Source organism: Longispora sp. NPDC051575, assembly GCF_040681875.1.
Classification (GTDB): Bacteria; Actinomycetota; Actinomycetes; order Mycobacteriales; family Micromonosporaceae; genus Longispora.
Genome location: NZ_JBFAZP010000003.1, coordinates 57,165 through 113,785, shown reverse-complemented (window position 1 = coordinate 113,785; position 56,621 = coordinate 57,165). Strand labels below are relative to the sequence as shown.

Annotated in this window: 52 protein-coding genes (2 of these 52 cut by a window edge); 12 read left to right on the top strand and 40 right to left on the bottom strand. The window is 73.9% G+C overall.

The annotated features are described in order from the left end of the window. Both AB0M43_RS08025 and AB0M43_RS08020 read left to right on the top strand, forming a co-directional pair. Positions 1-791, top strand: partial view of a biotin-dependent carboxyltransferase family protein gene (locus AB0M43_RS08025; RefSeq protein ID WP_363722256.1) — the 3' portion only. It extends 91 nt beyond the left edge of the window; 791 of the gene's 882 nt are visible here — the last part of the coding sequence; its start codon lies beyond the left edge, outside the window; the stop codon is at positions 789-791. A 255-nt stretch (positions 792-1,046) separates the two neighbouring features. Then, entirely contained in the window at positions 1,047-1,256 is a 210-nt protein-coding gene (locus AB0M43_RS08020) for a hypothetical protein (protein ID WP_363722254.1), read from the top strand. 141 nt (positions 1,257-1,397) lie between these two features. Here the strand turns inward: AB0M43_RS08020 and wecB are convergent, their stop codons facing one another. The 16 genes from wecB to AB0M43_RS07940 form a co-directional block, all read right to left on the bottom strand. Further along, positions 1,398-2,609: a UDP-N-acetylglucosamine 2-epimerase (non-hydrolyzing) gene (wecB, locus tag AB0M43_RS08015; protein WP_363722252.1), complete on the bottom strand. Its 1,212-nt coding sequence runs from the start codon at positions 2,607-2,609 to the stop codon at positions 1,398-1,400. A 109-nt stretch (positions 2,610-2,718) separates the two neighbouring features. Continuing rightward, positions 2,719-3,966, bottom strand: a complete 1,248-nt coding sequence (locus AB0M43_RS08010; RefSeq protein ID WP_363722250.1) for a glycosyltransferase — start codon at positions 3,964-3,966, stop codon at positions 2,719-2,721. Between the two features lies 1 nt (position 3,967). Continuing rightward, positions 3,968-4,135: an LPXTG cell wall anchor domain-containing protein gene (locus AB0M43_RS08005; RefSeq protein ID WP_363722248.1), complete on the bottom strand. Its 168-nt coding sequence runs from the start codon at positions 4,133-4,135 to the stop codon at positions 3,968-3,970. Positions 4,136-4,639: 504 nt separating this feature from the next. Further along, a complete protein-coding gene (locus AB0M43_RS08000) occupies positions 4,640-5,389 on the bottom strand; it encodes a hypothetical protein (RefSeq protein WP_363723306.1) in 750 nt (249 codons plus the stop codon). A gap of 9 nt (positions 5,390-5,398) precedes the next feature. Further along, a complete protein-coding gene (locus AB0M43_RS07995) occupies positions 5,399-10,177 on the bottom strand; it encodes an amino acid adenylation domain-containing protein (protein WP_363722246.1) in 4,779 nt (1,592 codons plus the stop codon). Further along, positions 10,174-13,341 (bottom strand): amino acid adenylation domain-containing protein, encoded by a 3,168-nt coding sequence (locus AB0M43_RS07990; protein ID WP_363722244.1) that lies wholly within the window; start codon positions 13,339-13,341, stop codon positions 10,174-10,176. The genes AB0M43_RS07995 and AB0M43_RS07990 overlap by 4 nt, the downstream gene beginning before the upstream one ends. Beyond that, positions 13,338-15,227: an amino acid adenylation domain-containing protein gene (locus AB0M43_RS07985; RefSeq protein WP_363722242.1), complete on the bottom strand. Its 1,890-nt coding sequence runs from the start codon at positions 15,225-15,227 to the stop codon at positions 13,338-13,340. Before AB0M43_RS07985 ends, AB0M43_RS07990 begins: the two co-directional genes overlap by 4 nt. Before the next feature lie 5 nt (positions 15,228-15,232). Further along, positions 15,233-15,424, bottom strand: coding sequence for an MbtH family protein (locus tag AB0M43_RS07980; RefSeq protein ID WP_363722240.1), 192 nt, complete (start codon positions 15,422-15,424; stop codon positions 15,233-15,235). Between the two features lie 9 nt (positions 15,425-15,433). Further along, the gene (locus tag AB0M43_RS07975; RefSeq protein WP_363722239.1) at positions 15,434-16,789 is read right to left on the bottom strand and encodes an MFS transporter; all 1,356 of its coding nucleotides are present in this window, start codon (positions 16,787-16,789) and stop codon (positions 15,434-15,436) included. Beyond that, positions 16,786-18,039, bottom strand: coding sequence for a glutamate synthase-related protein (locus tag AB0M43_RS07970; protein WP_363722238.1), 1,254 nt, complete (start codon positions 18,037-18,039; stop codon positions 16,786-16,788). Before AB0M43_RS07970 ends, AB0M43_RS07975 begins: the two co-directional genes overlap by 4 nt. Continuing rightward, positions 18,036-19,022 carry an asparagine synthetase A gene (locus AB0M43_RS07965; RefSeq protein ID WP_363722237.1) on the bottom strand — a complete coding sequence of 329 codons (987 nt, stop codon included), beginning with the start codon at positions 19,020-19,022 and terminating at the stop codon, positions 18,036-18,038. The genes AB0M43_RS07970 and AB0M43_RS07965 overlap by 4 nt, the downstream gene beginning before the upstream one ends. Further along, positions 18,919-20,316, bottom strand: coding sequence for a methylaspartate mutase (locus AB0M43_RS07960; protein WP_363722236.1), 1,398 nt, complete (start codon positions 20,314-20,316; stop codon positions 18,919-18,921). The genes AB0M43_RS07965 and AB0M43_RS07960 overlap by 104 nt, the downstream gene beginning before the upstream one ends. Then, positions 20,313-20,936: a cobalamin-dependent protein gene (locus tag AB0M43_RS07955; protein ID WP_363722235.1), complete on the bottom strand. Its 624-nt coding sequence runs from the start codon at positions 20,934-20,936 to the stop codon at positions 20,313-20,315. Before AB0M43_RS07955 ends, AB0M43_RS07960 begins: the two co-directional genes overlap by 4 nt. Positions 20,937-21,109: 173 nt before the next feature. Then, entirely contained in the window at positions 21,110-24,010 is a 2,901-nt protein-coding gene (locus AB0M43_RS07950) for an AAA family ATPase (RefSeq protein ID WP_363723304.1), read from the bottom strand. Between the two features lie 216 nt (positions 24,011-24,226). Beyond that, positions 24,227-24,451, bottom strand: a complete 225-nt coding sequence (locus AB0M43_RS07945) for a hypothetical protein (RefSeq protein WP_363722233.1) — start codon at positions 24,449-24,451, stop codon at positions 24,227-24,229. Positions 24,452-24,633: 182 nt separating this feature from the next. After that, positions 24,634-25,041 carry a hypothetical protein gene (locus tag AB0M43_RS07940; RefSeq protein WP_363722231.1) on the bottom strand — a complete coding sequence of 136 codons (408 nt, stop codon included), beginning with the start codon at positions 25,039-25,041 and terminating at the stop codon, positions 24,634-24,636. Between the two features lie 199 nt (positions 25,042-25,240). On the opposite strand from AB0M43_RS07940, the gene AB0M43_RS07935 reads away from it, so the two are divergent. Further along, a complete protein-coding gene (locus AB0M43_RS07935) occupies positions 25,241-25,990 on the top strand; it encodes a methyltransferase domain-containing protein (RefSeq protein WP_363722230.1) in 750 nt (249 codons plus the stop codon). A gap of 63 nt (positions 25,991-26,053) precedes the next feature. Here AB0M43_RS07935 and AB0M43_RS07930 read toward each other — a convergent pair whose 3' ends face one another. From AB0M43_RS07930 to AB0M43_RS07920, 3 genes are all read right to left on the bottom strand, one after another. Further along, positions 26,054-26,557 (bottom strand): hypothetical protein, encoded by a 504-nt coding sequence (locus AB0M43_RS07930; RefSeq protein ID WP_363722228.1) that lies wholly within the window; start codon positions 26,555-26,557, stop codon positions 26,054-26,056. A 46-nt stretch (positions 26,558-26,603) separates the two neighbouring features. After that, a complete protein-coding gene (locus AB0M43_RS07925; protein WP_363722226.1) occupies positions 26,604-27,506 on the bottom strand; it encodes a DMT family transporter in 903 nt (300 codons plus the stop codon). A 157-nt stretch (positions 27,507-27,663) separates the two neighbouring features. Beyond that, positions 27,664-28,116, bottom strand: a complete 453-nt coding sequence (locus AB0M43_RS07920; RefSeq protein WP_363722225.1) for a DUF1579 family protein — start codon at positions 28,114-28,116, stop codon at positions 27,664-27,666. Between the two features lie 252 nt (positions 28,117-28,368). Here AB0M43_RS07920 and AB0M43_RS07915 point away from each other — a divergent pair, with 252 nt between their 5' ends. Continuing rightward, a complete protein-coding gene (locus AB0M43_RS07915) occupies positions 28,369-29,202 on the top strand; it encodes an alpha/beta hydrolase (protein ID WP_363722223.1) in 834 nt (277 codons plus the stop codon). 113 nt (positions 29,203-29,315) lie between these two features. Here AB0M43_RS07915 and AB0M43_RS07910 read toward each other — a convergent pair whose 3' ends face one another. The 4 genes from AB0M43_RS07910 to AB0M43_RS07895 form a co-directional block, all read right to left on the bottom strand. Further along, positions 29,316-29,750 (bottom strand): GNAT family N-acetyltransferase, encoded by a 435-nt coding sequence (locus tag AB0M43_RS07910; protein WP_363722221.1) that lies wholly within the window; start codon positions 29,748-29,750, stop codon positions 29,316-29,318. Further along, the gene (locus AB0M43_RS07905; RefSeq protein WP_363722220.1) at positions 29,747-30,340 is read right to left on the bottom strand and encodes a cysteine hydrolase family protein; all 594 of its coding nucleotides are present in this window, start codon (positions 30,338-30,340) and stop codon (positions 29,747-29,749) included. The genes AB0M43_RS07910 and AB0M43_RS07905 overlap by 4 nt, the downstream gene beginning before the upstream one ends. Positions 30,341-30,478: 138 nt before the next feature. After that, positions 30,479-31,393: a helix-turn-helix domain-containing protein gene (locus AB0M43_RS07900; RefSeq protein WP_363722218.1), complete on the bottom strand. Its 915-nt coding sequence runs from the start codon at positions 31,391-31,393 to the stop codon at positions 30,479-30,481. A gap of 90 nt (positions 31,394-31,483) precedes the next feature. Continuing rightward, positions 31,484-32,026: a TetR family transcriptional regulator gene (locus tag AB0M43_RS07895; protein ID WP_363722217.1), complete on the bottom strand. Its 543-nt coding sequence runs from the start codon at positions 32,024-32,026 to the stop codon at positions 31,484-31,486. 23 nt (positions 32,027-32,049) lie between these two features. Between AB0M43_RS07895 and AB0M43_RS07890 the strand changes: the two genes are divergently transcribed. Continuing rightward, on the top strand, positions 32,050-32,496 hold the full coding sequence (locus AB0M43_RS07890) for an SRPBCC family protein (RefSeq protein WP_363722215.1): 447 nt from the start codon (positions 32,050-32,052) through the stop codon (positions 32,494-32,496). Between the two features lie 7 nt (positions 32,497-32,503). On the opposite strand, the gene AB0M43_RS07885 is transcribed toward AB0M43_RS07890, so the two are convergent. The 8 genes from AB0M43_RS07885 to AB0M43_RS07850 form a co-directional block, all read right to left on the bottom strand. Continuing rightward, the gene (locus tag AB0M43_RS07885) at positions 32,504-32,875 is read right to left on the bottom strand and encodes a hypothetical protein (protein WP_363722213.1); all 372 of its coding nucleotides are present in this window, start codon (positions 32,873-32,875) and stop codon (positions 32,504-32,506) included. A gap of 123 nt (positions 32,876-32,998) precedes the next feature. Next, positions 32,999-34,387, bottom strand: coding sequence for a nucleotide pyrophosphatase/phosphodiesterase family protein (locus AB0M43_RS07880; RefSeq protein ID WP_363722211.1), 1,389 nt, complete (start codon positions 34,385-34,387; stop codon positions 32,999-33,001). Then, positions 34,384-35,610 (bottom strand): metabolite traffic protein EboE, encoded by a 1,227-nt coding sequence (gene eboE, locus AB0M43_RS07875; protein WP_363722209.1) that lies wholly within the window; start codon positions 35,608-35,610, stop codon positions 34,384-34,386. The genes AB0M43_RS07880 and eboE overlap by 4 nt, the downstream gene beginning before the upstream one ends. Continuing rightward, positions 35,610-36,458: a TatD family hydrolase gene (locus tag AB0M43_RS07870; protein WP_363722207.1), complete on the bottom strand. Its 849-nt coding sequence runs from the start codon at positions 36,456-36,458 to the stop codon at positions 35,610-35,612. Before AB0M43_RS07870 ends, eboE begins: the two co-directional genes overlap by 1 nt. A gap of 1 nt (position 36,459) precedes the next feature. Continuing rightward, positions 36,460-37,026 (bottom strand): EboA domain-containing protein, encoded by a 567-nt coding sequence (locus AB0M43_RS07865; protein ID WP_363722205.1) that lies wholly within the window; start codon positions 37,024-37,026, stop codon positions 36,460-36,462. Next, the gene (locus AB0M43_RS07860; protein ID WP_363722203.1) at positions 37,023-37,859 is read right to left on the bottom strand and encodes a sugar phosphate isomerase/epimerase family protein; all 837 of its coding nucleotides are present in this window, start codon (positions 37,857-37,859) and stop codon (positions 37,023-37,025) included. The genes AB0M43_RS07865 and AB0M43_RS07860 overlap by 4 nt, the downstream gene beginning before the upstream one ends. Next, positions 37,856-38,698 carry an SCO3242 family prenyltransferase gene (locus AB0M43_RS07855; protein WP_363722201.1) on the bottom strand — a complete coding sequence of 281 codons (843 nt, stop codon included), beginning with the start codon at positions 38,696-38,698 and terminating at the stop codon, positions 37,856-37,858. Before AB0M43_RS07855 ends, AB0M43_RS07860 begins: the two co-directional genes overlap by 4 nt. Next, positions 38,685-39,830: an inositol-3-phosphate synthase gene (locus AB0M43_RS07850; RefSeq protein ID WP_363722199.1), complete on the bottom strand. Its 1,146-nt coding sequence runs from the start codon at positions 39,828-39,830 to the stop codon at positions 38,685-38,687. The genes AB0M43_RS07855 and AB0M43_RS07850 overlap by 14 nt, the downstream gene beginning before the upstream one ends. 236 nt (positions 39,831-40,066) lie before the next feature. On the opposite strand from AB0M43_RS07850, the gene AB0M43_RS07845 reads away from it, so the two are divergent. Genes AB0M43_RS07845 through AB0M43_RS07835 form a run of 3 tightly spaced genes read left to right on the top strand, consistent with a single transcriptional unit; the run spans position 40,067 to position 43,816 of the window. Further along, complete coding sequence (locus tag AB0M43_RS07845) at positions 40,067-41,164, top strand: ScyD/ScyE family protein (RefSeq protein WP_363722197.1); 1,098 nt, start codon at positions 40,067-40,069, stop codon at positions 41,162-41,164. A 58-nt stretch (positions 41,165-41,222) separates the two neighbouring features. Next, positions 41,223-42,479, top strand: coding sequence for an MFS transporter (locus tag AB0M43_RS07840; protein WP_363722195.1), 1,257 nt, complete (start codon positions 41,223-41,225; stop codon positions 42,477-42,479). Next, the gene (locus tag AB0M43_RS07835) at positions 42,476-43,816 is read left to right on the top strand and encodes a hypothetical protein (protein WP_363722193.1); all 1,341 of its coding nucleotides are present in this window, start codon (positions 42,476-42,478) and stop codon (positions 43,814-43,816) included. Before AB0M43_RS07840 ends, AB0M43_RS07835 begins: the two co-directional genes overlap by 4 nt. A gap of 210 nt (positions 43,817-44,026) precedes the next feature. On the opposite strand, the gene AB0M43_RS07830 is transcribed toward AB0M43_RS07835, so the two are convergent. Next, complete coding sequence (locus AB0M43_RS07830) at positions 44,027-44,647, bottom strand: LysE family translocator (protein ID WP_363722191.1); 621 nt, start codon at positions 44,645-44,647, stop codon at positions 44,027-44,029. Positions 44,648-44,825: 178 nt separating this feature from the next. Here AB0M43_RS07830 and AB0M43_RS07825 point away from each other — a divergent pair, with 178 nt between their 5' ends. After that, positions 44,826-45,374, top strand: coding sequence for a DUF664 domain-containing protein (locus tag AB0M43_RS07825; RefSeq protein ID WP_363722189.1), 549 nt, complete (start codon positions 44,826-44,828; stop codon positions 45,372-45,374). A gap of 43 nt (positions 45,375-45,417) precedes the next feature. On the opposite strand, the gene AB0M43_RS07820 is transcribed toward AB0M43_RS07825, so the two are convergent. Both AB0M43_RS07820 and AB0M43_RS07815 read right to left on the bottom strand, forming a co-directional pair. Next, positions 45,418-47,643, bottom strand: coding sequence for a discoidin domain-containing protein (locus tag AB0M43_RS07820; protein WP_363722187.1), 2,226 nt, complete (start codon positions 47,641-47,643; stop codon positions 45,418-45,420). A gap of 252 nt (positions 47,644-47,895) precedes the next feature. Further along, positions 47,896-48,456: a TetR-like C-terminal domain-containing protein gene (locus AB0M43_RS07815; protein ID WP_363722185.1), complete on the bottom strand. Its 561-nt coding sequence runs from the start codon at positions 48,454-48,456 to the stop codon at positions 47,896-47,898. Here AB0M43_RS07815 and AB0M43_RS07810 point away from each other — a divergent pair. After that, the gene (locus AB0M43_RS07810) at positions 48,378-48,998 is read left to right on the top strand and encodes an SRPBCC family protein (RefSeq protein ID WP_363722183.1); all 621 of its coding nucleotides are present in this window, start codon (positions 48,378-48,380) and stop codon (positions 48,996-48,998) included. The genes AB0M43_RS07815 and AB0M43_RS07810 overlap by 79 nt on opposite strands. A 119-nt stretch (positions 48,999-49,117) precedes the next feature. Here AB0M43_RS07810 and AB0M43_RS07805 read toward each other — a convergent pair whose 3' ends face one another. The 5 genes from AB0M43_RS07805 to AB0M43_RS07785 all read right to left on the bottom strand — a co-directional run bounded on the left by AB0M43_RS07805 (position 49,118) and on the right by AB0M43_RS07785 (position 54,054). Next, positions 49,118-50,245 (bottom strand): serine hydrolase domain-containing protein, encoded by a 1,128-nt coding sequence (locus AB0M43_RS07805; RefSeq protein WP_363722181.1) that lies wholly within the window; start codon positions 50,243-50,245, stop codon positions 49,118-49,120. Between the two features lie 216 nt (positions 50,246-50,461). Beyond that, positions 50,462-51,163, bottom strand: coding sequence for a DUF6069 family protein (locus AB0M43_RS07800; RefSeq protein ID WP_363722179.1), 702 nt, complete (start codon positions 51,161-51,163; stop codon positions 50,462-50,464). 5 nt (positions 51,164-51,168) lie between these two features. Next, positions 51,169-52,146, bottom strand: a complete 978-nt coding sequence (locus AB0M43_RS07795; protein WP_363722177.1) for an RNA polymerase subunit sigma-70 — start codon at positions 52,144-52,146, stop codon at positions 51,169-51,171. Positions 52,147-52,231: 85 nt separating this feature from the next. Beyond that, positions 52,232-52,915 (bottom strand): HAD family hydrolase, encoded by a 684-nt coding sequence (locus AB0M43_RS07790; RefSeq protein WP_363722176.1) that lies wholly within the window; start codon positions 52,913-52,915, stop codon positions 52,232-52,234. 272 nt (positions 52,916-53,187) lie between these two features. Then, positions 53,188-54,054 (bottom strand): virginiamycin B lyase, encoded by an 867-nt coding sequence (locus AB0M43_RS07785; protein WP_363722174.1) that lies wholly within the window; start codon positions 54,052-54,054, stop codon positions 53,188-53,190. Between the two features lie 183 nt (positions 54,055-54,237). Here AB0M43_RS07785 and AB0M43_RS07780 point away from each other — a divergent pair, with 183 nt between their 5' ends. Further along, positions 54,238-54,663 (top strand): hypothetical protein, encoded by a 426-nt coding sequence (locus AB0M43_RS07780; protein WP_363722172.1) that lies wholly within the window; start codon positions 54,238-54,240, stop codon positions 54,661-54,663. 258 nt (positions 54,664-54,921) lie between these two features. Beyond that, positions 54,922-55,398, top strand: a complete 477-nt coding sequence (locus AB0M43_RS07775) for a hypothetical protein (protein WP_363722170.1) — start codon at positions 54,922-54,924, stop codon at positions 55,396-55,398. Positions 55,399-55,864: 466 nt separating this feature from the next. Here the strand turns inward: AB0M43_RS07775 and AB0M43_RS07770 are convergent, their stop codons facing one another. Further along, positions 55,865-56,621 carry the 3' portion of an ATP-grasp domain-containing protein gene (locus AB0M43_RS07770; RefSeq protein ID WP_363722168.1) on the bottom strand. The gene runs 512 nt beyond the window's last position, so only the last 757 of its 1,269 coding nucleotides appear in the window; the start codon falls outside the window, past its right edge; the stop codon is at positions 55,865-55,867.

The following is a 56,621-nucleotide window of genomic DNA, read 5'->3' as shown; positions in this document are numbered from 1 at the left end:
CCCTGGACACCCCCGCGCACGTCCTCGCGAACCGGCTCGTCGGGAACCCCGCGTCCGCCGCGACGCTGGAGACGACGCTGACCGGGGTCGCCGTGCGGTGCGTCCGGGACACCGTGGTCGCGGTGACCGGGGCGTTCTCGACCGTGCGGTGCGACGGGCGGGCCGTGCCGTGGGGGGCCGCGGTGCGGGTGCCGGCCGGCGCCGTGCTCGACGTGGGGCCGGCCCGGCGCGGGGTACGCGGTTACGTCGCCTTCGACGGCGGTCTGACTCCCCCGCCGGTCCTGGGCAGCCGCGCCACCGACCTGCTCTCCGGCCTGGGACCGCCCCGCCTCACCACAGGCGACACCCTTCCTCTGGGTACGCCTCCGGAGCCGTCAGCCTCCGAGCTGTCGCCCAAGAGGACGGCGACTCCGGAAGCCGCGCCGACGCCCGCTCCCCCGGTGGAGCTGGTGCTCCGGGTCCGGCTGGGCCCCCGGGAAGACTGGTTCGTCGACGCGGCCAGGGACCTGGGCCGGGGGCGGTACTCGGTGGCCACCCCCAGCAACCGGATCGCGCTGCGGACGGACGGGCCCGCGGTGCGGCGAGTGGGGCCGGGCGAGCTGCCCAGCGAGGGAATGGTGCTCGGCGCGGTGCAGGTACCCGCCGACGGGTCGCCGATCGTGTTCCTGGCCGACCACCCGACGACCGGCGGGTACCCGGTGATCGGCGTGGTCCTGGAGGATGATCTCGCGGCGGCCGCACAGGCCAGACCGGGGGCGCCGGTACGGTTCGTGCCACTCGGCACCCGGTGACGAGGCGGGCACGCTTCCTGTCGGCACCCGGTGGCGAGGCGCGAACGCTTTCCGACCCCGGGCCGACGCGGTGACGTCGGACACGCGGTGTGTGACGTTCGCGTGTGGCGCGGAACACCCCGTCGGCGTGTCGCGGAACCGCCCCTCCGCCGTCCGGCCGATCCCACCACGCCCGAAGTCTTGATCTTGCCTCCGAACGGCCCCACGGGCCCCCGATCCTTCGCGGCCCGGCGGATCCGGTGGCACTGTCGAGGTATGAACGACGCCCCCGACCACTGGTGGAACCTGTTGTCCGGACCCGACCAGGCGCTGATGCTGAAGTACCGGCACCAGCCCCTCATCGAACCCGTGATCGACCGGCTCACCGCTGTCGGGCAGCTCGAGGTCGGCGACCACCCGTACTGGATGCCCGAGGACCTCGCCACGTTCCTCGACGAGCGGGCCGACAGCCAGCTCGCCGCCTAGGGCGAAGAGCGGCAACCCCGACGAGCGCGGAGCCCGCCGCAGCGGTCGGCCACGGAATCGGGCGATCCCCCGTAGCTTCTCAGACTGGCCTTAAACGCCCCATTGCGTGCTAATCGATGGGGCGGCGGCTGCCGGTACCCGTCAGTGGTCTGTGGTTGCCTGAGCCAGGCCCGGGCTGGCCTGGGCCACCAGCGCACCCGGGAGCAGGCTGGACAGCTCCGGCGCCGCCGCGATCGCCCGCTCCGCGCGCAGCATCCGCACGATGGCCTCCTCGGCCTGCGCACCGGCAGTCCCGTCGCCGAACGGGTTCACGACGGTGCTCATCTGGCGGTGCCGTTCGGGGTCGGTGAGGAGCTGGTCGGCGGCGGCGAGGATCACGGCAGGGTCGGTGCCGACCAGGTGCGCGCAGCCGGCCTCGACGGCCTCCATGCGTTCGGTCACCTCGCGCAGGACCAGGACGGGTACGCCGAAGGTGGGCGCCTCCTCCTGCAGACCACCGGAGTCGGTGAGGACGAGATAGCTGCCGGCGAGGAGCCGGGTGAGGTCCTGGTAGGGCAGCGGGTCGGTGACGAGCACCCGGGGCAGGTGCGCGAGTGCGGTGTCGACCTGGCGCCGCACGTCCGGGTTCGGGTGGCTGGGGAGCACGATCCGCAGGTCGGGGTACCGGTCGTGCAGGGTCGCGACGGCGCCGAGGATGTGGTCGAGGGGTTCACCCCAGGATTCGCGGCGGTGTGCGGTGACGAGGACGACGCGGTGTCCGCCGGCGAGGATCTCGTCGAGGCGGGGGTCGCCGGCCGGGTAGGCGCGGGCCGCGACGGCGAGTGCGGCGTCCACGACGGTGTTGCCGGTGTGGACGATGTCGCCGGGGACGCCTTCGCGGCGCAGGTTCTCCTCCGCGCGGGTGGTGGGTGCGAGGTTGAGTTGACTGATCTGTCCGATGAGCCGGCGGTTGGCCTCCTCCGGGAACGGCGACGCCAGGTCCCCGGACCGCAGGCCCGCTTCCAGGTGCACGACGGGGATCCGGCGCCAGAAGGCGGCGAGTGCTCCGGCGAGGGTGCTGGTGGTGTCGCCGTGCACGACGACGGCGGCGGGGTTCGTGGCGGCGAGGTGCGCGTCGAGGCCGGTGAGGATCTGGGTGACCAGTTCCGGCTGGGTGCCGGTCCGCCGGTCGAGGGTGAGTGCCACGTCCACGTCCAGGCCGAACGCGGCGAGGGCCTCGGCGACCATGGTCGGGTGCTGCCCGGTGGCGACGATGACCGGGGTGATGCGCCCGGCCGCGCGGGCGGCGAGCACCAGCGGCGCGATCTTGATCGCTTCCGGGCGGGTGCCGACGACGATGTGGATCTCGGTCACGTGGTCTCCTCGACTGTGCGGCCCTGGGCCGTGCGGTTTCGGGCGGGTGCCCGGGTCGGGCCGCCCCGGCGGTGCGCCTGCGGCATCCGGTTCCTCGGAATCCCCCGGGTCATGCGGGTTCTTCGATGACGCGGTCGGTCTTGGCCCAGGTGCCGCGTCCGGTGAGGTGTCGGCCGAGGCCGCGCAGGGTGGCCAGCAGGCCGATGAGCAGGAAGAAGGGGTAGGCGACCCCGGCGGTGACGCATCGCCACAGGGACGCGTCGCCGAGGCTGGCGCGGTGCACCAGGGCCCAGAACAGGCCGGCGACGGCCATCGTCCCGAACAGGGTCCCGATGGTGGCGCCGACGAGGGCCGCGTCCAGGTCACGCCAGGCGAGGGCCAGGCCGGCCGGGGCGGCGACGAGGCCGACGATCGTCAGCCACGGGGCGAGGAGGTAGTACATCATGTCCAGCAGGGCGGCGTTGCCGACCCGGCGGGACGCGATCAGTTTCGGGGCGTAGCGCAGGCACTGCAGGTTCCCCTGCGCCCAGCGGGTCCGCTGCCGGAGGAGCCGCCGGGCGTCGACGAGGCCCTGCTGGGTGATCGCCACCTGGGGGATGTAGCGGATCCGCACGCCGTTGAGGTGCAGGCGCAGGCCCAGCTCCAGGTCCTCGACCAGGCATTCCGACCAGGGGTTCTCGCCCAGGATCCCGAGGGCGCTGAGGCGGGTGAACTGGCCGTTGCCGCCGAGTGCGACGGCGTTGACCCGGTCCCGCAACGTCTGCCCGGCGTTGGCGATCGCGGCGAACTCCAGGTCCTGCAATGCGGCCAGGGTGTGCTTGCGGTTGTGGATCCGTACCCGGCACTGCACGGCCCCGACGCGCGGGTCGCGGAAGTACTCGGCGACGGTGTCCAGGGCGCCCGGTTCCATCCGGCCGTCGCCGTCGATGACGCCGATGACGACGTCCTCGGGGTGCAGGCCCGCTTCGGCGGTGACCTGGCGGATGTAGCGGTAGGCCGCGTTGAGGGCCTGGCCCTTGCCCTGTCGGGCGAGCGGGGCGGTCCTTCGGAACACCTGGATGCGCGGGTCCACGATCATCGACAGCACCACACCGGTGTCGTCGTCCGAGCCGTCGTCGACGACCAGGACCTTCACGGGGGTACCGGGCGTGGACAGCTCCGCGGCGGCGTACACCGTGCGGTCCACGACGCGTTCCTCGTTGAGGCAGGGCACGATGATCCAGTACTGGGCGGGGCGCGGCGCGGTGGCCCGCCGGCGCCGCGCGGGACGGGTGCCGCCCCAGGAGGCGAACGCCATCAGCAGGATGTGCGCCGGCCAGGCGAGCAGCAGCACCAGGCCGATGACGGAACGCGTCACGTCAGGCGTCGGTGCGGCGACGGCCGCTGCGGATCAGCAGAACGCCGCCGACCAGCAGGGCCACTCCGGCGGCGATGACGCCGATCAGACTCACGCCGGTGACGGGGAGGGTGGCGGCGCCGCCACCGATCACGACGACCGGGACGACGGGAACCTTGGTCTGGCTCATGGGCTGATCCTTCGAGATGCAGGTAACCGGAGAGTGATCCTTCCATAAATCTTTTAAGGCAGTTAAATCAATGTGAGGTACGCCATGGACGCCACTGGACAAGACCGGCGTTTTTCCTGGTCAGCGGCGTTGTAGGGCCGGATTGTGGTCGGTCGCGCGGCCCGTCTCCCCCACCGCGAGGAGCCGCCACGCAGGTGTGACCGTGACGGTGACGACAGCTTTCAGTGACACTCCGTGATTTTTCTGATCCGCGCGGATCGCGGCGGCCCCGCGCAGGGTCGATGCGGATCATGGCGGCCCGGCGCGGGGGCGATCTGGCGCCGGGCCGCCCCGGTCCCGGTCGACCCGGCACCAGACGTGTGGCTCCCGGTGCGGCTCGCCGGGCGGCGCCGCTTTCCGGCCGACTCGGTGACCCGCTGGCCGGGTGACCTGTGCGACCCCACTTAGAGCGTCCTAGGTTGCTAGGTATCGACCGTTCCGCCCGGGGCCGGCGGGACGGTCCGGTCAGCCCAGGGCCGCGACGCCCAGGACACCGCCGACCGGCACCAGGGGCAGGTCGATGTCGAGCAGCGCGGCCAGGTAATCCTTCCGGGGCACCGGCTCCGCGCCCAACGCCGTCGTGTACCCGCTCGGCACCTGCACGTCGATCAGCCGCCCCGCCGTACCGTCCAGCCGCCGCCCCAGGTCCGCGAAGGCCACCTTCCCCGCGTCGGGCCGGCGGCTGAACACGGAGTCCACCCCGAACACCCGCCCCATGCCCGTACCGAACAGCCCGCCGATCAGCTCCTCGCCGTCCCACACCTCGACGCTGTGCGCCCAGCCCGCCGCGTGCAGGGCCTCCAGCGCCGCGCACAGCTCGTCGGTGAGCCACGCGGTCGCCCGGAACCGGCGGCACTCCCGCACCACCCGGGCGAAAGCGTGGTCGCGGGTCGTGACCCAGCGGTGCCGGTTGCGCAGGTCCCGGCGCAGGTTCCGCGACAGGTGCACCCGGTCGGCCGGGATCACCGGCCGGTCGGGCGGACTCCACCAGGTGAGCGTGTACGGGGCCGGGCCGGGGAACAGCGCCACCCGGCCGTCGGCGACGTGGTCGGCGTAGAGGACCTCGTTGACCTCGGCCGCGTAGCCGTCCGGGCAGGGGAAGGGGAACGCGCCGTGCCGGTACGCCTCCAGCAGGCGGTGCGGGGCGACGGAGCCGCCGACGGCGACCGGCAGGTCCGGTTCCGCGAGGGACAGGTCGACCCGCTCCCAGGCCATCTCCACCGCTCAGCCCTCCTTGCCGGGCAGGACCGGGTCGACCGCGACGGCCCGGGACCCGGCCACCGGCGCCTGGCGGGTCGTGGCCCGGGAAACGGCCGCCGTCCGCGCGGGACCGGTCTCGGCCGGGCGGTCAGTCGCGGTCCCCGCCGGGTCGTCTGTCGCGTCGCGGGGTTCCGGGGGTGGCGGGAGGAAGCCGGTGGCCGCGTGGTGGGCGACCTGGCGGGCGAGCACGTCGGCGTCGACCACCGCCGGGGGCACGTCCAGGCCCGACAGTGCCCGCGCCGTGGCCGCCCGGCCCCAGAGGAGCCCCGTGCCCTCCGCGCGGAACCCGGCGCTGAGCAGCGCCGCCGAGGCCCAGGTCCGGTCGCCGGCCGCCAGGGCCGCGCCGGCCGAGGAGGCGAGCCGGCGGTCCCACTCCTTCGCGGAGACCACCTCCAGGGGGTACCCGTGGCCACGCAGTCCCGCCACCACCGCCCCGACGGACACCGGCTCCTCCCCCACCAGGTGGTACGTGCGCCCGGTCGCCGGTCGGGCCGCCAGCGCCACGATGCCGGCCGCGACGTGGTCGACGGGCACCAGGTCGACGGTGACGTCCATGGCCCCGTCGTCGGCGGTGACCGCCCCGAGCCGGGTCATGGCGCGGACGTAGTTCCAGAACGCGTCGTCGGTACCGGCCGCCCCGGTGCGGCTGTGCCCGCTGACCCGGCCGGGCCGGTACACGGTGACGGGCAGGCCCCGCTCCCCCGCCGCGCGGACGAGTTCCTCCGCGACCCACTTGGTGGCCACGTAGCCGGAGGGCACGACCCGGTCGGCGGGGATCCGGCGGTCCTCGTCGACGACCTCGGGATTCTCGCCGAGCGCGACGGCCACCGACACGCTGGACACCAGGTGCACGGGCTTGGTCCGGCCGGTGGTCGCGAACCGGAGCACCGCGCGGGTCCCGTCGACGTTCGCGGCCCGCAGCCGGGCGTACCCGTCGAGGTGGTTGACCCTGGCGCCGTTGTGGAACACCGCGTCCAGGCGGTCGGCGAGCGCGGCGAACGCGGCCGGCGCCAGCCCGAGCAGGGGGCGTTCCAGGTCGCCGGGCACCGCGACGATCCGGTGCCCGAGGGCGTCGTCCCACAGGCCGTAGCCGGTGAGCGCGGTCCGGAGGCGGCGGTGGCCGGTGGGCTCGTCGGGGGCGCGGACCAGGCAGTACACGTCGGCGTCGGTGCGGTCGAGGAGTTCGCGGAGCAGGAAGGCGCCGAGGAAGCCGGTCGCGCCCGTGAGGAGGACCCGGCGGTGGGTGGTGGCCACGGGCAGGTCGGGGTCCACGAGGAATTCACGGTCCAGGAGGGCCTCGGCGGCGAGGTCGGGACCGGGGGCGGCAGGATCGTCGGGACCCCACCTGGTACCGGACCCGGGTACGGCCGAGGACACCGCCGCCAGTCCGGCCACCGTCGGCCGGTCGAAGACGGTCCGGACCGACAGGTCCACGCCCAGCTCGTCGGCGATCCGGCCGATCAGGCGGATCACGAGCAGCGAGTGCCCGCCCAGGTCGAAGAAGTCGTCGTCCACGGTCACGCCGTCCACGCCGAGCACCTCGCCGAACAGGGCGCACAGGGCGCTCTCGTACGGCGAGCCGGGGGCGCGCCCCGCCGGTCGGGCGACGGGTTCCGGGGCGGGCAGGGCGCGCCGGTCGAGTTTGCCGTTCGGGGTGAGCGGCAGGGCGTCGAGGACGACGAACGCGGCCGGGACCATGTACTCGGGCAGCGCGGCGGCCACCCGCGACCGGAGGGCTGCCAGGTCGGGACCGTTCGCGGCGGCGGTCGCGACCAGACCGGCGACTGCGGCGGCCGCACCGGCGGAAACGGGCGCGTTCCCGGTCCCCGGCTCGGTCGGGGTCCCAGGGACGGACGCGGTCCCCGGAGCCGGGGCGGTCCCCTGATCGGGGGCTGTCCCAGGAGTCGGGGCGGTGGCCGTCGGGACGATGTAGGCGACGAGGCGGCGGTCGCCCGGCCGGTCCTCGCGGGCCACGACGGCGACCCGCCCGACGCCCGGGTCCCCGGCGAGGACGGCCTCGATCTCGGGCAGTTCGATCCGGAAGCCCCGGATCTTGACCTGGTCGTCGACGCGGCCCACGTAGTCGAGGACCCCGTCGCGGCGCCAGCGGGCGGCGTCCCCGGTCCGGTACAGCCGGCCGCCGGTGCCGAACGGGTCGGCGACGAACCGTTCGGCGGTCAGCCCGGGGCGGCGCAGGTAGCCGTGGGCGAGTTGCGCGCCGCCGAGGTAGAGCTCCCCGGTGACGCCGGGCGGGACGGGGCGCAGCGCGGCGTCGAGGACGTACGCGGTGGTGTTCCACACCGGCCGGCCGATCGGAACCGGGCCGGGCGCGCCGTCGGTGGGCCAGGCGGTGACGTCCACGGCCGCCTCGGTGGGCCCGTACAGGTTGTGCAGTGGCGCGTCGAGCAGCCGGCGGTACCGGGCCACCGACTCCGCCGACAGGGCCTCCCCGCTGGCGAAGACCCGGCGCAGCGTGGTGCAGGTGGCCGCGCCCGGGGCGGCGAGGAACACGTCGAGCATCGACGGGACGAAGTGGACGGTGGTGACGCGTTCGCGGCGGATCAGTTCCGCGAGGTACGCCGGGTCGCGGTGCCCCTCCGGCGCGGCCATCACGAGGGTGGCGCCCGCGAGCAGCGGCCAGAGGAACTCCCACACCGACACGTCGAAGCTCGACGGGGTCTTCTGCAGGACCCGGTCGTCGGGGGCGAGGCCGTACTCGGCCTGCATCCAGAGCAGCCGGTTCACGATCGCGGAGTGCGCGACGACGACGCCCTTGGGCCGGCCGGAGGAGCCGGACGTGTAGATGACGTAGGCGGGGTGTCCGGGGCGCAGCGGGGCGAGCCGCTCGTCGTCGGTCAGATCATGCGACGGGTACGGATCATCCGGCGCCGTCCCCGCCTCGGAGTCGACCCGGCCCGGGTCGGTGCGGGCGGAGCCCGGGGCCGTGTCGCCGGGGTCCCCCGCACCGGCAGCCGTGTCGACCACCAGTGCCCCCGGGTACCCGGTGGCCGCGTCGGTGAGCACCAGCACCGGTGCCGCCTCGGCCACCATGAACGCGAGCCGGTCCGCCGGGTAGCCGGTGTCCAGCGGCAGGTACGCCGCGCCGGACTTCAGGACCGCCAGCAGCGCGACGACCAGGTGCTCGGACCGGGGCAGCGCCAGCCCGACCACGCTCCCCGGCCCGGCCCCGGCCGCGATCAGCCGCCGGGCGAGCCGGTTGGCGCGGGCGTGCAGTTCCCCGTGGCTGAGGGTCACGGCGCCGGACACGACGGCCGGGTGGTCCGGGGTGCGCGCCGCGCGGGCTTCCGTGAGGGCGGTGAGCGTGGTCGCCGGTACCCCCCGACGGGTGTCGTTCCAGTCGACCAGGAGGGCCCGGCGCTCGGCGGCGGACAGCAGGTCGACGTCCCCGAGGCGCGCGTGCGGGTCGTCGGCCACCGCGCGCAGCAGCCGGGTCAGCCGGTCGGCGAGGGCCTCGACGGTGGCGTGGTCGAACAGCTCGGCGGCGTACTCCAGGTTGGCGTCGATCCCCGCCGGTGCCCGGGCCGTGTCGAGCTTCTCCGCGAACGCCGCCGTCAGGTCGAATTTGGCCGTGTCGCTGGTCAGCGCCTGGCTGGCGACGGCCACGCCGAGGAAGTCCGCCGCGGCCTCGGCGTTGCTCTGTAGCACGAGACTGACCTGGTGGACGGGGTGCCGCGACAGCGAGCGGGTCGGGTTGAGCACCTCCACGACCCGCTCGAACGGCACGTCCTGGTGCGCGTACCCGGCCAGGTCCACGGCCCGGACCCGGGCCAGCAGCTCGGCGAACGTCGGGTCCCCGGACGTGTCGGTGCGCAGCACGAGGGTGTTGACGAAGAACCCGACCAGGTCGTCGAGTGCCTCGTCGGTGCGGCCGGCGACCGGGGTGCCGACCGGGATGTCGGTGCCGGCGCCGGTCCGGGTGAGCAGCCCGGCGAACGCGGCCTGCAACACCATGAACAGGGTGGCGCCGTGCCGCTGGGCGAGCGCGTGCAGCGCCCGGTGCAGGTCCGGGTCGAGCCGGAAGGGCACCAGCCCGGCGGTGTACGTCCGCACCGCCGGCCGGGGCCGGTCCACCGGCAACGCCAGCTCCTCGGGGGCCCCGGCGAGGGTGTCGACCCAGTAGGCGAGCTGCCGGGACACGAGGCTGTCGGGGTCGTCCTCGCCGCCGAGCAGGTCCCGCTGCCACAGGGTGTAGTCGGTGTACTGGACGGGGAGTTCCGCCCAGCCCGGGGCCCGCCCGGCGCACCGGTCCGCGTACGCCGCCGCGAGGTCGCCCAGCAGGGGGCCGAGGGACCAGCCGTCGCTGACGATGTGGTGCAGGACCAGGAGGAGGACGTGGGAGTCGGCGCCCAGCCGGTACACCCGGACTCTGATCTGGGGTTGGGTGGCCAGGTCGAAGGGCCGGTAGGCGACGCGGTTGAGTTCGTCGACGAGGTCGCCGTCCGGGTCGGTGCCTGCGGCGGCCCCGGGTGCCGGCCAGTCCAGCACCGTGAACTCCGGCCGGGTCCCGGCGGGCAGCACCACCTGGTGCGGCTCCCCGTCGACCACCGGGAACACGGTCCGCAACGTCTCGTGCCGGTCCGCGACGTCGGCGAACGCGGCCTCCAACGCGGCGAGGTCCAGCTCCCCGGTCAGCCGGAGGGCGAGCGGCGCGTGGTGTGCGCCGCCGCCCTCGAACCGGTCGAGGAACCACAGCCGCCGCTGGGCGAAGGACAGCGGGATCATGACGCCCCCTGCGGGACCCGGCGGCGCAGCGTCGGGCGGGCCTTCTCGGCGCCGACCAGCCGCAACGCGAGGCCGGCCACGGACGGGGCCTCGAAGATGGCCTGGATGGACAGTTCGACGCCTAGCTGGGACCGGGCCCGGCTGATCAGGCGGGTGGCGAGCAGCGAGTGGCCGCCCAGTTCGAAGAAGCTGTCGTCGACGCCGACCGTGGTCAGTCCCAGGACCTCGGCGAACAGGCCGCACAGGGCCTCCTCGCGCGGGTTGCTCGGGCCCCGGCCGGACACGGCCGCCTGGAGGTCGGGCTCGGGCAGGGCGCGGCGGTCGAGCTTGCCGTTCGGGGTGAGCGGCAGGGCGTCGAGGACGACGAACGCGGCCGGCACCATGTACTCGGGCAGCACCGCCGCCACGTGCCGGCGCGCGCCGTCCGGGTCGGGGGCCGGACCGACGAGGTAGCCGACGAGCTGCTTGCCGCCGAGCGGGTTGTCCCGGGCGACGACGGCGACCTCGGCGATCCCGGGCGCCTGGCGCAGCACCGCCTCGACCTCGCCCAGTTCGACCCGGAAGCCCCGGATCTTGACCTGGTCGTCGGCGCGGGCCGTGAACTCCAGGGCGCCGGCGCGGTTCCACCGGACCAGGTCGCCGGTGCGGTACATCCGCTCGCCGGGCTTGCCGAACGGGTTGGCGACGAAGCGTTCCGCGGACAGGGCCGGGCGGTTGACGTACCCGTTGGCCAGGCCGATGCCGGAGACGTACAGCTCGCCGACGACGCCCGGGGGCACCGGCCGCAGGCGCGCGTCGAGGACGTAGCCGGCCTTGTTGGTCAGGGGCCGGCCGATCGGCACCGAGGCGCCGCCCAGGTCCGCGCGGGTGACGGTGTGGGCGGTGGTCAGGCCCATGCTCTCGGCGGGGCCGTAGCCGTTGCACACCCTCAGGTGCGGGAACGTGGTCAGGGCCCGCTCGACGTGCGCGGCGGACGCGGCCTCGCCGGCGGTCATGGCCCAGCGCAGCGCGGTGTAGACGGCCGGGTACTCGTCGAGCATGAAGTTGAACAGGCTCGCCGACATCTGGAGCATGGTCACGCCGTGCCGGGCGACGAGGGCCGCGATGGCCTCGGGCTCCGGGTTCTGGCCGGGTTGCAGGACGCAGGTCGCGCCGAACAGCAGCGCGCCGTAGACCTCCAGGACGAACGCGTCCCAGGAGACGGGGGCGCACTGCAGGTACACCTCGTCGGGGCCGAAGTCGACGTAGTCCTGGCCGGACACGGTGCCGACGATGGCCCGGTGCGGGGCGGCGACGCCCTTGGGCCGGCCGGTGGACCCGGACGTGAACATCACGCAGGCCACGTCGCCGGGGGTGGCGCCGGAGGGCACGTCGTGCGCCGGCAGCGCCGACAGGTCGAGGGTGTCGACGGGCACCTCGACCCGGTCGCCGCCGAGGGTGCCGAGCAGGCCGGCGCGGGTGACGACCACGGGGGCGGCCGTCTCGGCGAGGGCGACCCGGAGCCGTTCGGCCGGGAACCGGGGGTCGAGCAGGGTGTAGCCGCCGCCGGCCTTGAGCACCGCGAGCGCGGCGGTCATCAGGTCGGGGCCGCGTTCCAGGTGCACGCCGACGAGGACCCCGGGCCGCACCCCCAGGTCGCGCAGGTGGGCGGCGAGCCGGTTGGCCCGCGTGTTCAGCTCGGCGTAGCTGACGGCCGTGTCCTCGAAGACCAGAGCGGTCCTTCCGGGGGTACCGGCCGCCTGGCGCTCGAACAGCTCGTGCGCGCAGTACTCGGCCGGCACGTCGGCGACGGGTCCGTTCCAGTCGGCGAGGACCTGTCGGCGCTCCTCGGCGGACATGATCTCGATGTCGCCGAGCCGGGCGTCCGGGTCCCCGGCGACGGCGTCGAGCAGCCGGACCAGGCGCGCGCCGACGTCCTCGGCGGTGGCCCGGTCGAACAGGTCGGTGGCGTACTCGACCCAGCCGTTCATGCCGGCCGGCACCCCGTCGGCGGAGTGCCGCTCCTCGAACGTGACGGTCAGGTCGAACTTCGCCACCGTCAGGTCGAAGGACTCGTCGGTGACGTCGAGCCCGCCGAGTTCCAGGGTCGCCTCGGCATTGTTCTGCAGCACGAGCATCACCTGGAACAGCGGCTGCCGGGACAGCGACCGGGCGGGGTTGACCACCTCGACGACCCGCTCGAAGGGCACCTCCTGGTGCGCGTACGCCTCCAGGACGGTTTTCCGGACCCGGCCCAGGAGCTGGGTGAACGTCGGGTCCCCGGACGTGTCGGTGCGGAACACCAGGGTGTTGACGAAGAAGCCGACCAGCTCGTCGAGGGCCTCGTCGGTCCGGCCGGCGATCGGGGAGCCGATCGGGATGTCGGAGCCGGAGCCGGTGCGGCTGAGCAGGCCGGCGAGCGCGGCCTGCATGACCATGAACATGGTGACGCCGTGCGCGCGGGCCAGCTCGGCGAGACGCGCGTGCGTGGCCGCCGACAGTTCGACCTCGACCGAGTCGCCCCGGTAGCTCGACGTCGGCGGGCGCGGCCGGTCCAGGGGCAGCGGCAGCTCCTCGGGGGCCCCGGCGAGGGTGTCCACCCAGTACGCGAGCTGCTTCGACACGACGCTGTCGGGGTCGTCCTCGCCGCCGAGCAGGTCCTGCTGCCACAGCGTGTAGTCGGAGTACTGCACCGGCAGCTCCTCCCACCCGGGCTCGGCCCCCGCGCACCGCGCCGTGTACGCCGTGTTCAGGTCGCGCAGCAGCGGGCCGAGCGACCAGCCGTCGCTGACGATGTGGTGCAGGGCCAGCAGCAGCACCGCGTCGGTCGGGTCGAGCGTGAACAGGGTCGCGCGGACCGGCAGCTCAGCCGCCAGGTCGAAGCGGTACTTCGACGCGGCGTCCAGCGCGGTGGGCAGCCCGGCCGGGTCGGACGCGACGACGTCGAAGTCGACGAGCGCCTCGGCGGCGGGCACGATCCGCTGGACGGGCGTGCCGTCGACGTCCACGAACAGGGTGCGCAGCGCCTCGTGCCGGCCGACGACGTCGCCGAGCGCGGTGCGCAGGGCGGCCCGGTCCAGGTCGCCGCGCAGCCGCAGCGCCAGCGGGGCGTTGTAGGTGAACGACGGGCCCTCGAGCTGGTCGAGGAACCACAGCCGCTGCTGGGCGAAGGACAGGGGGATCACAGTGCCTCCTCAGGCGTCGCCCGCCGACGGACCGTCGGTCGGGCCTTCTCCGCGTTGCCGAGCCGCGTCGCGAGCCCGGCGACAGACGGCGCCTCGAACACCGTCTGGATGGTCAACTCCACGCCCAGGACCGAGCGGACCCGGCTGATCAGGCGCGCGGCGAGCAGCGAGTGCCCGCCCAGGTCGAAGAAGCTGTCCTCGACCCCGATGGACGCCACGCTCAGCACCTCGGAGTACAGGCGGCACAGCGCCTCCTCCCCGGGGTCGCGGGGCGCGCGGCCGGTGGTGGTGCCGCGCACGTCGGGCTCCGGGAGCGCCGCGCGGTCGACCTTGCCGTTCGGCAGCCGGGGCAGGGCCGGCAGCGCCAGGACGGCGCCGGGCACCATGTGCTCGGGCAGCAGTGCGGCCACGTGCCGGCGGACGGTGGCCGGGGCCGGGCCGCCGACCAGGTACGCGACGAGCCGGCGGTCGCCGCCCGGGTCCGCGGTGGCCGCCACGGCCGCGTCCACGACGCCGGGGAGGCGGCGCAGTACGGCCTCGACCTCGCCGAGCTCGACCCGGAAGCCCCGGACCTTCACCTGGTCGTCGGCGCGCCCGACCAGGTCGAGCATCCCGCCGGGCAGCCAGGCGGCCAGGTCTCCGGTGCGGTACATCCGCTCCCCCGGCGGGCCGTACGGGTCGGCCACGAACCGCTCGGCGGTCAGGGCGGGCCGGCCCAGGTAGCCGTCGGCGAGTTGCGTCCCGGCGACGTACAGCTCGCCGATCACCCCGGTCGGGACGGGCCCCAGGTCGGCGTCGAGCACGTACGCCCGGGTGTTGGGCACCGGCCGGCCGATCGGGACCCGCGCCGCGTCCGGGTCGTCGGCGCACAGCCACTGGGTGACGTCGACGGCGGCCTCGGTGGGCCCGTACAGGTTGTACAGCGGCACGCCCAGGGTCTCGGCGACCCGGCAGGGCAGGTCGACCGGCATGGCCTCGCCGCCGCACTGCACCCGGCGCAGGTCCGCGCACTCGGCGGCGGCCGGTTCGCGGAGGAACGCGGCCAGCATCGAGGGCACGAAGTCCACGGTGGTGATCCGCCGGTCCCGGACGGTCGCCGCCAGGTACGCGGGGTCCCGCCGGCCACCGGGCCGGGCCAGCACCACGGTCGCGCCCTCGGCCAGGGGGCGGAAGATCTCCTCCACGGACACGTCGAAGCCGATGTGCGCCTTCTGGAGCACCCGGTCGTCGGGGGCGAGGACGTAGAGGGAGTTCAGGGAGCAGATCCGGTTCACGATCGCCCGGTGCGGCACGACCACGCCCTTGGGCCGGCCGGTCGAGCCGGACGTGTAGATGACGTAGGCGGGGTCGTCGGGGGTGGCCGCCGGTCCGGTGCCGACCGGGCCGGTGAGCAGGTCGTCGACCGTCCACCGGGGGGTGTCCCCCGGCAGGGCGGTGTCGGCGGTGGTCAGGACGGCGGTCGGGCGCGCGTCGGCCAGCACGTACGCCAGGCGGTCGGCGGGGTCGTCGGCGTCCAGGGGGACGTAGGCGGCGCCGGAGCGCAGGATCCCGAGAAGGGCCGCGACCAGGTCCAGGGCCGGGGGCAGCGCGACGGCCACCCGGTGCCCCGGCCGCACGCCCCGGCCCCGGAGCCCGAGGGCGATCCGGTCGGCGCGCGCGTCGAGGGCGGCGTAGGTGAGGAACTCGCCGTCGGCCGCCTCCGCCGCCGTGGCTTCCGGGGTCCGGGCGGCCCGGGCCGCGACCAGGTCGTGCAGGCACCCATCGGGGTACGAGGCCCCCGGGCCGGCCCACCCGGGGCGGGCCGGGACCGGCGCGGGCTCGGCCAGGCCGGCCAGTACCGCGTCGAAGCGCTGCCGCGCCCGGGTCCGCTCAGTCGGCTGGCGCACGGTACTCAGATCCCTTCCGGGGTCAGGTCGGTCCAGTGCGCGTCGACGTGGTCGAGGCACTCCTGCCGGCCGGCGGGGCCGTGCGTCGCCGCCCAGCCCGCGGGGACCGTGAGGTCCGCCGGCCACAGGGAGTGCTGGCGCAGGTCGTTGACGAGGACGAGGTAGGACGCGTCGGCGTTCTCGAACGGGTTGGTCATGGTGTGCTCCTAGGGGCGCGGGGAGGTCGGGGCGGGGCTGGTGGGCAGGTCGCGGGACCTGCGGATCGGTCCGAACAGGAGGACGAGTTTGCCGAGCACCCCGGCCGTGAGCAGGATCCACAGGGTTTCGCGGATCCCGATCGTCGCGCCGAGCGCGCCGCCGGTCAGCGCGCCGAGCGGGATCAGGCCGAAGGCGACGAAGCTGCCGCTGGTGCCGATCCGGCCGAGCATGTCGGGCGGGCAGTAGCCCTGGCGGAACGCGCCGCCGATCACGTTGCCGGCGACGATCCCGGCGGCGGGCACCAGCAGGCCGACCGCGAAGAACGCGAGCGCCCAGCCGGGCCCGGTGAGCGGGATGAGCAGCCCGAACGGGGTGGTGCCGAGCGAGAAGAGCAGCAGGGCCCGGGCGGTGCCGACCCGGCGGGCGACCCGGTTGGCGACGACCGCGCCGAGCACCCCGCCGAGGCAGTCGGCGGCGAGCAGCAGGCCGACCATGCCGGGTCCGGCGCCCACGGTCTGGACCAGGAACACCACGAGCAGGGCGTGCCCGGCGCTGAGCAGCAGGTTGTCGATGGACGCGCCGACGGTCAGGATCCGCAGGTACGGGTCGCGGACCATGAAACCGAACCCGGCCCGGATCTCCTCCCGCAGGGTCGTGGTGCGCGGCTCGGTGGACCGGGCCGGTTCCTTGGTCCGGATGGCCAGCAGGCACACCGTGGAGATGACGAACGTGCACGCGTCGGCGACCAGGCCGAGCACGGCGGTGAGCGCCTGGGTGAGCATGCCGCCGATGCCGCTGCCGGACACGACGGCGGCCTGGGCGCTGCCCTGGAGTTTCGCGTTGCCCTCCGCCAGGTCCTCCTTCGCGATGATCGACGGCAGGTAGGCGGAGTAGGCGGGGCTGAAGAACACCCCGGTCGCGCCGCCCAGCAGGCTGACCGCGACGAGCTGGCCGAGGGTGAGCGCCTCCAGCCAGGCGGCGATCGGCACGCTGAGCACCAGGACCAGGGACACCAGGTTGGCGACGACCATGGTGGGTCGGCGGGGCAGCCGGTCGATCCACGCGCCGGCCGGCAGGCCCAGGACCAGCCACGGCAGCCAGGAGGCGGCGCTGAGCAGGCCCATCACGAACGGGCCGGCGTGCAGGAGTTCCAGGGCGACGAGCGGGAGGGTGACGCCGGAGATGGCGTTGCCCATCACGCTGGCGGTCTCGCCGAACCAGAGCAGGCGGAAGTCGCGGTGCCGCAACAGGCCGCCGCGCGGGGCCTTCCGCGCCGGACCTGTGGCCGGGCTGGCCGGGGTGGCCGGGGCGGGGGCCGGGGTGGCCCCGGTGGCCGGGGCCGGGGGGCTCTCGACGGTGGTCATACCAGGTGCTCCTGTCGTTCGGGCGCCGTCGGCGTCCACACGTCCTCCGGGCCGACGTCCGGCACGGAGTACTTGCCCAGCGCGCTGATCAGCAGCCGCAGTTCCAGCGCTAGCGCCTCGACCAGCCGGACGAGTCCGAGCCCGGGGTCGGCGTCGGCGGCCAGCAGCGCCGCCCGGCCGAGTCCGACCGCGCTCGCGCCCAGGGCCAGGCACTTCAGCGCCCGGGTGCCCTCCCAGATCCGGCCGGTGGCCAGCAGGTCCCCGGCGGGGCGGCCGATCCGGCGCAGGCACTCGGCGAGCGGCAGGCCGACGTGGTCGAGGAACGGGACCGGGGCCCAGCCCGTGCCGCCCTCGGCGCCGTCGACGGTGACGGCGTCCGCGCCGGCCGCCCACGCGACCCCCGCCGCGTCGGCGACGTCGCGGCCGGGGTGCAGCTTCACCCAGACCCGGGCGCGCGGGAAGTTGTTGCGCATGAACCGGATCTGCTGGCGGAGGATCTCGTCGGTGAACGTGCCGGGGCTCGCGCACCGCAGTACGGGGTCGTCGCCGAACACCGGGTCCAGGGCGAACTGGCCGCCGAGCAGCGCCGCCGCCTCGGCAGACAGCACGGTCATCCCGCCGAGTCCGGGCTTGGCGCCCTGGCCGACCTTGAGTTCGAAGGCGAGCCGGCCGGACTCCAGCAGCGGCAGCGCGGACGGGTCGCTGTAGACGAGGTTCCACACCTCGGCGTCGGCGTCCTCGGTGCTCTGCTGCACGACGACCCCGCCGAACCCGTCGACGGCGTGGTCGGCGTAGGCCCGGATCCGGCCGACCAGGGAGGAACCGGCGTCCGGGTCGAGCCGGCCGTAGCCGTTGACGGGGACCACGTTCTCGCCGATCACCATGGGCAGGCCCAGGCCGGCGGCCTGCCGGCTCACCGCGAGCCCCAGGTCGGCGCTGGCCACCTGGGTGGAACCGAACGCCGACAGGTACACGGGCAGCGCGGCCCGGAAGCCGCCGACCGTGGCGGTCAGGTCCACATCGGTGTGCAGCGGCTCGCGGCCCAGCTCGATCAGCTTCTCCAGGCGGCGGGGCATGAACACGGGGGGTACGAGGCGGGCCGCGTCGAGCGCGTCGCCGGGCACGGGCAGTCCCGCGCCGTACAGGGTGCGGCCGTAGTCGGCGGTGTCCGGGAACACCGCCGCCGTGCCGCGCAGGGCCCGGTCGCGCACGGCGCGCGCGTCGAAGCCGGGGGCGCGCAGGCCGGTCATGCCGACACCACGCCGGGGATCTTCGGGTACGCGCTGGCCTGCCACACCGAGGTGAGCCCGGCGACGTAGCGGGTGAGGCGCTCCAGTCCGATGCCGAAGCCCGCGCTGCCGGGGATGCCGTCGCGGACCATGTCGAGGTACCAGCCGTACTTGGCCGGGTTCTCGCCGGACTCGCGCATCCGGGTGACGATCCGCGCGTACTCGTACTCGCGCTCGCTGCCGCTGGTCAGTTCGCCGTACCCCTCGGGGGCGATCAGGTCGAAGTTGCGCAGCCTGCCGGCCTCGGTGCGCGATTCCCGGTCGTAGAAGCCGCGCGAGCCCTTCGGGTAGTCGGTGACGAAGAACGGGCGGCTGGCCTTCGAGGACAGGATCTCCTCGTTCCGCCAGTCGATCTCCGCGTCGGCGCTCTGTTCCAGGCCCAGGCCGCGCAGGTTCGCCACCGCGTCGGCGTGCGTCATTCGGTCGAACGGCCACTCCAGCAGCTCGGTGAACGCCTCCGGGCTGCGGCCCAGGGCGGCCAGCTCGGCGGAACGCTCCGCGATCACCCTGCGGACGGCGTTGACGACGATGCCCTCGGCGACGGCCATCGCGTCCTCGCGGGTCGCGCCGGAGATCTCGACGTCGATCTGGTGGAACTCGGCCAGGTGCCGGTTCGTGTTGCACGTCTCCAGCGGCTCCAGGCGCACGTTCGGCGCGATGCAGAAGATCTTGTCGAACGCGAGCAACGACGCCTGCTTGTACAGGATCGCGCTGGTCATCAGCTTGTACCGGTGGCCGTAGAAGTCGATGTCGACCTGCTTGGAGCCCCGGCCGCCCGGGTCGGTGACGGGTCCGATGATCGGCGGCAGCAGTTCGGTGAACCCGAGCCCGGTGAGGTGCTCACGCGTCGCCGACAGGATCGCGTTCTGGATCCGCAGCGTGTGCCGGGTGGACTCCCGCGAGAGGTGTTCGCGGGGCGAGGCGGGCGGAACGACGGTGGTCACGGTGGTTCTCCTTCGGGAGGTGGGAGCCCAGTGCGGGGCGGTCGTAGGTGCGTTCGACGTGGGACAGGGAGGTCAGGAGGTCGGCGGAACCGAGCCGGCGGCGGGTGCCGGGGCCGACCAGGTGGCCGATCGGCATCGCGCCGACCTCCGACCAGCGCAGCCGGCCCGCCGGGTCGATGTGGCTGCGGGCCCGGCCGGCGTTGTCCGGGTGCAGGCAGAACGGCACGTCGAGGTACCCGCGCGCGAACGCCCTGGTCAACGCGCGTCCCAGGTCGTCGTCGAGGTGCGCGACGGCTTCGATGAGGGCGCGGGCCTCGGCGTACACCCCCGTGTCGGTGGGGGTCTCGCCCGGTCCGGCGGCGCGGGCCCGGCGGGCGGCGGCCGAGGCGGTCTCCAGGGCGCGGACGTTCTCCGCGACGGTCGGGATCCGGTGCGCCTCGGCGACGGTCTTGACGATCAGGCGCGCCGCCCCGGTGCGGACCGCCAGCTCGGCGGACCGTTCCAGCAGGCTGGTCGCCCCGGCCGGGGTCTTCGGGAACACGCCCATGTAGGTGTAGATCACGATGTGCCAGTCCAGGCCGGGCAGCAGTTCCCCTGCGAGCCGGCGGAGCGCGGCCACGGCCTCGGCGTCCTGGCCCGGGTGGGTCTGCTGGGCGTAGCTGAGCGAGACGCTGCGCAGGCCGTGCCGGGCGAAGAACATGGCCTCCAGCACCGAGATCGCCACCAGCAGCCCCGGCGGGCACAGCTGGCCCATCATGCAGCCGCCGAACGTCTCCAGGTGCGGTTCGACCCCGGGTCCGCGCAGCGCGGCGAGCAGTTCGCACGAGCGGGCCCAGTTGCGGACCGAGTCGGCGAGCGGGGTCCGGCCGTACGGCAGGCAGTAGGACACCGGGCCGCCCTCGGTGGCGTCGAGCCCGGCCCGGGCCAGCGCCAGGATGATGTCCTCCGGGCAGGCCGAACCGTGCCGGACCTGCACCGGGAACCGGTCGTCGCGCACCCCGTCGAGGACGGCGGCGGTGACGGCCGGGCCGTGCGCGACGATCGGGAAGCCGTTGAGGCCCGCGCCGCTGGCCAGGGCGAGGCCGGCGGCCCGGTGGTCGCCGATCCGGGTGTAGCTGTCCAGGGTCATCGTGCCGACCGTGGTGGCGTCGGCGTGCCGGGTGGCCAGCAGGCCGGCGCGCATCGCGGCCGGGTCGCTGATCCCCATCCGGGGCTGGACCACCAGTTCGCCGGCGGCCCGGGCGCGGCGGACGAAGCCGCCGAAGGAGGTGGCGGGGAGGAGGTCGGCGGTCACCGGGAGGCTCCCGCGTGCCGGGTGGGGCCGCAGAGGGCGGCCTCCGGGAGGTCGGTCCCGGACCGGTCGTCGTCGGGCCGGGCGGCCCCGGCCACGGCCAGGGTGGTGGCGGCGCCCGGTAGGGCGGTCAGGTTGGTTCCGGTTCCCGGTAGGGCGGTCGGGTTCGTCGCGGGTCCCGGCAGGGCGGCCACGAAGGACCGGAACAGGCCCAGGCCCGCCCCGTCCTCGAACACCGCGTCGAAGCCCGCGTCCAGCAGGGTGTGGGAGTGCCGGGCGTTGTCGGCGCCGGCGATGCCGAGCTTGCCGCCGATCACGATGGGGGTACCGGCCAGCTCCGGGCACGCCCGCAGCAGCTCCACCACCCGCGCGCCGTCGGTGAGCCCGTGGCCGTTGACGCTGCTCAGCACGATCAGCGCGGGGCGGCGGCGCCGGCACTCGGCGACCATCAGCTCGTCGGGGACGCACGGGCCCAGGTTCGCGACCCGGTGGCCCAGTTCCTCCAGGAGCAGGTGCAGGTAGACCAGGTTCCAGGTGTGGGAGTCCGAGGCCGTGCCCGTGACGATCACGTCGAGGCCCGCGACCGGGTGGCCGCCTCCCGTTCTCTCGATGTCCGTTCTCATGGGGACGACACTGCCGGGACCGGGCCGCGCGGACATGGGTGAGCGTGACCCATCTTCGTGCCCCGGAGCGCCGGTCGTGGGTGGCCCGCGTTGTCGGGCGAGCGACGGGCGGGTGCCCTGACCTGGGCGGGAGTGCTACGACGCGGCGGGGGACTTTATGCGTACGCGGCGGGTCAGGCGTGCCGGGTGACGAGCGCCGACAGCTCCGTGCGGTCGGCGCTGTCCAGCTTGTCCATCAGACTGGCGACGTGCTTCTCGACGGTGCGCGGGGAGATGAACAGCAGCCGGGCGATCTCCGGGTTCGCGCGGCGCTCGCCGAGCAGGGTCAGCACCTCGTACTCGCGGACGGTCACGCCCCGGTCGGCCCACTCGGCGGGGATCGCGTCCCGTCCGGTGCGCCGCTGCATGACCCGCACGCCGGCCTTGCGCAGCAGCGCCCGGCACGCGCCGGCCACGGCGGCCACGTCGGCGGTGTGGAAGTGCTCCTCGGCGGCGCGCAGCCAGGCCACGGGCTCGCCCCAGCCGTCGGCGAGCGCGGCCTCGGCGACCAGGCGCAGCACGAGGTGCCGGGCCATCGGGAACGGCGCGGCGGCCCGCACGGCCTCCGCGAGCGCCTCGGCGGCCTCCTGCGGGCGGCGCTCCCGGCCGAGGAGGACGGCGTGCGCGGCGAGCACGAACTGGTGGTTCCAGCGCAGTTTCGCGGCCGGGGCGGCGGCCACGTCGGCATACCCCTCGCGGCCCGCCCGACCGGCGAGGATCTCCAGGAGCAAACCCAGCCCGTACCGGCCGGACTGGTAGTAGATCGTCGGGTTGCAGCGCTCCCACTCGCGGATCCGGGCCATCTCGGCCTCCGCGCCGGGCCGGTCCTCGCCGAGCAGGGCGCAGATGGCCCGGTGTCCGAACACGATGGGCAGGTGGAAGGACTGCTCCCCGCCGTGTCTGCGGAACTCGGCGAGCGCCCTGCGGAGCCCGTCGCGCTGGCCCTGGTGGGCGGCGGCGGCGATCCGGATCACCAGCGCGAACTGCGACTCGCCCTCCTGGCGCATCCGGGTGGTGGCCCCGAACAGTTCGGTCGCGAGGCGTTCGGCGTCGGCGAACTCGCCGTAGAGGACGTGCTGCATCGCCAGGGTCGCGTCGGCCTGGTAGCCGGCGGTGACCGCGCCCAGGTCGAGCGCCGCCCGCCGGGCCTGGCGGACCTGGTCTGCCTGGCCGGTGCGCATCAGTTCGTTGGTGGCGAGCCGGATCTGGGCCCTCAGCCGCCAGATGGACAGCCCGTGCTCGTCGGCGGTGCCGAACATGCTGCGCAGGTGCACGTCCGCGTCGTCGAACGTGCGCCGCCGGGCGAGCAGGGCCAGCACCTGGCGGGCCTGGCAGGCCACGGCCGGCAGCGGGGCCTGCTCGGCGGTCCGGACCACGCGCAGCGCCAGGTCCTCGGCGCGGGCCGCCCGGTCCTCCCCCGGTACGTCGCCGAACGTGAGCAGGTGCGCCTCGACCACGTCCACGGGGGCCAGTTCCTCGGGGCCGGCGTCCGGGCCGAGCAGGGCGCGGGCGGCGGCGACCTGGTCGGCGGCCTCGCCCCACTGTCCACCGACGACACACACCCAGGCCAGCCGGGTGTGCAGGGCGGCGCGCCGGGCGGGGCCGAGCAGCGCGCCACCGGCCAGTTCGGCGCCGAGCCGCAGGGCGCGGTCGACGTCGCCGGCCTCGGCGAGCGCGTAGAGCAGCGAGGACAGCACGTCGGCGCGGTCGTTGGCGTGGCCCGCCTCGGGGACGAGCTCCATGGCCCGGTCGAGGAGCCGCACCGCCGAGCCGGCCGCCCCGTCGGCGAGCGCGCGCCGGCCGGCCTGCGCGTACCGCAGCCCCGCGCCGGGTCCGTCGCCCGCGACGAGGCGCAGGGTGGCGACGAGCTGGCAGAGTTCGCCGGTCAGGTCCGGGGACACCGATTCGAGGGCGTCGGCGGCGGACGCGGCGATCGTGGCGCGCTCGGCGGGCAGCAGGGTGCTCGCGAGGGCCTCGGCGGTGAGGGCGTGCCGGAACGCGTACCAGTCGGGTCCGGTTCTCGACGGCACCAGCAGCCGGGCCTGCACCCCGGCGCGGACCAGGGCGTTCAGCTCGGCCTTCGGCAGCCCGGACGCCAGGTGCAGGGCGCCGAGCGGGAAGCGGCGGCCGATGACGGCGGCGACCTCCAGTGCCCGGTGCCAGTCGGGGCCGAGCCTGCGGGCCCGGTCTGTGACGCTGGCGACCACGGTGGACGGCACGTCGACCCGCAGGTCCCCCACGACCGTCCAGGCCCCGTCGGACCGCAGCAGCGCCCCCGCGCCGATCATGCCGCTGAGCAGCTCCTCGACGACGAACGGGTTGCCGTCGGCGGCCCGGGTCAGCCGGGCGACCACCGGCGGCGGCACCTCCCCGACGGGGACGCCGAGGCAGCCGGCGGCCATCTCGTGCACCTGCCCGCCGGTCAGCGGCTCCAGCTCCACGAGCCGGGCGACCCGGCGCTGGGCCCCGGACCGGGCCAGGGTCAGCGCGGCCGACGGCGTGGACCGCAGGCTGGCCAGGACGACGACGGGCTGGTGGGAGAGGTTGTCCATCAGGTACTCGACGATGTCGAGGGTCTCGGTGTCCCCGTCGTGCAGGTCCCCGAGGCACAGCACCGCGCCCCGGTCCCGGCCGACGACGGCCAGCAGCCGCAGGACGGCCTCGGCGAGGACCACGAGGGAGTCGCCGGTGTCGGTGACCGGACCGTCGCGCCACTCGGGGATCAGCCGCCCGAGCGTGGGCCGGTACGCGGCCAGCTCCGGGGCGTCGGGCACCCCGTCGGCGCGGGCCAGGGAGAACAGGGCCTCGGTCAGCGGCCGGAACGGCACGGTCGCGCCCGCCGGGGTGGCCCGGCCGCGCAGCACGGTCATGCCCGCCGCCGTCGCGCGGGCCTCGCACTCGCGGGCGAGCCGGGACTTGCCGATCCCCGCGTCGGCGACCAGGAACACCGCGCCGCCCCGGCCCTGGCGCGCGGCGGACAGCGCGCCGTCGAGCAGTTCCAGCTCCTCGGCGCGCCCCACGACCACACGGGACATCACGTGCACGGCCGCACGCTACCGCCGTGATCAGCATGACTGCGGCAAGTGACTGAATCCGGATACAAGTTGACACTGTTTCGGCGTAACGGGACCCGGCCGGCGCGTGCCGACGCGACGGTCCCCGGAGGACGGCCCGGCCATGGTCGGATCCCCGGACGCGCGAAAGGCCCGGACGCCGGGTGGGCGTCCGGGCCTGCAGGGCCGGCGGGTGGGTCACATGTTGGCGTTCGGGCTGGGCGTCGGGTCGTCGCGGCTGCCGTTGCCGGTGCCGCCGTCGGCGGTCAGCCCGCAACCGTGCGCGGCGACCGCGCAGTGCCCCGGGTTGGGGCCGCCGGTCCCGGCGTCCGCCGTCGCGGCCGCGACGCCCGCCGCGCCCAGCAGCAGGGCGGTCAGGGCGGCCAGGGCGATCGTGGCTCCGGTGGTCTTCGGCGCGTTCATGGTGTGTCTCCCAAGCGAGTGTGCGTTGTCCGTGTGCCCCGTGACTCTGGCACTCAGCCTGCCCGGCCCGCATGGGTGTGCGACACCCAGTTTCTCCTAGTGTCGGGCAGACGTCACCGCAGGTCAGAGGCAGTGACTGCCCTCACGGCGGCCGGGTCGGGGATCGGTCGGTCCGGTGTCGTTCAGCCGACCGACACGGGGTCGTCGGTGTGCGTGTCGCCGTCCGCGCGGATCAGGATCCCCGTCTCGACGCCCACCGCGACGGCCGGGACCGCGATGGCGGCGACGATCAGCACCAGGAGGGCGAGTCCGACCACGGGGGCCGCGCCCCGGACGAGCCAGCTGCCCGTGCCGCAGAACACGACGAGGAGCGCCGCGATCTCGCCAAGTACGAAGGTGACGGCGATCGCGACGTACGCGAGGACCATGTAGCCGGCCGAGCGCGCCCAGCTGTGGTGCACGGCGGTGTGCCGGTCGCGGCGCGCCCCGGCGGCGATCGTGCCCAGCGCGCCCCGGATCTCGAGGATCACCGCGATCAGCAGGGCGGGCAGGACCTGGGCGGCGAGGGCGTAGAAGTTCTCGTTGCGCATCGGCCCCACGCTGCCAGCAGTGCCCGATTCGTCCGCCCCGACAGGCCGGAGGACCTGTGACGGGTACCGGACGGGCCGGCCACCCGTGCGGGTCCACGACACCGGTGGGCGGCGACATGGCGCGCCACGGGGCGGGCCGGGCGCGGAATCTTCACGGTTCCACCACCGGGCGGCCCGACCGGGCTGGTGGGATCGGGGCATGACCTCCTCATCGATCGCGTATCTCGACCACGTCGCCGCGAGCACACCCGGCCGGGACTACAAGGGACGCGCGTTGGCGGCGCTGGACCTCGTACCCGGAAACATGGTTCTCGATCTGGGGTGTGGGCCCGGGACGGACCTCGCCGGCCTGGTCGCGGGGGTCGGGCCGACCGGCGGCGTGATCGGCGTCGACGCGGATCCGGAGATGCTGGCCACGGCGCGGCTGCGGGTCCCCGTGGCGACGTTCCACCTCGGGGACGCGCACGCGCTGCCGCTCGCGGACGCCAGCGTCGACCGGGCCCGGGCCGACCGGGTGCTCCAGCACGTGGCCGACCCGGCCCGCGCGGTGGCCGAGCTGCGCCGGGTACTGCGGCCCGGCGGCCGGGTCGTGCTCGCCGACAACGACTGGGACACCCTGGTCGTGGACGATCCCGACCTGGAGACCAGCCGGGCGTACACCCGCTACGTGAGCGACGCACGGGTCCGCAACGCGACCGTGGGGCGGCAGTTGGCCCGGCTGTGCGCGGCGGCCGGATTCGTGGTCACCGACGTCGAGGCGGTGACCATCGTGTTCCGGGACCTGTCCGTCGCCGAGCGGATCCTGCGGATCGGCGACGTGACCGGGTGGGCGGTGCGGGACGGGGCGATCGACGCGGACCGGGCGCGGGCGTGGCTCGCGCGGGTCACCGCCGGCCCGTTCCTGGCGAGCTCCACGGTGTTCGTCACGACGGCGACGGTGCCGGACTGACGCCGGTGGCGGGCGGGCGGGGTCCCCGGCCGCCGCCCGCCCCGCGTGCTCCCCGGCGGCGGGTCAGCCGATCCGGGTGTGGCTGAACGTGAAGTTCACGTCGTCCCAGGTCGCGCCGTCGTCCCAGGAGAACCGCTGCGCCCAGTCGGCCCGGCCGTCGCCGTGGTTGTCCCACTCGTAGCGGACCAGCACCGGTACGCCGTCGAACTCGTCCGGGCCCTCGAAGATCCCGCGCGGCCCGTCGAACCGGCCCGCGACGGGCGTGTCGAGCACCCCGGGCAGCCGGCTCGACATCCACCAGATCCGCCAGATCCCGGTCGCCGGGTCGAACAGCCGCAGGGTCGCGCCGAACGTGGTCTCCCCGCCGGGCGGTTGCGCCGGCACCGTCAGGGTGTCCACGTTGCCCAGCCCGCCGAGGATCGGCCGGCAGTCCCCCGTGCCCTCGAACTCCACCCACTCCGTGCACGCCCGGTCCTTCACGTCGACCAGCTTGCGGCCGACCGTGCGCCATTCGCCGTGGTAGAAGTCGAAGTCGTGCCGGCCGTCGTTGTCGTTGTTCCCAGTCATGCGGGGACCGTAACCGGGACCCACTGACATCTTCTGTCAGTGGGGATCAGCTGCCGTCGCGGTGTGCCGGGAGCAGCGCGGCCTCCGGTCCGGCGGCGGGCTTGCGGGTCCGGGCCGTGCCCAGGATCGACCCGAGGATGACCAGGGGGAATCCGACCGCCATGCCCGCCGTCAGCGGCTCGCTCAGCACGATCACGCCCAGCAGCAGCGCCACGGCCGGGTTGATGTAGGTGATCACGGTGGCGCGGGCGGGGCCGACCTCGGCGATCAGGGCGAAGAACACCAGGAACGCGGCGACGGTACAGATCAGGGCCAGGCCGAGGACGGACCAGCCCGCGTCGGCGGGGATCCGGTCCGGCCACAGGAACGGGGCGAACGGCGCGTAGAGCACCGTCGCGATGACGAGTGAGCCGGTGACCACGCCGATCGGGGACGCGTCGCCGAGTTTGCGGCTGACGATGATCGGCCCGATGGCGTACCCGAGCGCGGTCAGCATGATCGCCCCGACGGCCGTCAGGTCCGAGAAGTGGATGTCCAGCCCGACCAGGGCGGCGACCCCGGCGAACCCGATCCCCAGCCCGACCAGCCGGCGGGTGTCGAACTTGTCGTGCCCGAGCCGTGTGACGATCACGGCCGCGATCAGCGGGACGACCGCGATCAGCAGCCCGGCCGTGGAGCTGGTCAGCCGCTTCTCCGCGTGCCCCAGCAGCAGCCACGGGCCGGAGATCTCGACCAGGGTGTAGACGAGCAGCCACTTCCAGTGCTTGAGCGCCGAGGACATGCCCTTGGCGTACAGGGCGATGGGGAGCAGGACCGCCGCGCCGATCAGGGTGCGGCCGAACGCGACCACCAGCGGGTCGATGTCCACGACCGCGATCCGGATCAGCAGGTACGGCACGCCCCAGATCACGCTCAGCGCCAGGAACAGCGCCCAACCACGTCTCGTCACGGCGGTACCCCCCAGTGGCTCGTGTCGCGTGTTCCTGCGACGAACGTCCGCCAGGCTACGTCCTCACAGCCGGGGGCCGCGGGGCGTCCCGCCCGGACCGGGGCCCGTCGTCGCCGTGGACCGGACGGAACCTGGCAAATCCGGCGCGGACGGGCCGTCAGGCGGGGCGGTAGGCGGTCTCGACGACCTGGTACGGGTCGTGCCCCGGCACGATGTTGTGCATCGTGACCCGCGCGCCGTCGGGTTCGAGGTGGACCTGCCAGCCCCAGTCGGGCCCGGACGGGGCGGGGTAGGTGCCGGCGAGCCGGATCACGCCGTCCTCGCCGACGGTCCCCGACAGGGCCAGCCAGGACGGCCCGGTGTGGTACGAGTCGACCCAGACGGCCGTCGCGCCGGCCGGGTCGTCGGGCGTGCCCGCGAGCAGCAGCAGCCCGTCCTGCGGGGTGCCGCCGTCCGCCCAGGTGTAGGCGAGCGTGACGAACTCCCTGGCCGTGACGGTGACCGTCGCGGTGGCGGCGGACTCCTGGTAGTCGTCCGTGGGCATCAGGCGCAGCTTGTTGGTGCCCTGCCAGCCGCCCAGGAACGGGGTCATGCGATCGACGATGCCCATCGTCGCAGACTAACCGACGGCGGCCGGTCGGGTGCGCGGACCGGGCCAGCGGTGGCCGGCGCGGGCCGGGCGTCGCGGGTCGCCTCGGTGGCCCCGGCCCACGCCACCGAACGACACCCACGGGGCGCCCGCCGGAAATTCTCCGACCGCGTTGTCGATCCGGCCGGTTCCCGAACGTCGTCAGGGTGTACGGCACCTCAGCGAAGCCCCGGGGCCACCAGGTCCCGGACACCACGACCGCAGGAGTACCCGATGATCCCGAACGCGACCGCCACCGCCCGCACCCTCGCCGTCCCCGGCGTGCGCCTGCACTACGTGGTGCGCGGCACCGGCCCGCTGCTCGTCCTCCTCGGCGCCCCGATGGACGCCGACTCCTTCGCCCCGCTGGCCGACCTGATGGCCACCGACCACACGGTCGTCACCACCGACCCGAGGGGCGTGCACCGCAGCGTCCAGGACGACCCGGAGCGGGACTCGACCCCGCAGCTGCGGGCCGACGACGTCTCCCGGTTGCTGGTGCATCTCGACGCGGGGCCGGCCGACGTGCTGGGTTCCAGCGGCGGGGCGGTCACCGCGCTGGCCCTCGCGCAGGCGTATCCCGGGCAGGTCGGCACGGTCGTCGCCCACGAGCCGCCGGTGGTGGACCTGCTCGACGACGCCGCCCGCGCCCGGCACCACGCGGCCACCGAACACCAGATCGCGACGTACCTGGCGGGCGATGTCCTCGGGGCCTGGGCGCACTTCATGGCCGACGCGAACATCGAGCTGCCCGAGGGCGCGCTGGAGATGATGTTCGGCGGCGAGCGGGCCCCCCGACAGGTCGCCGACGAGCGCTTCTGGTTCGCGCACGAGCTGCGCGGCACCACGAACTGGCTGCCGGACATCGCGGCGTTGCGCGCCGGCGGGGTGCGGATCGTGGCCGGGATCGGCGAGGACTCGGCCGGCGAGACGTGCGACCACACGACCCGGGCGCTCGCGGCGGCGCTGGGCGTCGGGCCGACGATGTTCCCGGGCGGGCACATCGCGTTCGCGGAGGACCCGGACGGGTTCGCCGACCGGCTGCGCGCGGTGCTGCGCGGGAACTAGGGCAGCGGGCGCGGAGGCTGGTCGGGGCGCGGCCCGTGTTGCCCCGCCGGGCGGCGCCGGCTCCGGCCCGGAGGACGCAGGAACAGATCCGACGGGTACCGGAGCCGCGCCGGTCAGAGCTGGACGCGGTACAGGAGGAAGCCGCGGTTCTCGGCGACCTGGTCGTACAGGCGGCGGGCGGTGGTGTTCGACTCGTGGGTGGACCAGTACACCCGGTCGCAGCCCCGGGCGCGCGCCCAGTCGGCCACCGCCGCGATCAGGGCGCGGGCCACCCCCTTGCCGCGCGCCTCCGCCGCCGTGAACAGGTCCTGGAGGTAGCACACGTCCTCGCCGGTGGTGTTGGCGTGCACGAGGAAGTGCGTGATCCCGACGAGCCGGCCGTCGACCTTGGCGCCGAGGGCGTGCATCCGGGTGTCGGCGGCGAACTCCGTCCAGGCCCGGTCGAACCGCTCGGCGGGCAGGGTCCGCCCGTAGAAGGTGTTGTAGCCGGCGAACAGGGTCTCCCAGTCCGGGCGGTCCTCCGGGGCGAGCCGGTCAATGGTGATCATGGGGCGACTCTAGTGCTGGCGACGATGTTCGAGCGGACCGCTTCACCCCCGGCGATCCAGTCGGCGGTGGTCCGGACGGCCGCGAACCCGGCGTGCAGGGCCACGAGCATCGCCCGGTGCAGCTCCTCGGCGGTCACCCGGCCGGCCTCGTTGGCCAGGTCCAGGGTGCCGGTGGCGTCGGAGAGCACCTCCACGGCCAGGCCCCGGTGGAACGCCTCCCGGGCGGTGGACTCGTCGCAGTGCTGGGTCATGTACCCGGCGATGGTGACCGTGTCCACGTCGTGCGCGGCGAGCCACTCCGCGAGGTTGGTACCCGTGAACGCCGAAGGCCAGGTCTTGTCGATCAGGTGGTCGTGGGGCCGGTCGGCCACGGCGTCGACCAGCGTCCAGCCGGGGGTGCCCTCGGCGAAGATCGGGGCGGCGGCGCTCTCGGTGTGCCGGACGACGACGACCAGGTGGCCGGCGGCGGTCGCGGCGTCCATGGCGGCGGCGATGTTGGGCAGGGACACGGACAGCGGCGGGTACGTGATGGGCAGCGCGCCGGTCACGTACTCGTTCTGGACGTCGATGATCAGGAGTGCCTTCGTCATGGGTACAGCCTGCCCCGCGCGGCCCCGGGCCGGTGAGGGTCGCGCCGGCCTCCGACCGCAAGAATCCAGCCGCACCGCCGGCCCCATGGTGGCTCCGTGCGTGGGTGTCACGGTCACCGGGAGCGGAGCCGCCGTGGGTCAGGGGCGGCGGTAGTCGCGGGGCGCGACGCCGAACTCGGCCCGGAAGTGCGGCCGCAACGCGGTGGCCGAGGCGAACCCGCACCTCCGGGCCACCTCCTCCACCGCCAGGTCCGTGGTCTCCAGCAGCCGCTGGGCGCGCAGCACCCGCTGGTGCAGCAGCCACCGGGCCGGGGTGCCGCCGGTGGTCTCCCGGAACCGGCGGTCGAAGGCGCGCCGGGACATCGTGGCGCGGCGGGCCAGTTCGTCCACGGGGATGTCCTGGTCGAGGCGGTGCAGCGCCCAGTCCAGGGCCGCGCCGACCGGGTCGCCGCGCAGCGGGGCGGGCACCGGTTCCTCGATGTACTGGGCCCGCTCCCCCGAGCGGTGCGGCGGCACGACCATCCGGCGCGCGATCCGCCCGGCGACCTCCGCGCCGGACCGGTGCCGGATCAGGTGCAGGCACAGGTCGATGCCGGCGGCGCTCCCGGCGGAGGTGGCGATGTCGCCCTCGTCCACGTAGAGCTGGTCGGTGTCGACGTGGATCCCCGGGTACCGGGCGGCGAGTTCGGCGGCGTACGCCCAGTGCGTGACGGCGCGCCGGCCGTCGAGCAGCCCGGCGGCGGCCAGCACGAACGCGCCCACGCACAGTCCGGCGACCCGGGCGCCCCGGGCGTGCGCGGCCCGCAGCGCGTCGAGGACGGGCTCCGGGGGCGGCTCGAACGACGTCCGGAACGAGGGCACCACGACCAGGTCGGCGTCGGCGAGCGCGTCGAGCCCGTACGGCGCCTCGAGCCGCAGGCCGCCCGTACTGGTCAGCGGGCCGGGGTCGCCGGCCACCATCCGCAGGTCGAAGCCGGGTTCGCTGAACACGGAGGCGGGCACCGCGGTCTCGAACAACCCGGCCCCGTCGAACACCAGCACAGCGACGATCATGGGGTGAGCCTAGGGGCGCGCGGACCGGGCGGCGGGGCCGGGCGGGTGCGGAGGCCCCGCGCTGGCGGGTGCGGCGGTTCCGAGGTCAGCTCACGGGTACCCGGCGAGGAAGCGGTCCATCGCGGCGTCCACGCCGGCCCGGTCGCCGGTGGCGAGCAGGTCCAGCAGCAGGCCGCGCACCACGGCCAGCCCGAGCCGGGCGTGCGCGCGGGCGTCGGCCTCCGACAATCCGTGCCGGATGCCCAGTTCCGTGCCGGGCGCGATCCAGGTCTCCACGATCCCGTCGAGCACCGGGGCGACGGCGGCGTCGCCGGCCAGCGCGCGGCCGTACAGCTCGAAGAAGAGGCGTTCGTGCGGCCACAGGTCGGGTTGGGAGACCCGGTTCCAGACCTGGCGGGCCAGTTCGGCGGGCGGCAGGTCCGCGGGCAGGCTGGCGAGCAGGTCGCGCTGGGCGGCCTCGACGGCGCGGACCACCTCGACGAGCAGGCCCTCCCGGGAGCCGAAGTGGTAGAGCAGCATCCGGTGGCTGGTGCCGAGCGCCCCGGCGAGCTGGCGCAGGCTCAGGTCGCCGAGGCCGTGCGCGGCGAGGTGGGCGATGGCGGCGGTCAGCAGCCGGGTCCTTGCGCTCTCCATGTACCACATGGTACATGTACCAGATGGTACAAGTGATTGACGTCCGGGTTTCCACGACCGCCGACCCGGCGACCGTCCACGCGCTGCTCCGCGACGGCCGGACATGGCCCGAGTGGTCCCCGATCGGCTCGTTCGCGCTGGAGCGGCCGGCCGCCGACGAGCCGGAGGGGGTCGGGGCGGTCCGGGTGTTCCGCACCGGCCGCACCACGAGCCGCGAACGCGTCGCCGAGCTGGTCCCCGACCGCCGGCTCGGCTACGAGCTGCTGTCCGGCCTGCCCCTGCGGGGGTACCGGGCGAACGTGGACCTGACCCCCACGCCGACCGGTACCGAGATCCGCTGGCACTCGACGTTCCGCCCGAAGGTGCCCGGCACCGGCTGGATGTACCGGCTGGCGCTGCGCGTGTTCATCCGCCGGTGCGCCGAGGGCCTGGCCGCGCACGCCGCCCGGCGGCACCCGGCCGCCCCGTGAGCCCGACTCAGGGCTTCAGGCCCGCTCCGCACGACTCCCGGGAGTGGAAGGTCAGGAAGTCGCTGCGGACCCAGCCGATCTGTCCGGTGCTCCGGTCGGTCAGGTAGGTCCAGTCGGCGCCGTCGTCGGCGACGGCCGTGCACCGGTAGCGCAGCCCGTCCTCCGGGGTCACGACACCGATCTTCACGCACTGGACCCCGTTGCCGTTGCGGATGTTGACGGTCCGGGTGGCCGAGTTGCCGTACTCGCCCTCGTGGGTCCACGGTTGCCAGCCGCAGTGGGTCTGTCTCGACTCCGCCTGGGCGGGCGCGGCCAGGGCGGTGACGCTGACGAGCGCGACTCCGGCGATCGCCAGCGCGTACCGGGAAAGAGTGTTCATGGTGTCCCCCGTGCTCTCGGAATGGGTGTCACCATCGTGCGACACCCGTTCCGACGCTGTCCCCAATTTGGGGCATCCACGAACAGTTCCATCTATAACTTGCTATGCGGTCGGGGCCGGCTATCACTCCAGTCCGGCGAGGCGCAGCAGCAGCGCCTTCACGTCGGTGGCCGCGAGCCGTTCCCGGGCCTCCGACGGGTCCGAGCACAGCAGCACCGGGGCCTCGGCGGCGCTCGCCGGCAGCCGGCCGTGCGAGCCGCGGACCGCCTCGGCCCCGGCGTCGAGACCCACGACACTCATCAGGTACCGCATGCCGAGCTTCTTCTTCGCCAGCGCCACCCCGGCCCGCAGCTTCGCCGCCCCCGGACCGGCCGGGTCGAACAGCAGCTCGGCCGGGTCGTAGCCGGGCTTGCGGTGGATCTCCACGAGGCGCGCGAAGTCGGGGGCGGCGGCAGGGTCGGTCCAGTAGTAGTACGTGAACCAGGCGTCGGGCTCGGCGACCAGCACGAGTTCGCCGGCCCGCTCGTGGTCCAGGCCGTACCGCGCCTTGCCCTCGGCGTCGAGCACCTCGGCGACACCCGGGATCTCCGCGCACAGCTCGGCGATCTCCTTCACGTCGGCCGGGTCGGCGACGTAGACGTGCGCGATCTGGTGGTCGGCGACCGCGAAGACGGGCGACGTCCACGGGTCGAGGTACTCCATCCCCGCCTGGGTGTGCACGTTGAGCAGCCCGGCCTCGCGGAACACCCGGTTGACGTGCACCGGCCGGCGCGCGGGCGTGATCCCGTACTCCGACAGGGCCACCACGGTCGCGCCCCTCCCGGCGGCCGCGTCGAGCAGCGGGCCGAGGACGGTGTCCAGTTCGGCGGCGGCGCGGGCCGCCTCGGGGCCGGCCGGGCCGAAGCGTTGCAGGTCGTAGTCGAGGTGCGGCACGTAGACCAGGGTCAGGTCGGGTTCCTTCGTCTCGAACACGTGCTGGGCGGCCTGGCAGATCCACTTCGAGGACGGCAGGCCCGCGCCCGGCCCCCAGAACGAGAACAGCGGGAAGACGCCGAAGTGCTCCTCCAGCTCGTCGTGCAGGTCGGGCGGGAACGTGTAGCAGTCGGGTTCCTTGCGGCCGTCGGCCCGGTACACGGGCCGAGGGGTGACGGTCCAGTCGACGTCGGCGCCCATCGCGTACCACCAGCAGATGTTGGCGACCGTGTAGTCGGGGTCGAGCCGGCGCGCGGTCTCCCAGATCTTCTCGCCGCCGACGAGCCGGTTGTGCTGCCGCCAGAGCAGCACCTCGCCGAGGTCGCGGAAGTACCAGCCGTTGCCGACGATGCCGTGTTCGGCGGGGGTCGCCCCGGTGAGGAGGGTGGCCTGCACGGAGCAGGTCACGGCCGGCAGCACCGGGTCGAGCCGGGCGGTGAAGCCCTTCTCGGTGGCGGCGCGCAGCAGGGGCATGTGGTCCAGGAGCGGCGGGGTGAGGCCGACGACGTCGATGACGACGAGGGGGGTGGGGCGGCTCATCGGGCCACCGCCCCGGCGGCGGGGAGGGACACGGACCCGGTGCCGGCGCGGTCGGGCCCAGGCCCGGCGGCGGCGCGGTCGGGTGCGGACCCGACCGGGGTGAGGCCCAGGGCCAGCAGTTCCCCGTGCGCGAAGGCCAGTTCGGCGGCGATCCCGACCACGAGTTCCCCGTCGTCGCGCGGCCTGCGGTCCTCGGGCAGCACGTTCCAGGTGTACGTCTCCACCTCCAGGTGGTCGCACCGTGCCCGTTCGCCGCCGACCAGCGCGGCCAGCCCGGCCCGCAGGACGGGGGTCGTGCCGGACAGCGGCGGCGCGGGTTCCGCGTGCAGCGGCACGTGGAAGTGCACCCGCCACGGGCCGTCGGGGTCGGCGGCGAGCGCCTCGGGCAGGTCGTCGTACGCGGCGCCGGACCGGGTGCGGGTCTGGTGCAGGAACCGGGGCTCGGCGTACCCGGCGAGGACCGCAGCGGCGGACCGCGGGTCGGTGACCTCCAGGGCGGCGGACACCTGGGTCTTCACGACCGGGAGGCCGGCCGCGTCGAGCCGGGCGACGGCCCCGGCCGGGTCCTCCCAGGCGCACGCGAGGTGCGCGAGGTCCAGGCACAGCCCGATCCGGTCGGTGTCCACCCCGGCCAGCGCGGCCACGGCCTGGGCGGTGGTCTCCACGACGCAGCCGGGTTCGGGCTCGACGGCGACCCGGACCGGCGGCCCGTCGAGGGCGGCCAGCCCCACGGCCAGCGCGTCGAACAGCCGGGCCGCGTCGTCGGCGTCGTCCGGACCCCACGGGTCGCGCCAGCCGAACGGCAGGGTGGAGATCGAGCCGCGCGCGGCACCCTCGGGGAGCAGGTCGGCGAGGACCCGGGCCAGGTCCAGGGTGTAGTCGAGGCGGCGGCGGTCGGTCCAGTCCGGCCGGTACACGGCGTGCTTGACGACGGGGGCGTGGAACGTCTCGTACGGGAACCCGTTGAACGTGACGACCTCCAGGCCCCGGGCGTCGAGTTCGTGGCGGAGCCGGGCGCGCAGGGCCGGGTCCCCGGCGAGCGCGGCGGCGACCGGCGCGGCGAGCCACAGGCCCAGGCCGAGCACGTCGGCGCCGAGGGCCTCGCGGACCGGGAGGGCGAACGTGTCGAGCTGGCCGAGGATGCCGGCGAGGTCCTCGGCGGGGTGCACGTTGGTGCAGTACGCGAGGTGGACGAGGGTGCCGTCGGGGTGTCGCAGGCGCATCACGCACCGCCGCGCAGGATCGAGTTGCCCTCGAAGGTGGGCTCGGTGTCGACCGCGTCGAGCTGGAGCCGGCCGGACTGGCCGTAGAACTCCACCGGGTTGCGCCACAGCACCCGGTCCACGTCGTCGGCGGTGAACCCGGCGGCCAGCATCGCCTCGCCGGTGCGCAGGGTGAGCAGCGGATCGGAGCGGCCCCAGTCGGCGGCGGAGTTGACCAGTACCCGGTGCAGGCCGTGTTCTTGAAGGATCGTCACCATCCGGTCCGGGGACATCTTCGTGTCCGGGTAGATGGAGAACCCTGTCCAGCAGCCGGCGTCGGCGACCGGGCGGACGGTCAGCTCGTTGATGTGGTCGACCACGACCAGCCCCGGGTCGATCCCCGATTCCTTCACCACGTCCAGGGTGCGCTGGGTGCCGCGCGCCTTGTCCCGGTGCGGGGTGTGCACGAGGGCGGGGAGTTCGTGTTCGACCGCGAGGGCCAGTTGCGCGGCGAAGACCTCGTCCTCGGCCGGGGTCATGGAGTCGTACCCGATCTCGCCGACCGCGACGACCCGGTCCTTGGCCAGGTAGCGCGGCAGGACGTCGAGGACCTCCCGGCAGCGCGGGTCGTTGGCCTCCTTCGGGTTCAGCGCGATCGTGCAGTGGTGCGCGATCCCGAACTGGGCCGCGCGGAACGGTTCCCAGCCGATCAGCCCGTCGAAGTAGTCGGTGAACGAGCCCACGGTCGTGCGCGGCTGGCCGAGCCAGAACGCCGGCTCCACCAGGGCGCGCACCCCGGCGGCGGCCATCCGTTCGTAGTCGTCGGTGGTGCGCGACGTCATGTGGATGTGCGGGTCGAAGATGCGCAAGCTACCGGCTCCTCAGGGTGTGCAGCAGGGCGAGGGCGTCGTCGGGGACCGTCCGGCCGGCGGCGGCGCGCTCGTCGGCCAGGCCGGCGAGCATCACGGCCAGTTCGGCGTCGGCGCGGTCCGCCAGGCCGTGCACGGCGGCCAGGGGCACACCGGTGAACACGCACTTGAGGACGCCCTGGCGCCAGGCCGCGTCGTCGAGGTGCGCAGCGTACGGGCCCAGAGCGGCGGCGACGAGCCGGGTGTCGTTGGTGCGCAGCGCGTCGCCGAGCAGGTCCACGCACTGGTCGTCCAGGGCCAGGAAGGGCAACGCGAGGAGTACGGCGCGCTTCTCGTCGGCGTCGCCGTACCGGTAGAGCGCTCTGACCTCGCCGAGTACCGCGCGGGCCGGCAGGGCGGTGAGCAGCAGGGCCCGGGCGGCGTCGTCGGTTCGCCAGCCCTCGGCGAGCGGGGCGCGCCCGCAGTGCCGCCCGACGGCCGGGAACAGGGTGCCGACCGAGGCCGGTTCCAGGGCGACCCGGTCGAGGGCGGTGTCGAGCCAGGCGCTGGCGGGGGGTGCGGGGATCACACCAGCACCCCCTCGGCGGCGCGGAGGAAGGCCAGGGACCGGGCGGCGGTGTCGGGGGCGGCGTGCGAGTGCCGGGGCAGTTCGACGGCGACCAGGCCCCGGTAGCCGGTGTCGGCCAGCGCGGCGAGGACGGGCGGGAAGTCGATCTCCCCGGTGCCGAACTCCAGGTGCTCGTGGGTCCCCCGGCGCATGTCGTCGATCTGCACGTTGACCAGGTACGGCCCGGCCCGCCGGACGCAGTCGGGCACCGGTTCGGGCTCGACGCACCGGCAGTGCCCGATGTCGAGGGTCAGGCCGAACGCGTCGGGCGCGCCCAGGTCCGCGCGCAGGGCCTCCCACTGGTCGAGGGTCTCCACCAGCATCCCGGGCTCGGGTTCGAAGCCGAGGACCATGTCGGCGGCGGCGTGCGCGACGACCTCGGCGCAGCCGGCGACGAGCCGGTCCCGGGCGGCGGCCGGGGTCAGGTGCGGCGGCCGGATCCCGGCCCAGAAGGACACGGCCTCCGCACCCAGGTCCGCGCCGATGTCGACGGCGCGGCGGAGGAAGTCGACCCGGCGGTCCCGGTCGTCGTCCAGCAGGGTCGGGGCGTGCTTGCGGCGCGGGTCGAGCAGGTAGCGGGCGCCGGTCTCGACCACGACGCCGAGCCCGTGCCGGCCGAGCGCGGTGGCGACGGCGGCCGTGCGGTGGAAGAGCCCGGGGGCGTACGGGTCCAGGTGCGCGTGGTCGAGGGTCAGCGCCACCCCGGTGTAGCCGAGGTCGGCGAGGACGGCGAGCGCGTCGTCGAGGGCGTGGTTGGCGAAGCCGTTGGTGCCGTACCCGAAGCGCAGGCTCACGTCGGGGACACCTTCCGCGCGAGCGCCCGGGCCAGCGGCGCGACGGCGGCCAGCACGGCCCCGGTGACGGGCGCGCCGGCCGAGGCGGTCAACGCGCCCTGCAACGCGGGGAGCGCGGTGATCCCGGCCCCGACGGACGCCCGGACGTTGGCGGCCGACGGGTCCTCGAGGACCTTGGCCTGCGCGCGGCCGTAGCGGTGCGCGTACCAGGCGCCGAGCGCGGCCGACACCCGGCGTTGCCGGCCGAGGGCGGGGGCGGCGGCGATGGCGGCGGTCGCGGCGAGGGTCCGGGCGGGCAGGGTCCGTTCCGCGCCGTGCACCTCTTTGCGGGACAGGGCCGTCACGGTGTAGGTGTGCGAGGCGACCACCAGCGCCGGCCACAGTGCCCTGGTCACCTTCCCGGGGCTGGCCCCGAGCAGCACGTCCAGGCCCCGGCAGAGTGCCATGCCGGCCGGCCCGGCGGGGGTGTTCTTGAGCTTCACGTCGTACGCCCAGATCGCGCCGACCAGCGGGATGGCCACGCCGAGCGCCCGTCTGCCACCGGCGACGGCGGCGATGGCCAGGCCGGCGGCCGTGAGCCCGCCGGCGATCCCGAGTGCCGCGTCCGGGCTGATCCGGCCGGAGGGGATGGGGCGTTCGGGGCGCTCGACGGCGTCGAGGTCGCGGTCGGCCCAGTCGTTGGCGGCCATGCCGGCCCAGTACAGGCAGACGGAGGCGGCGGCCAGGCCTGCGGTCCGCGCGCCGAGCACGTCGGCGGCGGCGGCACCGGCCACGGCGTCGCCGGGCACGGACAGCGCGGCGGGCGCCCGGACGAGTTGGACGAGGTCACGCAGCAGCATCGCGCAGCCCCTTCACGAACTCCACGAGGAGCGTCCACTGGTCGGCGAGCCCGTGCGGGACGTCGCCGAGCGGGTCCTTGAAGAAGAAGGCGAGGGCGGGCACCGGGCCGACCACCCCGGCGGCGTGCGCGGCGGCGGTCAGGCGCGCCAGGTCGAGGACCAGCGGGGCAGCCAGCGCGGAGTCGCAACCGTGCCAGGTGAACTCCATCCGCATCACAGTACCGAGAAAACCACTGAACGTGACCAGATCCCAGGCGGTCTTGAAGTCGCCGAGGTCGGGCACGTGGTCGATCCGGGTGTGGCCCTCGGGCTCGTAGCCGAGGATCTCGCCGAGGACCCGCTGCTTGCTGGCGGTCTTGGCCGCGTTCGCCGCCGGGTCGGCCAGGGTCGCGCCGTCTCCCCCGCCGAGCAGGTTGACCCCGGACCAGGACCGGACCTTCAGGTGACGGAGCGCGAACATCGGGGCGAGCACCGACTTGAGCAGGGTCTCCCCGGTCTTGCCGTCGCTGCCGCCGTAGGGCAGGCCGGACTCCACGGCCAGCCGGGCCAGGGCGGGCAGCCGCGCGCCGGTCGACGGGGTGAAGTCCACGAACGGGCAGCCGGCGGTCAGCGCCGCGTACGCGTACAGCGCGCTGGCGGGCAGGACCGCTCCGGGCTGGTCGAGCGCGGCCCGGAGCGCGGCCAGGTCGTCGTGCGCGGGGTGCGGGACGGCCGCCGGCTCGGTGGACGACACGTTGATCACGACCACCCGGTCGAGGGCGTGCCGGTCGCGGAAGGCGCGCAGGTCGGCGGCGGTCCGGGCGGCGGTCTCGGCCTGGGTGCGGCCGGACGGGGGCGCCAGGACGTCGGCCTCCACGCCCTCCAGTTCGGCGGCGACCGCCTCGACGAGGGCGGCGGGCACCACCCCGGACGCGGCCAGGTCCCGGGCCTTCTTGACCAGGCCGACCGTCGAGGGGTCGTGCCCGCCGAAGACCAGGTCGGTGAGGGCGGGCAGGGCCGGGGAACGCAGTTCCGGCAGTTCCGTGACGCAGCCGAGCGGCTCGGCGAGCGACGCCCGCACCGCCAGCGCGCCGACCATGCTGGTGACCGCGACCGAGCCCCGCGCGCCGATCAGCCAAACACCCGTACGCAAGGTGCCTCCCCGGGGTTAGTGCGTAGGCCCGCAGGCACGGGCCGTGATCACGCAGAGCTTATGTCTCCCCCGGACAAACTTTCTACGGTTCCGCAGTCGCGAATTCTCCACCTGGCACGATCCGGATATGTAAATAGCCGAATGGCTAAAAGCGCTCATCCCCTTGGATGTGATCCCGCACACCGGTCTGCGTTTAGTGTTTGTCCTTTGAGGACGCCTAGCAATGGAGGTAACGGGTGCAACGAACACAGCGACGTGTCCATGTGATGGCGCTGGCGGTGGCGCTGACCACCGTCGCGCTGCCGGTCGCTCCGGCCGCCGCCACGAGCACCGCGACCGAGATCGAGGTGGTCGCCAGCGGGCTCAACGCGCCGCGTGGTCTGGTCTACGACCGCAGCAAGGACCGGGTGCTGGTCGCCGAGGCCGGGGTCGCCACCCAGAACAACGGGCCGTGCACGAACCTGGGCCGGACCCAGTGGTGCTACGGGCCGTCGGGTTCGGTCTTCGAGTACACCGCGACGGGGCAGAAGCGGATCGTCACGGGGCTGCCGTCGATCGCGAACTCGGCCAAGGACACGGTCCAGGGGCTGCACGACATCACGCTGTACAAGGGCCGCAAGCAGCTCCTGTTCGGCATGAACGGCCCGCAGCCGTTCCACGACGGCTTCGGCCCGGACGCGGCCCTGCTCGGCCACTCGGCGACCTTCACGGACGCCGGACAGCTCGTCGGCGTCGGTGACCTCGTCGGGTACGAGCAGGCCAACAACCCCGAGCCGGACTCGGTGCGGTCCAACCCGTTCGGGATGTACTCCGACGGGGACGGCAACATCGTCGCCGACGCCGGGGGCAACACGCTGCTGTGTGTCGGCCACGACGGCACGGTCACGACGCTCGCGGTCTTCGGCCCGAGGATCGTCGCCGGGGAGTACATCGACTCGGTGCCGATGGCGGTCACGAAGGCCAACGGCGCGTACTACGTCGCCGAGCTCAGCGGCTTCCCGTACTACCAGAACCAGGCCCGGATCTACCGCGTCAAGCCGGGTCAGGCCCCGACGATCTGGGCGGACGGCTTCACCAACATCGTCGACATCGCGTTCGACGCCCAGGGCCGGCTGCTCGTCCTGGAGCTGGCGAAGAACGGCCTGCTCGACCCCGACCAGACGGGCCGCCTGGTCCGGGTCGAGGGCGACGGCACCCGCACGGTACTGGCCACGACCGGGCTCACCAACCCGGGCGGGATCGCCGTCGGGCCGGGCAACGTCGTGTACGTGACGAACAAGACCGCCACCGCCGGCGGCGCCGGGCAGCTCCTGAAGCTGACCCTGCACCAGTAGCACTTCGCGTGGCGGGCGGCCCCGGTCGCCCGCCACGCCCAACCGAGAGGCACCGGCGATGACCAGCTCCACCGACGCGGGCATCCTCGTCACCTGGCGAGAGTCCCCGCTGGCGGCCAAGGCCCTGCTGGTGGGGATCCTGGTCAACCGGCTCGGCGCGTTCATCCAGATCTTCCTCGTGCTGTTCCTGACCCTGCGCGGCTTCAGCACCGTGCAGGCCGGCGTCGCCCTCGGGGTGTACTCGGTCGGCGCCGTCGCCGGCTCCCTGATCGGCGGCGAACTGTCCGACCGGCTCGGCCCGCGCCGCACGATCCTGGCCAGCATGGCCGGCACCGCCGCCATGGTGCTCGCCGTCCTCTACCTGCACAGCTACCCGGCGATGCTCGCGGCCGTGGCCCTGGTCGGCGCGATGACGGCCCTCTACCGGCCGGCCGCCAAGAGCCTGCTGTCCGAGCTGACCCCCATGCACCGCCAGGTCATGATCTTCGCGATGTACCGGCTCGCGTACAACATCAGCACCACCGCCGCCCCGCTGGTCGGCGCCGCCCTCGTCGCGGTCAGCTACGACCTGCTGTTCTGGGCCGAGGCCGTGGCCTGCGGGGCGTTCGCGGTGATCGCCGGGATCGCGCTCCCCCGACGCGGCGCCCCCCTGCCCGACGGGGTCGAGGCGCCCGAAAAGGAGCCGGCCGGCAGCTACCTCGTCGTGCTCCGCGACGGCCGGTACGTGCTGTTCCTGCTCGCGCTGCTGGTCAACGCGGCCGTGTACACCCAGTACCTCAGCGCGCTGCCGGTGGCCATGCAGTCGCACGGGCTGAACACCGCCTGGTTCAGCGCCATGCTCGCCCTCAACGGGTTCATCGTGATCACCTGCGAGCTGCTCGTTACCAAGGTCGTGCAGACCTGGCCGATGCGGGTCACCGTCGCCGTCGGGTTCGTGCTGCTCGGCGGGGGGCTGGCGTGCTACACGCTGCCGATCGGGGTCGCCGCGTTCGTGCTCGGCACCCTGGTCTGGTCGCTCGCCGAGGTGGTGGCCGGGCCGACCATGTTCGCGTACTCGGCGGTGGCCAGCCCCGAACGGCACCGCGGCCGGTACATCGGCGCGCAGTCGGCCGTGTTCGGGATCGGCTCCGCGATCGGCCCCGTGGTCGGCCTGTCCCTGTGGAACCGGGTGCACAACGACGTCTGGTGGTGGTACGCCGCCGCCACCGCCGTCGGGATCGCCGCCGGCTGGTTCGGGATGCGCGCCCCGGCCCCCGAAGTTGTCCCGCCCGTCAACTCCGACGCCCCGCTCGACGAGAGGACCGAAGCCGCATGACCCGCAACGCGCTGACCGAGCACTACCTCACCGAGGTCGCCCGCCGGGGCGTCGGCGCCGACGAACTGCCGGCCGCGACCCTCCGGCACCTCGACCTGGACGCGACCAGCTACCGGGGCAAGACCCTGCCCCGGCCCGCGTTCCTGGACCGGGCCGAGGTCGCCCGGCTCGACGCGGACCTGCGCAACCTCCAGGACGCGCTCTACGCCCTGCCCGACCGGCTGTTCGGCGGCGACATCGGCGCGTTCGCCCGCGCGGCCGGCATGACCGAACCGCAGGTCACCGCCGTGCTCCGGGGCCGGGGGCCGGCGCCGACCCGGATGGGCCGCGCCGACATCTACCACGACGGCGAACACTTCCGCCTGATGGAGCTCAACCTGGGCAGCGCGCTCGGCGGCCTGGACAACGCCATGGTCAACCCGACGTTCCTCACCCACCCGTTCTTCGCCGAGTTCGTCCGGGAGAACGGCCTGGCGTACATGGACACGCTCGCCGAGCTGGTCCGGACCCTGCTGGTGGAGAGCGACATCCCCGACGGTCAGCGCCCGCTGGTCGCCGCCGTGGACTGGCCGGCGAGCTTCGCGAACCTGGAGGAGCGGCTCAAGCAGAGCGCCGCCGCGATGGCCCCGTTCGGGGTGGACGTGGTGCCGTGCCACCTGGGCATGCTGAAGATCCACAGTGGCCGGGTCTGGCTGGACGGCCGCCCGGTGGACGTCATCTATCGGCTGTTCCTGATCGAGGACCTGCTGGACCCGGAGGGCCCCGGCCTGGTCGACCCGGTGCTGCGGGCCGTCGAGCGCGGCGAGGTGCGGATCTTCGCCCCGATGGACGCCGAGCTGTACGGCAACAAGGCCGCGCTGGCCATGGTCTCCGACGGGGCCAACCGGCACCACTTCACCCCCGAACAGGTCGCCAGCCTCGACCGGCTGCTGCCGTGGACCCAGATCGTCCGCGAAGGCGACGTGGTGGTGGACGGCGAGCTGGTGGATCTCCGGGGGTACGCCGAGGCGGAGCGGGAGAACCTGATCCTCAAGCCGACCCTGCTGCACGGCGGCATCGGCGTCGTACCCGGCTGGGAGACCCCCGCCGACGAGTGGCGCACCCACCTCGACGGCGCCAACACCGGCCACCACGTGCTCCAGCGCCGGATCCGGGGCGTGCCGGAGCTGTTCCCCACGGCCGACGGCCACGAGCAGCGGCTGCTGAACTGGGGCGTGTTCACGGCGGCCCGGGGCTACGCGGGGGCGTTCGTGCGGGGCACCACGGATCTGGAGGACGGGATCGTCAACGTGGCGGCGGGCGCGACGCTGGGGTGCACGTTCCACGAGGCGGGGTAGGCACCGGAGGTCGGTTCCCCGAGTGGGTTCAGCGGGGATCGTCGGGCGCGGCGGCGTCCGGCGATCCCGCGCCACGTCGAAGGGGCGGCACGCGACAGGCCGCGCTGAGCGGGCGCCGGGCCGCACGGATGCCGGAGCCCACCGGTGGGCGTGGCGCTCCCGTACCCATCGGAAGGTGGTGGTTTTCGCGGGCCGCACCGGGAGCCGCACTCAGCGGAGGGCCGCCCGGGCCCCCAGCCCGATCAGCAGCGCGCCGGTCGTCGCCTGGAGCCAGCGCCGCACCCGGGCCCGCAGCAGCGCGCGCCGCCCCTTCCCCACCAGCCAGCCGAACAGGGTGAGCCAGCACAGCACGATCCCGACGTGCACGGCCACCAGCAGCGCCGTCGAGGTGACCGGGCGGCCGGCGTCGAGGAACTGCGGCAGCGCGGTGAGATAGAAGCCGGCCGCCTTGGGGTTGAGCACGTTGCCGAGGAACGCCTGGCGGAAGACCCGCCGCGCCGGAACCGACCGCTCCGCCGGGCGCACGGTCTCCGCCGGGCGACCGGCGCGCACGGCCGCCCACAGCGCCCGCCCGCCGAGCCACACGAGGTAGCCGGCGCCGAGCCATCTGAGCACCGCGAACGCCGTGGCCGACCGCATGACCAGCGCCGACAGTCCGGCCACCGACGCCACGCCGTGCACGCACAGGCCCGTGACGGTCACGGCGACCACGGGCGGCACGGCGCGGCGGCCGTCCCGCAGCACGGACTGCGTCATCAGCGCCATGGACGTGCCCGGCGTGACCGACAGCAGCGTCACGGTCACGGCGAACGCCACCAGGTTGTCGATCATCGGGCGAGACTATCGCGGTCCCACGACAGCTACCGGGGCGCCAGCCGGTCCCCGGCCTCCGCAGGCCGTCCCGTCGTCCCCGGCCGGGCGCGCGGCCGGACCAGCGCGCACCGCCCGACCGCTGGCCGGGGACGGGCGTTGCCGCGAAATTGTCGTATCCCGCGTCTAGGCTGCGGCCATGACTGACGATCCCCCCTGGGAGCCCCCGCTGGCAGGCACGGAGACCGAGCACCTGATCGGCGCCCTGGACCGGCAGCGGGCCACGTTCCGCTGGAAGGCCGACGGCCTGGACGAGACCGGCCTCGGCCTGCGGATCGGCGCGTCCACCCTGACGCTGGGCCGGCTGCTCAAGCACCTGGCCGCCGTCGAGGACAACACGTTCACCGTGAAGCTCGCCGGTGTGCGGATCAACGAGCCCTGGTTCTCGGCCGACTGGGAGGCCCAGCCGGACTGGGACTTCGTCTCGGCCGACCGGGACGGCCCGGCCGAGCTCTACGCGCTGTGGGACGCCGCGGTGGCCCGGTCCCGGCAACGGCTCGCCGAGGCCCTGGCCGACGGCGGCCTCGACCGGCGGGTGCACGTCGGCGATGGGCGGGCGAGCCTCCGGCGGCTGCTGTTCGACCTGCTCGAGGAGTACGGCCGGCACACCGGGCAGGCGGACCTGCTGCGCGAGGCGGTGGACGGGCGGGTTGGCGAGGATCCGCCGGCCGGCTGGCAGTCGACGTAGCGGGCCGGAAGGGAGGCGTGCTCCCCTCCGGCCCGGGTCGTGGTCAGACGCCGGCGATGTTGATCTCGGCGACGGCGGTCCACGGGTTGCCGTTGACCTCCGACAGCGCGCGGAGCCTGACGTAGCGTCCGGTCTTCGCCGCGAACGTCACCGTCTGCTCGACGGTGTTGTTGGCGAACGTGCCGGTGGCCACGGCGGTGCCCCAGGTGGTGCCGTCGGCGGAGACGTACACCTCGTAGCTGGCGATCCGGCCGTTGGCCTGGCTCTGGCGCGGCAGGTAGTACAGGTTGGTCACCGAGCGGCTGGCGCCCAGGTCGATCTGGATCTCGTGCGGCATGGGCGCGGCGGTGCCCGACCACTTGGTGTGCCAGAACGTGGCGGTGTTGCCGTCGAGCACGTTGGTGCACGGCGCCTGTTCGTTGGTGGTCTCCTGGCTGTCGCACGACCGCACCGACATCGACGACTGCGGGAACCGGCCGCCGCCGGAGGTGCCGGACGCGGTGAGGGTCAGGGTCTGCTCGGCGGCGGACCTGGACCCGCCGACGGGGTTGCCGGTGGTGTTGGTCCAGCTGCGGGTGGGGGTGGTCTCGGCGAGCCGGGCGGAGTCGGTGGACAGGCCGAGGACGAGTCCGCTGTGCCGGTTGACGAGCCGGTAGGTACCCCCCGAAGTGTTCTTGACGAGGAACCACTGCTGGCCGACGCTGCCGGTGGACGCGGTGACGGTCGGCTTCGTGCCCCAGGCCCGGGTCGTGGTGACGGCGGAGTCGACGCCGAGGGCCTGGCCGGTGGAGGCGTTGGTGACCCGGTACGCGCCGTCACCGGTCGCGGTGAACGACCACTTCTCCAGGTTCGAGCCGGTGGCCGTGCCCACGGAGGTGGTGGCGGAGCTGCCGGAGACCTGGGCGAGGACCCGGCCGGAACCGGTGCCGATCGTGTACGTCTTCGACAGGTCCACCGGCGCCGGGGCCGGCATGTTCGAGTCGATGCTCATGGTGACGTACTGGCTGGACGAGCCGCCGGAACAGCCGAACGAACAGTACGACCGGAACGACTTGCCGACGATCGTGGAGTTGGTCTTGTTGGCGCTGTCGAGGAACCAGCGGTACCACGACGCGGTGTGGTAGCTGCCCGAGTCGCCGATCCGGGTCCACTTCTGGGTGGCCAGGTCGTCGGTGGCGTAGTACTCCTGCGGCGCGTTGCCGGACTGGTCCACGGCCTGCGGGGTGCCGATGTACACGCCGAGGTAGGCGTTGTAGGCGATGTTCATGACGAACAGCGGCGACGTCGCGGGCATCTTGCCGGCGGCGATCTGCTGGCTGGCCGTGCCGGTGTTCGCCGGGTTGTACTCCGAGCCCGTCGGCGTGTACCCGTTGGGGTTGGCGGCGGTCACCGGCACCATGTTGCTCTCCTTGCCGCCGACGCCGGGCTGCGACCAGGAGCCGTTGTACCACTTCTGCCACGTGCCGGCCGCCATCTTGCCCGACAGCGGAGCCCGCGCCACGTGCGAGTAGAAGGCCTTCCAGCTGCCGCTCTTGTCGACGATCCGCGAGCCGTACAGCGCGTAGAAGTAGCCCGAGGCGGTGTCGACGAACAGCCGCTGGTCGCCGTCGCCGTAGTCGTAGGTCTGGTTCGGGAAGGCCGCCGTGTCGTTGCGCTTCGTGCTGTAGGGCGACGTGATCACCGAGTTGTCGATGACCCAGGTCCGCCCCTGGTTGGTCGAGACGGCGTGGTCGATGGCGTCGTAGTGCAGGCCGTCACCGAACGGCTGCGGGGTGAACTCGTTGTGCACCAGGCCGTGCCAGTCGCCGGTGTCCGGGTCGACCCACACCCCGGACAGGTCGCAGTAGTTGCGCTGCGCGTATCCGGACCCCGAGGGCGCGTAGGTGGAGCCGAGGCCGGTGGGGCTGTTGTTGCACCGCCAGGTCGTGTCGTTGTTCTTGTCGTTGGCGTTGTTCGGGTTCACCGCGTTGCTGATCGCGCTCGACTTCGACGCGGTGTCGAAGTTCGTCCCGGTGAAGAAGTCCCAGTGCCGGGGGTCCGATGCGCCGTACAGCGCGGCGGCCTGCTGGAAGTAGAACGTGCCGTCCTTGTCGACATAGGTACTCGCGGGCGTGTCGTTCGGGAACGCGTAGGAGCCGATCGACCCGGCCGTGACCGTGTACGTGGCGCCGGGTGGCAGCGCCGACGCCGTCGACGAAGCCACGGCGCTGACGGTCACCAGCGCGACGGCGGCGAGCGCGGCGGTAAGCACTTTTCGAGAACGTGACACAGCTGAACCTTCCCTTTCGGAACGGGAGACGCTGCAGCCCCCGAGCGCCTCAGCGCCCCGAGCACTCCGTGTTCACTCATGTTGTTTCATGCAAGAACACGGTCAGTTTCTCGCTCGTTTCCGCAGATGTCAACAGGATCCTCATAGGATCGGGTCGATATTCCAGGCGTATCCACCAACCTGGACACAGAGATGCCCGGCAATGTTGGGAAGTGTTGGATCACGCCGCGCGTGTTGACCGCGTCGGGCCCCTCAGAGGTTGGCGGCCTCGTCGGCGAAGAGCAGCGCGGGGTCGAAGTCCATGCCGCCGAAGTGGCCCGCGAGTTCGAGGGCGAGCACGCCGTGCAGCCGGGTCCAGAAGGTCAGGGCGCGCCGGAGGGCCGCCGGCGACGCGGGGTGGCCCTCGGCCCAGTGCCGGTGTCCGGCGAGATGGCGCTCGAAGGACGTCACACCCTCGTGAGGGGTACGCGGCGCGAAGGGGTCGAGCAGCGCCGCCATGATCTCCGAGGAGATCCGGGTCGTGTCCTCGGGCGCGTGGTAGCCGGGGATGGGCGTGCCGTAGATGAGGAAGTACCGGTGCGGGTCGCTCAGGGCCCAGTCCCGGACGGTGCGCGCCAGCCCCGCCGGGTCGGCGCCCGCGTCGAGGGCGGCCCGGACGGCGTCGGCGAGGCTGCGGTACGCGTCACGCGCAGACCGAACCCAGGACCCCGCGCCGCCGGGCCTGGACCGCCCTGATGACGATTCCGCTGGCCCTCGCGGCCGTCGCCGGCACCACCCTGCCGGCCGGGGCCGCCGGCGGGAGCACGGCGGCACCGAGCGCGGCGGCCGGCCAGCCCAGGCCGCTGACCTGCCGGGGCGAGGGCGTGGACCCCGCCGCCCGGATCCGGTACCGGACCGAGGTCATGATCGAAGCTCCACTGCGCACGGTCTGGGGCCTGCAGACCACGGTGCGGGACTGGCCGTCGTGGCAGCCGCCCGTCACGAGCGCCCGGCGCCTGGACCCGGGCCCCCTGCGCGAGGGCTCGCGGTTTCGGTGGACCACCCCCGTGCCCGCCACCCCCGGCACGCCCGCCACCACGCTGGTGATCACCTCCACGGTGCGGCAGGCACAGTACGGCAGGTGCCTGCGCTGGACCGGGCCCGCGATCGGCGAGGGGCTGCGCATCGACCAGGGCACCCACGTGTGGACGTTCACCGAGGTCGACGGCGGCGTTCTGGTGCGCACCGAGGAGACGTGGGTCGGCGCCCAGGTGGAGGCCGATGTGCCCACCTCCACCGCCTACCTCGGGATGGGCCTCGAGGACTGGCTGCGCAACCTCAAGACCACCGCCGAGGCCCGGCACCACTCGAACTGACACGTCCCGCGCCACCCCGGGGTCGGGGTGGCGCGGGAACCGTCGCGACCGGCCGGGACGTCGACTCGCCGCCCGACAGGTCGGGCGCGGGTCCGCCAGAGCCGGTCCGGGCTCCGGCGTCAGCCGATCGTGAGCTTCGGCGCGGCCGACCCGTTCGGCACCCCGCCCGGGCAGAAGGCCGCCACGAGCGCGCCGAGCAGGGCGACGTCCGGGACCACCGCGTAGGTCGTCGCCGACAGGCTGAAGTGCCGGTCGGTCTCCGGCTGGTGGTAGGAGAACGTGAGGTAGCCGGGGATCCCGCCGGTGTGCCCCCACACCTCGGCGCCGCAGGGCAGCGCGACCTTGCCGATCCCCAGCCCGTAGCCCGAGTCGAACGCCGTGGTCCTCAGCTCGGCGAGCTGGGCGGGCCGGAGCAGCCGGCCGTCGAGCAGCGCCGCGTAGAACGTGTTCAGGTCGCGGGTGGTGGAGAGGATCTCCCCGGCGGCGTAGGCCGACGAGACGTTCAGCGCGGTGATGTCCACCGGCCTGTCGTCGACCTGGAGGTAGCCGTGCGCGTGCGGCCCGCCGATCGACGGGTCGTCGCCGGGCAGGTCGGTGTCGCGCAGCCCGAGCGGCCGGACGATCCGCCGCCGCACCTCGGCCTCGAAGGACCGGCCGGTCGCCTTCTCGATCACGAGCCCGACGAGAACGTAGTTCGTGTTCGAGTACGACCACGCGGTGCCGGGCGCGAACAGCGGGTCGTGCGCGGCGGCCAGCGCGACCAGTTGCCGGGGCGTGTACCGCTTGTACCGGTCGCGGACGACCTGCTCCGGGGAGACGAGCACCTCGTCCGTGTAGTTGTACAGCCCGCTGGTGTGGTTGAGCAGTTGGCGCACGGTGATGTTCCGGCCGTTGGGCACGGTGCCGGGCAGCCAGCGCTCGACGCTGTCGTCCAGGGCGAGCCGCCGCTCGCCGACGAGCTGGAGCGCGACCGTGGAGGCGAAGGTCTTCGTCACGCTGCCGATCCGGAACCTGCCGTCGACCGGGGCGGGCCGGTGGCGGTCGAGTTCGGCGACGCCGCTGGCCAGCCGCTCGACGCGCCGGCCGTCCCGGAACTCCAGGACGGCCGAGGGCGCGCCGCCCGCGACGACGGCGTCGAGCTCGTCGCGGAGGGTGTCTGCGGCGGGTGCGGCGGCGCCGGCGGGTGCGGCCACGGAGGTGGCGAGGACGAGGGCCAGGGCGACTATCCCTATCCGTTGCAGTCTCATGCCCACGAAGTCTTCCCGTCCCGTTCGGACTGTGTAAGGGGGCGATCCCCTAGGGCCGGTCCCTGAGCGCCGCCGGGACCGGCCCTTGTTCGTCCAGCGCATCGCCGGTGTGCTGGGCCGCCACGTCTCCTTCGCCTGGGGCTGGGGCTGCGGCTGCGGCTGCGGCTGCGGCTGCGGCCGGGTGATGGTCGCGGCGCGTTCTCCGTCGCCGGACCGTCAACGGGTCCGCGCGCGCAGGCTCCGTGCCAGGGTGGGGATCACCACCGCTGCGGGGACGAGGTGCAGCACGATGAGGGCCACAACGGTGGCGGCGTCAGCCCCGGAGAGCAGGGTCGGGGCCAACGAGATCGCGGTCAGCGACACCGCCGTCCACCCGAACCGCCCGGCGGGACGGGCGCTCCACCGGAGCAGTGCGGCGGCGAGAACGATGCCCACGACCGAGAAGAAGCCGGTGACCACCGCGAACCCGGCCAGCGGGATCACCTCGCCACCCTCCGGGATCTCGAAGTCGACGCCCAGCGCCCCGGCGAGCGCGGCCGTGAGAGTGGTGGCCGCCACCGCTCCGAGAGCAGCGAGGAGGCCGGTGCCGACGAGCCTGCGGAAGGGGTTGGTCCGGCGCGGCGCCGGGCCCACGGTACCCCTCGTGTCGGTCATGCTTTTCATGTCTTTCTCCCTCATTCGGTCACTGGTGTGCGGGACGACGACGCGCACCCGCGCCGTGCGACGGCCGGGGTTGCGCAGGGCGCGGACGCCGGTGCCGCGCAGCCAGAACCCGGCGTCGCGGCCGAGGACCGGCCCCGGCCCGCCGTCGCGCAACTCCAGCTGCACCCGCCCCTGGGTGACGACGCCGAACGCGTCACGCCACTCCCCCGCGACCACCGCGACCCGCGCGCCACCGCGCAGCGTGAGCGTCCGCACCGGGACTACTCCGTGCCGTCCGCCGGCAGGCGCTCCGGCAGCCCGAGTCGGGGGAACTGGTCGTCGTGGAACGTGACGATCTCGGTGATCTCCCCGCCGGTGAAGCGCAGGACGTCGATCGTCAGCGGCAGGTACGCGTCCGCCTCCTCTTGCCAGAGATAGAAGGCGACGGCGGGCTGCCGGTTCACGGCGGTGGCGACGGCACGCATGCGCCCCATGCCCGCGAACCCGCTGGCGACCCAGTCGTCCACGACCGTGTCCCGGCCGATGTGCAGGCCCGGGGTGGGCGGCATCGAGCAGCGGACGTCGTCCCGCAGCAGCGCGGCGACCCGGTCGATGTCCGTGGCCAGGCTGGCGTCGGTGTAGCGGCGCACCAGCTCGCGGGTCGCGGCGTCCTCCTCGCCGCCGGTCCAGTCCTGCCGCTCGGTGGGCAGGTGCTCCCGCATGCCGGCGCGGGCCCGCTGCAGGGCGCTGTTCACGGAGTTCACGGAGTCCCCGAGCAGCTCCGCGACGTCCTTCGCCGGCCAGCCGAGCACGTCCCGCAGGATCAGCACGGCCCGGGGGCGCGGCGCCAGGTGCTGGACCGCGACCAGGTACGCCAGCTCGATCGTCTCCCGCGCGACCGCCACGGTCTCCGGCTCGTCCGCGTCGGCCGCCGGCAGCTCGTCGAGCAGCCGGTCCGGGTACGGCTGCAACCACAGCACCTCGCCGCCGGTCGCGGGCTCCGGGCGCCGCCGGGCCAGCAGGTCCAGGCACGCGTTGGTGGCGATCCGGTACAGCCAGGCCCGGAACGTCGACCGCCCCTCGAAGGTCTCGCGCCGCCGCCAGGCCCGCAGGAACGTCTCCTGCACGGTGTCCTCGGCGTCCTCGAACGACCCGAGCATCCGGTAGCAGTGCACGTGCAGCTCGCGCCGGTGCCGTTGCGCCAGCCCCGCGAACGCCGGCTCGTCCACCTCGCCCATGTCGCGCGTGTCCGTACTCATCACGTCATCCTTCCGCCTCGTCGTGTCCGTCGTAGGTAAGACGGGCACGGGCCCGGAAACTCATCACCGTGAGGCGGGATGTCCGTCAAGGGCGCGCGGAGAGGATCCGTTCCGCGGTCCGCGGGCCTGCCAGGTCCGGCAGGACCAGGTCCGCTCCCGCGAGCTCGGCGGCGGTGTGGGCTCCGGTGGCGACCGCGACGGCGGTGACTCCGGCGGAGCGGGCGGCGTCGATGTCCCTCGGGGTGTCACCGACCACGATCACCCGGCCGGGAGGGATCGGGGCGCAGGTCCGGGCGCGCGCGGCCCGCCAGGCGGTGTGGACCAGGTTCGCGCGCACGGCCGAGTCCCCGCCGTAGCCCCCACAGCCCCACACCACCAGCCCGTGCAGGCCGAGAGCCGTCATCTTGGCCTCGGCCACCGACCGGATGTTGCCGGTGACCAGCACCGGGGTCACGTCCGCCCGCCCGTTCAGCTCCTCCAGGACCTCGCGCGCGCCGGGCAGGACCCGGGCGCGGTCCCGGTAGTCGGCCATCAGGCCGGTCGCCGCGTCGTGCAGCGCCGAGAGGTACGCGCCGAGCAGGCCCGAGGCCTCGTCCCGGGGCACGCCGGCGGCGAGGAGCATGTCCAGGCCGATGGCGGTGTCCGTGCGCCCGGCCCGGGACGGGAGGACGTCCGGTTCGCGGCCGGTGACCGCCCGGGTGGCGGCCAGCGCGGCCCGCAGTCCGATCACCCCGGCGGTGGCCAGCGTTCCATCCAGATCGAAAGCCACAACGAACACTTCGCGACCCCTTCCGTCTCTGCCTACGGCGCGTCGTCAGACCCGTCTGAACCGCGTCGGCCAACCGTCAGTGTCGTGCGTCGGCGCCCCACCGGACAGGTCCTGCGCTTCGGCGCCTACCGCCGGGTCGTGAGCGTCAGCGCCCGACCCCCCGTGTCGTGAGCGTCGGTGCCCCACCGCCGGGTCATGAGCGTCAGCGCCCCACCGCCGGGTCGTGCGCGTCAGCGCGGCTCCGTCAACTCCTGCCCGTCCTCGCCCGTGCCTCAGCGCCCGACCCGGGCCAGCACGCCGTTCTCCATCGCCACCCAGATCCGGCCGTCGGGCCCGACCGTCAGCCCGTGCGGCTCGGTACCCGGCAGGTCGTACTCCGTGATGTCCCCCCGGGTCGTGATCCGACCGAGCCGGTGGGTTCCCCACTCGGTGAACCACAGAGCGCCGTCCAGGCCGGAGACGATGGCGTGCGGCCGGCTGGCCCGGTCGGGCAGCGGGAACTCGGTGATCTCGCCGCCCGTGCCGATCCGGCCGATCTGTCCGGCGCCGATCTCCACGAACCACACCGCGCCGTCCGGCCCGGCGGTGATCCCCACCGGGGCCGCGCCCGCCGTGGGCAGGTCGAACGTGCGCAGCCTGCCGTCGGCGGTGATCCGGCCGATCGCGTTGGCCTGGTTCAGGGTGAACCAGACCGCGCCGTCACCCCCGGCAGTGATCGCGGACGGGAACGACCCCGCAGGCAACGGGTACTCCGTGACAGCGCCGCCGACCGTGATCCGACCGACCTGGTGCGCCGAGGTCGCCGTGTACCAGAGCGCCCCGTCCGGCCCCGCCGCGAGCCCGTACGGACCGGCCTCGGGGGTGGGCAACTCGAATGTGGAGACCTCGCCGCCGGTCGTGATCCGGCCGATCCGGTGCCCCTTGTACTGGGTGAACCAGAGCGCCCCGTCCGGCCCGGCGGTGATGACGGTCGGCCCGGAGTCCGCGCCCACGTCGTACGCGACGGGCTCGCCGCCGGGGAACAGCCGGACGATCCGGCCGGCGTGCACCAGGGTGCACCACAGCGCGCCGTCGAGTCCGGTGGCGACGGCGTAGGGGCCGGCGGTCGGGTCCGCGATGGTGATCTGCTCGATGTCCATGATCATGACCGTAGCTCCCCGAGAGGGGCCACCGGGCAGCGGTCCCGGATCGGGAGGATCCGGCCGCCGGCTCGGTCCCGGGCCTGGAGAAGCGGCCGGATCGGGGCGACCCTCGCCGGGCGGGAGAGCCAGAACACATCCGGCGGGGCCCCGGCACCTCCCCCACCTGCCTACGCTGAGGCCATGTTGAACGTGTTCAAGGGTCGGATCGGACGCTGGCTCCTCATGGGACTCCTCCTGGCCGGCTGCGACGGGATCTGCTGCTGCGCCGGAGGCGTCGACCCCGACGAACACGTCGAGGACGACGAGGTGGTCGGCACCTGGAACGGCCCGCACGGCGGCACCCTGACCCTCGCCGCCGACGGCTCCTTCCGCAGGGTCGGGGTGGTCGAGTGCGGCGCGACCAGCGAGGAACCCGGCGAGTCGACCGTCAACGACGCGGGCACCTGGCGGCTCTACGAGCCCTACGCCATGAAGTACGGCCGGGGTCTGGAGTTGACCGAGGGGGCGCGGCGGATCGACACCCTCAACGCCAGGCCCAGCGGAGACATGGCGAAGACCATCCAACGCGGCGACGCCTACGTGACCTGCTGGTACACCCGCAGGTGACCCATCTCCTGACAAGGACCGCGTCGTGACGGCCCCATTCCCGTGAAGCAGCTCTCGGGCATCCCTGATCAGCCACGCCTACTCGGTGCTCCGCGCAGTCGGACTGGAGTCGACGCTGCTCACTTCTCGTCGGGGACGTTCCGACTGATCCGGCTCAGCGGCCTGACTAGAAGGCATTCCGAATGTGGACTGGGGGTGCTCCACGTCCAGTGACGGCTAACATGTACCATCGCTGCAGCTCGCCCGGAGGTTGCCCCAGTGGACGCTTACGAGCACCTAAACACACTCCTCTCGACCGCGATCGCGGAACATCGTAAGCGCAAGGACAGTCTCCGACGTGCGTCCTGGGCCCTGCACATCTCGGTGATGCTCATCGGCGCCACCTCCACCGTGCTACTCGGGCTGCAGTTCAGCAGCACCGGCTATCTGGCATGGTCCCGGAACGTCGCTCTCGTACTCGGCGCATTGTCCATGTTCGCTGGCGGACTACTGACCTTCTGGAACCTGGACATCTACTGGCTGAAGCGGAAGGTGATCCTCAACCAGCTAGTCATGCTCTATGAGGAGTTGCAGTTCTTGCGGGTGGCCAGCGATTCACTGTCGATTGAGGATCTGCGGCCGATATTCGTGCGCTATGTCACTCTGTTGGGCCAACACAACGACTACTGGCAGGAGTTGCTCAACCGGGACGGCACGGCGGAATCCGCAGGTCCGGCAGCGCCTGCGGCGAGGTAGACCGAACAGGCTCGCCTTGGCGCGATCGCGCGGTGCCCACAGAGAGCGGCGGTCGGTTCGGGGTAGTCCATCCCTGCCCACACATGCAGCAGCAGGATCTCGCGGAGCAGGTCGGCGCGGATGCCGTACAGCCAAGGCCGCGCACCGTCGGCGGCGCGGTCAACCGGTCGCTCTGGCTGAACGCGAGTAGCAACGCCTGCGATACCAGCTCCTCGGCCAGTTCACTGCCGACCCGGTGGGCGGCGTGCCCGAAGATCTGGCGTCCGTACCGTTTCAACAGTTCGGCGGGTCCGGTCGCCAGGCCGGCATCCGTTCGCTTCCCCAAGGGAATGGTCACTGTCGTGCCCGTTGTGCCCCGCACGGGCCGGCAGGTTCCCCGATCAACTCAGACGACCCTCTACCGGTGCTCCGACGTCGTGAGTACACACATCGCACGAAGAACATTCCATGGTGTCGGGCCGCCGGTTCACCCGCTCGGCGAGTCATCGCCGCACGTGTGGGCCCCCTCGACCACCATCCCTCGCTCCAGCTCCTTGATCCGGCGGTAGTCGGCCTCCAGCGCGGCCCGGTCCGTCGTGGCCAGCACCACCCACCCGACCATGCTGGACAGCCCGGCCGGCGCGGGCAGCGCGTCGCCGTCGCCGAAGTAGAAGTGGTGCAGCGCGTACGTCGACAGCGCGGACACGTCGGAGAACAGGTCCGCGTTGCGCCACACCCCGGCGTGCGGCGCGGAGATGACCACGCTGCACACGTGCTGGACCAGGTCGTAGGTCGGGGTGGACTCGCCGCGTACCCGGTGGTCGACGGTGCGCAGGATGTGGTTCGTACCCGTCGCCATCTTGGAGATCATCTGGTGCCCGCCGCCGGCCGGTCGGGCGCCGACCTCCAGGAGCCGGGGGCCGTCGGCGGTCAGGATCACCTCGGTGTGGCAGCACCCGTTGCGCACCCCCACGGCATCGAGAACCCTTTGGGTGTACGGCCACACGGCGGCCACGTCCGGGTCCCCCGGCGCGAGGAAGTCGACCAGGTCGTAGATGCCGATCCGGTCCCCGCGCCGCACCTTGGTGTAGCGGCACACGTCCACCAGCCCGTGTTCGCCGTCCACGGAGTAGCTGTCGACGAGGAACTCGGGCCCGTCGGCGTACTCCTGGACGAGGACCGCGTCGTTGCGCAACCCGAACTCGTTGGTGTGCCCGAGGATCTGGTCGAAGTAGGGCCGCCAG

Bases quoted from the DNA above. Each gene is read 5' to 3' on its own strand.
- AB0M43_RS07900 (WP_363722218.1), bottom strand. From the start codon at position 31,393: ATGATCGTCGCTGTGCTGGTGTTCGACGGGGCCGGGTTGTTCGAGACC.
- AB0M43_RS07975 (WP_363722239.1), bottom strand. From the start codon at position 16,789: ATGACCACCGTCGAGAGCCCCCCGGCCCCGGCCACCGGGGCCACCCCG.
- AB0M43_RS07895 (WP_363722217.1), bottom strand. From the start codon at position 32,026: ATGGAGAGCGCAAGGACCCGGCTGCTGACCGCCGCCATCGCCCACCTC.
- AB0M43_RS07835 (WP_363722193.1), top strand. From the start codon at position 42,476: ATGACCCGCAACGCGCTGACCGAGCACTACCTCACCGAGGTCGCCCGC.
- AB0M43_RS07940 (WP_363722231.1), bottom strand. From the start codon at position 25,041: ATGCGCAACGAGAACTTCTACGCCCTCGCCGCCCAGGTCCTGCCCGCC.
- AB0M43_RS07930 (WP_363722228.1), bottom strand. From the start codon at position 26,557: ATGACTGGGAACAACGACAACGACGGCCGGCACGACTTCGACTTCTAC.
- AB0M43_RS08005 (WP_363722248.1), bottom strand. From the start codon at position 4,135: ATGAGCCAGACCAAGGTTCCCGTCGTCCCGGTCGTCGTGATCGGTGGC.
- AB0M43_RS07905 (WP_363722220.1), bottom strand. From the start codon at position 30,340: ATGACGAAGGCACTCCTGATCATCGACGTCCAGAACGAGTACGTGACC.
- AB0M43_RS07885 (WP_363722213.1), bottom strand. From the start codon at position 32,875: ATGAACACTCTTTCCCGGTACGCGCTGGCGATCGCCGGAGTCGCGCTC.
- AB0M43_RS07995 (WP_363722246.1), bottom strand. From the start codon at position 10,177: ATGATCCCGCTGTCCTTCGCCCAGCGGCGGCTGTGGTTCCTCGACCGG.
- AB0M43_RS07825 (WP_363722189.1), top strand. From the start codon at position 44,826: ATGACTGACGATCCCCCCTGGGAGCCCCCGCTGGCAGGCACGGAGACC.
- AB0M43_RS07910 (WP_363722221.1), bottom strand. From the start codon at position 29,750: ATGATCACCATTGACCGGCTCGCCCCGGAGGACCGCCCGGACTGGGAG.
- AB0M43_RS07915 (WP_363722223.1), top strand. From the start codon at position 28,369: ATGATCCCGAACGCGACCGCCACCGCCCGCACCCTCGCCGTCCCCGGC.
- eboE (WP_363722209.1), bottom strand. From the start codon at position 35,610: ATGCGCCTGCGACACCCCGACGGCACCCTCGTCCACCTCGCGTACTGC.
- AB0M43_RS07950 (WP_363723304.1), bottom strand. From the start codon at position 24,010: ATGTCCCGTGTGGTCGTGGGGCGCGCCGAGGAGCTGGAACTGCTCGAC.
- AB0M43_RS07795 (WP_363722177.1), bottom strand. From the start codon at position 52,146: ATGAGTACGGACACGCGCGACATGGGCGAGGTGGACGAGCCGGCGTTC.
- AB0M43_RS07840 (WP_363722195.1), top strand. From the start codon at position 41,223: ATGACCAGCTCCACCGACGCGGGCATCCTCGTCACCTGGCGAGAGTCC.
- AB0M43_RS07830 (WP_363722191.1), bottom strand. From the start codon at position 44,647: ATGATCGACAACCTGGTGGCGTTCGCCGTGACCGTGACGCTGCTGTCG.
- AB0M43_RS08020 (WP_363722254.1), top strand. From the start codon at position 1,047: ATGAACGACGCCCCCGACCACTGGTGGAACCTGTTGTCCGGACCCGAC.
- AB0M43_RS07945 (WP_363722233.1), bottom strand. From the start codon at position 24,451: ATGAACGCGCCGAAGACCACCGGAGCCACGATCGCCCTGGCCGCCCTG.
- AB0M43_RS07780 (WP_363722172.1), top strand. From the start codon at position 54,238: ATGTTGAACGTGTTCAAGGGTCGGATCGGACGCTGGCTCCTCATGGGA.
- AB0M43_RS07935 (WP_363722230.1), top strand. From the start codon at position 25,241: ATGACCTCCTCATCGATCGCGTATCTCGACCACGTCGCCGCGAGCACA.
- AB0M43_RS07785 (WP_363722174.1), bottom strand. From the start codon at position 54,054: ATGGACATCGAGCAGATCACCATCGCGGACCCGACCGCCGGCCCCTAC.
- AB0M43_RS07890 (WP_363722215.1), top strand. From the start codon at position 32,050: ATGGTACAAGTGATTGACGTCCGGGTTTCCACGACCGCCGACCCGGCG.
- AB0M43_RS07970 (WP_363722238.1), bottom strand. From the start codon at position 18,039: ATGACCGGCCTGCGCGCCCCCGGCTTCGACGCGCGCGCCGTGCGCGAC.
- AB0M43_RS08000 (WP_363723306.1), bottom strand. From the start codon at position 5,389: ATGGCCTGGGAGCGGGTCGACCTGTCCCTCGCGGAACCGGACCTGCCG.
- AB0M43_RS07880 (WP_363722211.1), bottom strand. From the start codon at position 34,387: ATGAGCCGCCCCACCCCCCTCGTCGTCATCGACGTCGTCGGCCTCACC.
- AB0M43_RS07805 (WP_363722181.1), bottom strand. From the start codon at position 50,245: ATGAGACTGCAACGGATAGGGATAGTCGCCCTGGCCCTCGTCCTCGCC.
- AB0M43_RS07855 (WP_363722201.1), bottom strand. From the start codon at position 38,698: ATGCTGCTGCGTGACCTCGTCCAACTCGTCCGGGCGCCCGCCGCGCTG.
- AB0M43_RS07980 (WP_363722240.1), bottom strand. From the start codon at position 15,424: ATGACCAACCCGTTCGAGAACGCCGACGCGTCCTACCTCGTCCTCGTC.
- AB0M43_RS07810 (WP_363722183.1), top strand. From the start codon at position 48,378: ATGACGATTCCGCTGGCCCTCGCGGCCGTCGCCGGCACCACCCTGCCG.
- AB0M43_RS07920 (WP_363722225.1), bottom strand. From the start codon at position 28,116: ATGGGCATCGTCGATCGCATGACCCCGTTCCTGGGCGGCTGGCAGGGC.
- AB0M43_RS07955 (WP_363722235.1), bottom strand. From the start codon at position 20,936: ATGAGAACGGACATCGAGAGAACGGGAGGCGGCCACCCGGTCGCGGGC.